This window comes from Nocardia sp. TBRC8007, from assembly GCF_056629435.1.
On sequence record NZ_JBWSOR010000004.1, the window covers coordinates 1 to 57,671 of the forward strand.

Consider the following 57,671-nt stretch of genomic DNA (forward strand, 5'->3'; position numbering starts at 1 on the left):
TCGGTGACGTAGGCGCGGGCTTCAGCCGTCCACACCACGCAGCAGATCCACGCGCAAGGTAGCGGCAGATCCACCGTCAACAATCACTCTACGACGAGAGCCTGGATGCGGACCCTACTCGGTTCAGCCTTACCCAGACACGCGGAGGCCGTAGTCGGTGCCGCGCTGGGAGACATCCGGGTGGTACTCGTCAACAGCGCCCGACAGAGCGGCAAGAGCACCCTGGTTCGTCTCCTCGCCAAGGGCCGAGACACCGAATGGCGTGATAGCGAATTGTCCGAGGAGGTTTCCCGGAGGCGGTTGCCCAAACCAATGATCGCCGACGACGTGGCTTCTTCACCTCCTACGTCGGCAATCTCATCGCGCGGGACGTGCAGCAGTTGTCGGAGATCGAGCGAACAACCGAGATGCGAGCACTCGTGCGGATGCCGGCCGCCCGCTCCGGACAACTGATTTCCCTCACCTCACTGAACAACGAACTCGGCGCCACGACTCGTGTCGGTGAAGCGGGCGAGTCGGGCCTCGAGTTCGGCCACCGTTACGTCATGTCGCGGAGTAATGGGCCGCAGCTCGCCGACGGGCCGCCCGTTACGGGTGATGACGAAGTCCTCTGTCGCCAAACCCGGTCCCCACCACCACTCGAGCTGTATCCGAAGCGCTCGTCACGATACTCGACCGCGCCGTGCGGCCACCTGACGGCGGGTGGCGCCGGCTCACGGCGCCACCCGCACCGATGCGCCTACCAGCAGAAGCGGAAATCGCCACTACCACGGCATTCCAACTCGTACTCCCATTGATCGGGAATATCGGAGTTGGGAATGGCGGCGCCCGCGGCCCCGCCGACCGCCGCGCCGCCCAGAACCCCTACGAGCAAGCCCACCGGAAAGGTGATCGGGATCAGCAGACCGTAGGTGGCGATACCGACCACGATGCCGAGGAAGACACCCATCATTCCACCGACCGCGGCGCCGAGAGACATACCGGCCTCGATACTGCGTTGGCGCGGTGAGGTTTTGCGCCAATAACCGATCTCCTCCGCGCTCATCTGCCGCGCGCCGACATCGGCGATCAGGCGAGTGCCGTTGGCGTCCAAGCGCGGTGCCAATTCCAGCAGATGCTCCTTCACCGGTATCTGCAGCGGCAGACGAGCCACCTGAGTGCCATCGGCGGCGGTCACAGAGATCGCGTCGGCGGTGAGCTCGAAGGTGCCGTCGGTGAGGGTCGCGGTGAGCGTCGTGTCGTCGCGGTCGATGGCGTATCCGACGTTGTGCTCGGTCCCCTCCGCGGTGGCAGGCCATACGCTGACGGCGGCATCGGGCGCTGCCGGTGGAGCGCCCGCGGCGACACCCGATGTGATGCCGACGGCGGCGATGGACAGCAAGGCGGTGGCAGTGAGTTTTCTGAGCTTCATCATTCCTTGTTTCGCGGTGTTTTCGGACAGCATGGACAAGTAGTGCCTGCGTGGACGACTGGACGTTCAGAACCCGTTCCACGGGCAGTACGCCCGGACCGAGGCCGCATGAACCAGACCGGTGCCCTCATCTCGCAGTTCGACAAAGACTTACAGTGGCGAGCAACGATATTGGGCAACCGGACAGTTGATCATGTATCAGTGAATCGTGTCCAATTCCTCTCCGATAAGCCTGCTTATCAGAGCAGTTGGTAACGCTGATGAAACACATGGCGATCAGCACCTTCCGCCGTTGCCTCAGACCGCTCCCCGAGTTCGCCCCGGTTGACTGGTGAGGTGCCAGCCCGCGCAGAACGGGCAGCGGTAGACCCGGCACTCCTTCCGTTGCGGGTCCGAGTGATCGATGCCCGCGAGTGCCAGGTCGGCGTCGCGGAACGAGAAGTAGGTGATCTTGCCGCAAGCACAGCGGGCGAGCCGCGGCAGTGGCGGCAGGCTCGCCAACTCGTCTCCGTGCCGGATGGTGAGCTCGACGTGACGGCTGGATCGGTACGAACGTCGACCGTGGGTGTGACAGCGGCCATGGGGATTTCGATGTCTGCTCATGGTGTACCTCCGCAGTGGGCACGATGTGTGGCTACACCATGGGTTCGCACAGCGGACATTGACCATGAGATCTACTGATAAACGGGGTTATCAGTGTTTTCGGGAAAGAAGAGCGCCGAGCGGCCTTACCGTAGGACGCGCCACAGTGCGCTGAGGGAGGAAGCAGGGGATGAACACACCGGACGATGAGGCGACCTTGACCTTGCGGGACATCGCCGAGCTGGCCAAGGTCCGACGCCCGGTGGTCTCGATGTGGCGTAACCGACCATCCGTACGCGGTCGGCTCGTCCCATTCCCCGATCCGATTCCGAATGCGGGGCAAGTAGATCGCTTCCTTCGAAGCGAGGTGCTCGACTGGCTGGAAAGCACCGGCCGCGGCAACAACACTGATCACCGGCTGGACGCGCCCGCCGTCAGTGTTCCGGACGGAGCTGATCTGGAGGAGCTGGTCACCCTACTGTGCCTGCGAACGAGGACCGACAACGAGCTGGCAGGCGCAACCCCGGCGGAACTGATCGAGCTGGCCCACGAAACGGACCCGGACGATCACCTGCTGCTGACTGAAATCTGTACGCTGAATCCGCGGGCCCGAGTGCTCAGCTACCTCGACGATCTGGTCGAGTCGGCCTACGGGCCCTCGGATGCGCTGGACCGCTTGGAGTCCGGCCGGGCGGGCCGGGCGCTGGAGAGCCGAGACCTGACGGCCGACGCGCGGGTGCTACTGCGCGCGATCGTGGACACCTGCCTGAACTTCCTGGACCCCGAAGGTGCCCAACTGGTCTCGGCAGGCGAAACGCCCGATCTGGTGCTCGATATCGCCTGCGGCGGAGCGGGATTGGTCGTGCTCGGCAACGGTGTGGCGGCCCGCGGGTTACGGCGACGGGCGGCCATCCGGGAGATCGACCTCGCCGATCTCACCAACGAGCCGCATGTGCGCGTACTGTCGGTGGTCGGGTCCGACACGGCGCAAGCGCTCGACCATGTCGACAACGCCCTACTCGAACTGGCGGCAGGCGAACTGGCGGTTGTGCTCGGCCCCGCCGCGGCGTTGTGCGACACCTTGCGCGGTGAAATGGAACACCACCGGTCCACGACCTTGCGGCTCGGTGGCTTGGCCATGGCCCTGCGACTGCCGCGTGGACTATGGCGGGAAGCGCACCGGCAAGCGCTGGGCGTGTGGATCGTCCGCGGCGGCGAGCAGATCGAGTACCCGCTGGCCGCCGACCTGGCCACGCCCGCCCTCGACGGACTCGGCAGCGGCATCGATACCGATGACCTGGCCGCCGATATCGTCGGCGCGCTCACCCAATCGGATCGCCGGGCCTATCGGTACGCCCGGGCCCGTCGACGCTCGGATCTGCTCGCCGACCGCACAGTAGTGCCGCGAGGCATGTGTGCGGACCGGGTGCGCACCACCGATTCCAACCGGGATATCGACCGGATTCACGCGGCGACGCTGGTGACCACCGACGCGCCGGGCACACTCGACGTATTGGTCGCCTCGGCCCCTGGCGCGGTGAAGATGCGCTACCGATCGCTGGGCGAGCTGACGGAGCTGGGATGGGTGAAAATGGTGCGCGGCTCCCGCGTCGATCCCGGTCTGGCGACGGCCGGGGCGACGGTGCCGGTGCGATCCGCCGACGGCAGCACCGAGGGCCTGGCCTTCGATCCGCTGGATGCGGAGAAACACTACAGTCGGGCGATGCGTACCCAGCCCGGCGACGTGGTCTTCGTCGAGAAGCCGCGACCGCGGGCGCAGGTCGACGAGACCGGCGGCGCACTGGTCGCCTCCCCGTCCCGGGTGCTGCGCCTGGATCCGGCGGCAGGCATCGGCCCGCGGGCACTCGCCGCGCTGATCAATCGGGTGGCCGCGCCAGGACCGGAATGGCAGTCCTGGCAGGTACCGGCCCTGGACCGGGACGAAGCCCTGGTACTGGAAGATGTCCTTGGCCGCATCGCCGCCTACGAGACTCGGCTGCACGAGCGGCTGACGGCGACCGAAGAGCTGCGCCGAGCCCTGATCGATGGCATCGCCGCAGGCACGGTCACCCTGCGCGGGCCGGAAGAAGTGTTGTCATGACCATGGAAAGGAGCCCACGGGTGCCCCCGAGGAAAAAACAGACGTCGACATCCGCGAACAACGCGGCCCCATCGACGATGAAGGAGTTGAAGGACACGCTGTGGAAAGCGGCCGACAAACTCCGCGGCTCGTTGTCGGCGAGCCAGTACAAGGACGTCATCCTCGGTTTGGTGTTCCTCAAGTACGTCTCCGACGCCTACGACGAGCGCCGCGAACTCATCCGCTCCGGGCTGCGCGCCGAAGGCTGGGACGACGAGCAGATCGAGCAGGTCATCGATGACGAGGAAGAGTATCGCGGCTACGGGGTATTCCTGGTGCCCGCCGCCGCCCGCTGGCAGTTCCTCGCCGAGAACGCGAAAGGCGTCGCCGCGAGCGATACCGCACCGGCCAAGACCATCGGCCAGCTGATCGACGAGGCGATGGACGCGGTGATGCGCGCCAACGAGTCACTGAAAGGCACCCTGCCCCGGCTGTACAACCGGGACAATATCGACCAGCGCAGGCTCGGCGAGCTGATCGACCTGTTCAACAGCGCCCGCTTCAGCAGGCAGGGGCAACACCGCGCCCGCGACCTCATGGGCGAGGTATACGAATACTTCCTCGGCAATTTCGCCCGCGCGGAAGGAAAACGGGGTGGCGAATTCTTCACCCCGCCCAGCGTGGTACGGACCATCGTCGAGATGCTCGAACCCGCGCGCGGCCGCATCTATGACCCGTGCTGCGGTTCCGGCGGCATGTTCGTACAGTCGGAGAAATTCGTGGAATACCACGACGGCGACGCCCAGGACATCGCCGTCTACGGCCAGGAAGCCATCGAGGAGACCTGGCGCATGGCCAAGATGAACCTGGCCATCCACGGCATCGAGAACAAGGGGCTCGGCGCCCGCTGGGGCGATACTTTCGCTCGCGACCAGCACCCGGACGTACGGATGGACTACGTAATGACGAATCCGCCGTTCAATATCAAACACTGGACCCGCAATACCGACGACCCGCGCTGGGTCTACGGCATCCCACCCGCCAATAACGCCAACTACGCCTGGATCCAGCACGTGTTGTACAAGCTGGCGCCCGGCGGCAACGCGGGCGTGGTGATGGCCAATGGGTCGATGTCCTCGAACTCCAATGGAGAAGGCGATATCCGCGCCCGCATCGTCGAGGCGGATCTGGTGTCCTGCATGGTCGCCATGCCCACCCAACTGTTCCGCTCCACCGGGATTCCGGTCTGCATCTGGTTCTTCACCAAGGACAAGAGCGTTGGGCGTGGTGGGACTGTCGATCGGCGGGGAGAGGTGCTGTTCCTCGACGCCCGCGAACTCGGGTACATGGTGGATCGGGCCGAACGGGCCTTGAGCGATAAGGACATCGCGCGGATCGCGGATACGTATCACGCTTGGCGGGGAACGGATTCAGCGACGCGGAAAGGGCTGACCTATGAAGATGTGCCGGGGTTCTGCAAGTCGGTGGCGGTCGGGGAGATCAAAGCGGCAGATTATGCACTGACACCGGGACGATATGTGGGGGCAGCGGATTCTACTGCTGACGACGAGCCCCTGGATATAAAGGTGGAACGACTGAAGTCGGAGCTCCTGGCTGCATTCAAAGAGTCCGATCTACTCGGAAATGAAGTTCGCTCAAGGCTGGAGATGCTCAGTGAATAACTGGCGATCAATAACATTGGGTGAAATCTGCAATGAAGCTGGTGGAGGGATTCAAACTGGGCCTTTTGGCTCACAACTGCATGCGAGCGACTATGTAATAATCGGCACACCAAGCGTTATGCCGCAGAACATCGGAGATAATCGGATCGAGGCCGATGGGATAGCCATGGTTTCATCTACCGACATGAAGAGGCTCGCCAAATATCGCCTCGAAGTAGGTGATATAGTCTACTCCCGTCGGGGCGATGTTGAACGCCGTGCGCTGGTTCGCGAAGAAAATCGAGGCTGGTTATGCGGGACTGGATGCCTGCGAGTCAGAATTCCCAACTCAGAAATTCACGATTCCCGCTTCGTCTCATACCTTCTAGGGCTTACGAAGTCGCGGTCGTGGATTCGCCGACACGCCGTCGGCGCGACGATGCTCAACCTGAACACTTCAATTCTCTCACAACTTCCACTAGAGGTGCCATCCATCTCAGAGCAGCGGGCAATTGCAGAGTTGTTGGGGGCGCTTGACGACAAGATTGCCGCCAATAACTCAACGGCATGCGCCATTATCGATCTGAGTGATGCCGTATACCTGAAGTCTACACAAGGCGCGGACAACCGTGCATCGATCCGTGAACTAGCCGGACGCGGCTTACTGAAATTCGGCGACGGATACCGTACAAAGCGTGCAGAGCATGGCACTCCAGGTCTTCGCATATTGCGTGCAGGAGATGTGCGCGACAATCGTGTCTTTGCCAATGGCGATGATTTCGTCTCGAGCGCCTACATCTCCAATATTGGAGTAAAGGTCGCACGTGCAGGTGATATCGTATTGACGACCAAGGGAACTGTAGGCCGCGTCGCCGTCGTACCAGAGAACTTAGGCAGCAGTGTGTACAGTCCACAGCTCTGCTACTTCCGCGTACCTCACGGTTCGTTGTTATCGCCGGCTTGGCTGGCGGCGTGGTTCAGAAGTGTTGATCTCCGTACTCAAACTGCCAACGTGATGCATAAAAGCGACATGGCGCCATATATCAATTTAAAGGACATCGGATCTCTTACTGTTCCCGTTATATCCGATTCAGCAAGTAGTTCCTATGATGCCGAGTTATCGGCGCTACTGGAACTCTTTCACGCGCTCGGTGCGGAGAACACGCAGCTTGCCCAGACCCGCGACGAACTCCTCCCCCTCCTCATGTCCGGCAGGCTCCGCATCAAAGACGCCGAGCGGAAAGTAGAAGAGGTTGCCTGATGGTCGATGACGCCGGTTTCGGCGAAGCCGAGTGGGAGCATCTGGCGCTGGATGAGTTGGCCGAGAACGAGTGGCGGCCGCTGCCGGGGACCGCGATCGCTCCCGGCGCCGAGCTGGGCCGGGAGTCCTGGGACGATATCGTGCTCCCCGCGCGGATGCTGGCGAAGCTGCGGGAGCTGAATCCGCAGGTGCCGGTGCAGTATGTGGAGCAGGCGCTGGCGGAGATCCGCGCGCCTGCTTCGCAGGACGCATTGGCGGAGAACTACCGATTGCACGATATCCTCAGCAATGGCTATCGCGGCATCAGCTATGTCGATCATCAAGGGGTGGAACAGAATCCGACCATCCGGCTGATCGGCGGCCGGGTGGAGGACAATGAGCTGCTTGCCGTCAGCCAGGTGACGGTGCGGTCGCGGGATGCGGCGCGGCGCTTCGATATCGTGCTGTATCTGAACGGGATGCCGGTCGGCATCATGGAATTGAAGAAGGCCGGGGCGGCGGCTGCCGATCTGGCCTCGGCGCACGCGCAGCTGGCGACGTATCTGCGGGAGTTCCCGCTGGCGTTCCGGTTCGCGGTGCTCACGGTGATCAGTGATGGCCGCACCGCGCGGTATGGTACTCCGTTCACCCCGCTCAACCATTACGCGCCGTGGAATGTCGACGACGACGGTAAGCCGGTGAAAATCGGCGAGGCCCGCGATGAGGAGCATGCCGGTGTCGAGCTGGAGTTCCTGATCGACGGATTGCTGCAGTCGGAGCGGTTCCTACAGATCCGACAGAATTTCGTCGCCTTCGACGCCACCGGCGACGGCTTGGTGAAGCGGATCGCCAAACCGCACCAGTATTTCGCGGTCACCAAGGCGGTAGGGCACACGGTCGGCGCGGTGGAGAGCCACGGTAAGGCCGGTGTTGTCTGGCATACCCAGGGCTCGGGCAAATCCATGGAGATGGAGCTGTACGCCCATCTGGTGAGCAAACAGCCGCGGTTGAAAAATCCGACGCTGGTGGTGGTGACCGACCGCACCGAGCTGGACGGCCAGCTGTTCCAGACCTTCGACAAATCGCTGCTATTGGCGGAGCAGCCGATCCAGGTCGGCACCAGGGCGGAGCTGCGCTCCGCGTTGAGCGACCGCACCACGGGCGGCATCTACTTCACCACATTGCAGAAGTTCGGGCTGTCCCAACAGGAGAAGGAGGCCGGGCTCGACCACCCGCTGCTCACCGACCGCCGCAATGTGATCGTGATCGTCGACGAGGCGCACCGCAGCCACTACGACGACCTGGACGGCTACGCCCGGTATCTGAAGGACGCGCTGCCGAATGCGACACTGATCGCGTTCACCGGTACACCGATCTCATTCGAGGACCGCGATACCCGCAAGGTGTTCGGCGATTACATCGATATCTACGACCTCACCCGCGCGGTCGACGACGGCGCCACGGTGCGGGTGATCTTCGAGCCACGGCTGCCGGAAGTCCGGGTGATCGAAGGCATTTCGGACGCCGATATCGACAATGCCGCCGACGAGGCGGCACTCGGGCTCGACGATGTGGAACGAGCCAAGGTGGAGCAGTCGGTCGCGGTGATCAACGCCATCTACGGCGCCCCGGCCCGGCTCGATCGGGTGGCCCGCGATATCGTCGAGCATTGGAAGAAACGCTCCGCGGCGATGACCGAATTCATCGGCGGGCCGGGTAAGGCGCTGATTGTCGGCGGCACCCGCGAGATCTGCGCCGCGCTGTACGACCGAATCATCGAACTGGAGCCGCAGTGGCATTCCGATGCCGTCGACCAGGGCGTGATCAAGGTCGTCTACTCCGGCAGCGCGAAAGATCAGGGTGCGGTGGCCGCGCATGTGCGGCGGGCGGGTGCCAATAAGAAGATCCAGGCCCGGCTGAAAGATCCGGACGATCCGCTGCAGCTGGTGATCGTGAAGGACATGCTGCTCACCGGGTTCGACGCCCCGCCGCTGCACACGCTGTATCTGGACCGCCCGCTCAAGGGCGCACTGCTCATGCAAACCCTGGCCAGGGTCAACCGCACCTTCGAGGGCAAGCAGGACGGTCTGGTGGTGGCGTACGCGCCGCTGGCCGAGAACCTGGAGAAGGCACTCGCGGAATACACCCCCAGCGACCAGGAACGGCGCCCGGTCGGCCAGGACACCGAGGAAATCGCGGCACTCACCAAGCAACTGGTGGATATGCTCGACCAGCTGTGCACCGGGTATCCCTGGCGGGCGAAACTCGAGGGCGGCGAACGCAGCTGGATCCAGGCGGTGGTCGGGCTGACCGAGTGGCTACGGTCCCCGCATACGCCCGGCAACCAGGAACAGGATGAATCCGCGCGATTGTCCGGCCGGTTCCGCACCCTGGCCAATCAGCTGGTCCGGGCATGGACGCTCAGCTCCACCGCCGAGCCGATCGCCGAACTGCGCGGCACGATCAGGTTCTACGAGGAGGTCCGCATCTGGATGGCCAAGTGCGACGCCGAGGAACGCAAAGCCGAGGGTCGACCGGTGCCCGCCGAAATCCAGCGACTGCTGGCCACGCTCGTCGCCGAAAGCACCGGTTCCGGTGACATCGTCGATATCTACGCCGCCGCCGGACTCCCGAAACCGTCGCTGAGCGACCTGACTCCCGAATTCGAGGCGCGGGCTCGGCAGGCGGAGCGTCCGCATCTGGCGATCGAGGCGCTGCGCGCGGCGCTGATCGAGGAGGTGCGCCACAGCACTCGCAACAACCTGGTACGCCAGCGCGCGTTCTCCGAACGCATTCGCGACCTGATGAACCGCTATACGAATCAGCAGCTCACCTCAGCCGAGGTGATCGCCGAACTGATCGCTTTGGCCCGCGAGGCCGCCTCGGAACGCGACCGCGGCAACCACTTTACCCCCGCGCTCTCGGAGGACGAGCTCGCCTTCTATGACGCTGTCTGCGAAAATGAATCGGCCGTCGAGCAGATGGGCGACGATGTGCTCGGCCAGATCGCCCGCGAACTGGTCGCCATCATGCGCCGGGACGTGAAGACCGACTGGACCGTCCGTGACGACGTCCGCGCCAAACTCCGCTCGTCGATCAAACGGCTGCTGATCAAGTACAAGTACCCGCCGGACAAGCAGCCCGAAGCCATCCGCCAGGTCATCGAACAGATGGAAGCGCTCGCCCCACGCTACGCAGAGGAACGCCGTTCGCGAAGGGAGTAGCTGCGCAGGCCCCGCAACCCGGGTCATCCCGACCACGTGGGGCCGATCGGCGTATTTCTATTAGAACTATACTTCTTAGATGTATAGTTCTATACATGACGGCTTGGGTGAAACCCGACCATATATTCGATCGCGACCGGGAGTGGGCGGGACTCGTTCGATTCGCGTCATCGCCGAGCCCTGATGTGCGGTTGGGCATTGTCAGTGGACGCAGGCGGCAAGGGAAAACGTTCCTGCTGGACGCACTGGCCGATGCGGCGGGCGGATTCTTCTTCACCGCCACCGATACCACGGAGGTCGAAGCGCTGGCCGGGTTCGGCGCCGCTGTGGCCGCGTACGCGGGCGGCGGACGATACGCTTTCGCGGATTGGGACGAGGCGCTCGAGCGACTGTTCACGGTCGTGGGAGACGGACTCGTCGTCATCGATGAGTTCCCCTATCTGAGTAAAGCGACTCCGGCGCTGCCCTCGCTGTTACAGCGCGCACTCGATCCGCGCGGGTATGCCCGGCGGGCCGGCTCGCGTGTCCTGCTGTGCGGATCCGCGATGTCGGTGATGGGACGGCTGCTGTCGGGAAACGTACCGCTGCGTGGGCGGGCGAGCCTGGAGTTGATCGTCACTCCGCTCGAATACCGAGAATCGGCTCGGTTCTGGGGAATCGATGACCCTCGACTGGCGGTGCTTGTGCATTCCATTGTCGGGGGCACACCCGCCTATCGGCGCGAATTCGTGGCCGGGGACGTGCCGGATTCATTGGCAGATTTCGATTCCTGGGTGCTGCGGACCGTGCTCGATCCACAAATCCCGCTGTTCCGCGAAGCCCGCTACCTGTTGGCAGAGGAGACCGAGATCCGCGACGTAGCGCTGTATCACGCCGTTCTCGGCGCCATCGCCGGTGGGCACACCACGCGCGGTGGTATCGCGAATACCATCGGCCGCAATTCCACCGATATCGGGCACCCCTTATCGGTACTGGAGGATACGCGATTGGTGGTCCGCGAACCGGACCCGTTCAGCCGGGGAAAGTCCACCTACCGGATCGCCGAACCGTTGATCACCTTCTACGAAGCGGTGATGCGCCGGGAGTGGACCCGGCTGGAACGCGGTAATTCCGCTGCGGCGTGGCATAATTCGCGAGCGACTTTCTTATCGCAGGTAGTCGGACCGCATTTCGAAGGAATCTGCCGGGACTGGGCGATGTCGGTGGGCCCGGAAGTGTTCGGCGACCTGCCCGGACAGGTGGCAGCGGCAACGGTGAACGATCCTCGGGACAAACGTCAGATCCAGGTCGATGTCGCTGTGCTCGCTTCAGAGGAGACCGGTCGTCCCCGCCGGATCTTGTCTATAGGTGAGGCGAAGTGGGACCGGGTGATGACGCTCGGTCACCTCGAGCGACTGCGGCGGGCACGGGAACTGTTGTCGGCCAAAGGGTACGACACCACCGAGACAATCCTCACCTGTTATAGCGGCGCTGGGTTCGATGAGCATCTCCGAGCTGCCGGGGCTGCGGCAGGGCAAGGCGCCACCGGCGGTGACATCATGCTGGTCGACCTCGACGCCCTCTATGCAGGCATGTAAATGAATTCCGTTCCGCGAAAAGAGGTTTCCTGAGTTCTTCCTCCCCTGAGCAGCGGCAGAGGGGTTCAGCGCACCCGCACCCGGACCAGCTCGTTGGCGGCAGTCCGGTAACGCTCGGCGATCAGCCGGACCACAGCCGGATGCACGCCGATGGGTTCGGCGACACCGTCCGCGCCCACCTCGTGCAGGCGCTGCTGGAACAGTCCGTGCGCCAGCAGGTACGAGGCGATAAAGACCCTGTCCGCGCCCGCGGCACGCAGATCGTCGACCACTTCGGGCACCCGAGGCGCACCGGTCGCGATATAGCCGACGCGGACCGGAGCGCCGAGCCGTTCGGCCAGCAATGCGGCGGCTCGCCGGACATCCCGGCGGGCCCTGGCATCCGAGGAACCCGCCGCGGCGAAGACCACCGCCTCTCCTCTGGTCCAGCCCGCGGCGCGCAAGCGCATGGCCATGATCCGCGCCAACGCCGGATCAGGGCCCATAGCCTGGGTGACCGCCACCATGGGATGGTCGCTGTCGGCCACCTCGCGCGGAACATCCTGGTAGACGTGATAGCCCGAGGCCAGGAATGCCGGAACCACCACCGCCGGAACGGCTTTCCCGGTCGGCGGTGCCAGATCGCGCAGCACCTCGGCGGGCGAAGGGCCGAGCACGTCGACAAATGCCGTCCGCACCCATGGTGATTCCCCGGACTCGGCGTCGGACGCCGAAGCCCCGGTACCGAGTTCCTTCGTCACTGCCTCCGCGAGCGCCGCGATCATCTGTACGCCCTTAGTGCTGCGGGTCCCGTGCGCCACCAGCACCAAGGCAGGAACGGTCACCGGATTCCCGCCGTCTGGATGTGCCGAAGTGCCCGAGCCGGGATTCCGGCGCCGGGCACATGCGCGCCACCGTTGACGATGGGCCGGGGGTTGTCAATGCACTCCGCCGGATCCAATGCGAGCCGGTACCCTCGTTTGACCACGGTCTGAATGGCTTTCGGCGTGCCGAGCCCGGCCCGGAGCCGAGCGATGGCGGTTTCCACCGCATGTGTATCTTCCCCGCCACCGGGCAGCGCGGCGAGCAAGTCCTCCCGGGAGACGACCCGGCCTGGCTGCCGGGCCAGCGAACGCATCAGGGCCATCGGCGCAGGCGCCAGCTGACGCACCTGACCGTCCACCACTACGCAGGCGCCGCGCATGCTGATGTGGTGGCCTGCGGCCTGGATCCGGTTGGCACGCCTGGGCAGTTCCTCTACGACATGCCGAACCAGCGCGCCGAGCCTGGCCCGGCCCGGCATCGAGGTGGGCACGCCGAGCTCCTCCAGCGGCACCGCTGTGATCGGCCCGACGCAGGCGGGCAGCACCCGGCCACGCAGTGCGTACAGCAGCCCGTCCAGCAGTCCGGTCTCCTTGGCGCGCATCAACGTCGAGGCCACAGCGGGCGCGCTGGTGAAGGTGATGCAGTCCAGTCCAGCGGTGACGACGGTCTCGATCAGATGATCCATCGGCCCCTGATCATCCGGCGGCACCCAACGATATACCGGCACGGGAACGACATCCGCTCCCGCACAGCGCAAGACCTCGCAGAAGTCGGGCACCGGCTCCCATTCGGTGGTGGCTCCGTGTAATTGCACCGCGATCCGAGTACCCTCCACCCCCTCGGCGAGCAGGTGGTCGAGCACTTCGGCGGACGACTCGGAGGCAGGCGACCACTCCTCGCGCAATTCCGCGGCACGAATGGCGCCCTTGGCCTTCGGGCCGCGGGCCAGCATCCGGGTAGCGCCCAGCGCGCGGCGCAGATCCTCGGCCAGGCCCCAGCCCTCGGCCGCCTCCATCCAGCCACGGAAGCCGATTCCTGTGGTAGCCACAGTGATCTGCGGCGGATCAGCGACCAGCTGCCGCGTGACCCGCTCCAGTTCGGTGTCGTCGGCCAGTGGGACGATCCGGATGGCCGGTGCGGACACAATGGAAGCGCCTCGTCGTCGCAGCAGTGTGGCGAACTCTTCGGCTCGCCGCGCCGCCGTAATGCCTACTGTGAAGCCGGCCAGACCAGCTCCCGCGTCATTTATTGCCATGCCGATCATCCATCCGAGGTTTCGAGCCCGAGTACTACCGGCTCATTGGAAACCGAAACGATGCCGTCGTCCACGCGCACCGCGTGCACCGGCAGCCCCGCCGATTCATCGTCCAGGCAATGCCCGTCGACCAGGGAAAAAGCCTGCTTCAGCAATGGCGAGGCCACGACGGGCACACCGTCGCGATCTCCGACGATGCCGCGCGATATGACCGCAGCCCTGCCGATCGGGTCGATATTGCCGACGGCGTACAGCGCGTCGTCCGACAGGCGGAAAAGTGCGGCCTGCCTGGCGCCTTTCAGCAGTACCGCAACGCCGCGGCCGGGAATCAGATAGTCGAGACGGCACGCCTGCGTCCACTCGGCGGTGGTTGTTCGGGCGATGCCGGGGGTGTCGATCACAGTCATCGGTGTCGTCCTCCAAACGCGTTACCTATTGGTACCGGCGTTCTGTTTCTGTGCGGTTAAGCGGTCATTTCCCAGACGTGGCGACCGGCATGTCCGGCAGCCCCAACAGCACGGGCACCTTGCGGTCCCCGGTTTCATCGAACGAAATCGTCGGATCGGTCGCTGTTGGAGCATTGACGAACGACACGAAGCGAGACAATTTCTCTTTATCTTCCAGCACCGCGGCCCATTCGTCACGGTAGCCTGCGACATGCGCGGCCATCGCCGCCTCCAGATCCGCGACGATGCCCAAGCTGTCTTCGCAAATCACCTGCTTCAGATAGTCCACGCCGCCGTCCAGCGCCTCTTGCCACGGCGCAGTACGCTGCAAACGATCAGCGGTGCGGATATAGAACATCAGGTAGCGATCGATGTATTTGATCAGCGTCTCGTCGTCGAGGTCACCGGCCAGCAGTACCGCGTGTTTCGGGGTGAGGCCACCATTGCCGCCGACGTAAAGGTTCCACCCGTGCTCGGTGGCGATCACGCCGACATCCTTGCCGCGCGCCTCTGCGCATTCGCGGGCGCAACCAGAGACTGCCAGTTTCAGCTTATGCGGCGAACGCAGGCCACGGTAGCGCTTCTCCAGCAGCACGGCCATGCCGACGGAGTCCTGCTGTCCGTAGCGGCACCAGGTGGAACCGACGCAGCTTTTCACGGTACGCAACGACTTGCCATACGCATGCCCTGACTCCATGCCCGCGTCGACCAACCGCTTCCAGATCGAGGGCAACTGCTCGACTCGCGCGCCGAACAGGTCGATACGCTGGCCACCCGTGACCTTCACATAGAGACCGAATTCCTTGGCCACCTCGCCGATGGTGATCAATTGCTCTGCGGTGACCTCGCCACCTGGCATCCGCGGCACTACCGAGTAGGTGCCGTTCTTCTGCATATTGGCCAGAAAATGGTCGTTGGTGTCCTGCAATGCGGCCTGCTCACCGTCGAGGATGTGCGCACTCGAGGTGGAGGCGAGGATGGAAGCGACGGTCGGCTTGCAGATATCGCACCCCGCGCCCTTGCCGTACTCGGCGATCAGACCTGAGAAAGTGCGGATGTCGGTGACCTGAACGATCTGGAACAACTCAGCACGTGACTGTTCGAAGTGCTCGCACAGCGCCTTGGACATCTGCACGCCGGACTGCTCGAGCAGCTTTTTGAGCATGGGGACACAACCACCACACGATGTTCCGGCGGTGGTGCGCTTCTTGATCGCCGGGATATCGCAGGCGCCGTCGGTGATCGCCCCGCAGATAGCGCCTTTCGACACGTTGTTGCACGAACATATCTGCGCGTCGTCCGGCAGAGCGTCGGCGCCGAGTTCCGCACCCGCGGGTGAGATCAGCGCGGCCGGTTCAGCGGGCAACGGGCGACCGACCAAGGGGCGCAAAGCCGAATAGGCGCTGGCGTCGCCGACCAAGATGCCGCCGAGCAGGGTCTTCGCGTCGTCGGAGACGACGAGTTTGGCGTAAGTGCCTTTGGCCGCGTCGTGCAACACCACCGACAGAGCGCCCTCGGTGACTCCGTGCGCGTCACCGAAACTGGCTACGTCCACACCGAGCAGCTTGAGCTTGGTCGACATGTCCGCACCAGGGAACTCGCCCATGCCGCCGAGCAACCGGTCCACCACGATCTCTGCAGTGCTGTACCCAGGAGCGACCAGCCCGTAGCACACCCCCGCTACGGCAGCGCATTCACCGATGGCCCAGATATTCGGATCAGTGGTCTGCAGACCGAGGTCGGTGACGATACCGCCACGGGGTCCGATCTCCAGTCCCGCGTCCTTGGCGATCTGATCGCGGGGGCGGACACCGGCGGAGAACACCACCAGCCCGGCCTCGATCACTGACCCGTCGGACAGCGTGACTGTCAAGCCCGCGTCCGACGCTTCGATCGAGGATGTACCGACCCCCGTGTGCACTCGCAGGCCGAGGTCGGTGACCAGACGTTCCAGGATCGCGCCGCCGCCTTCGTCGACCTGGGCGGGCATCAGCCAATCGTTGTACTCGACCACATGTGGAGTGAGCCCGAGCAGCCGCAGCGCGTTCGCGGCCTCCAGGCCGAGCAGTCCGCCGCCGACCACTACGCCTGCCGCGCCGGGACCGGCGGCTGCGGCGGCCTCGCGAATGCCGTCGAGATCGTCGATGGTCCGGTAGACGAAGCAGTGGGGCTGATCGTGGCCGGGAACGGGCGGCACGAACGGGTAAGAGCCGGTGGCCAATACGAGCGCGTCATAGGCGAGAGTGTCACCGGCCGAGGTGGTCACCTTACGCGCCTGGCGATCTATCGACTCGGCGCGCCGGCCGAGCCGCAGTTCGACCAAGTCGTCACCGGCATACTCGTTACCGGGCAATGCCAGCGCGCTCGGATCCCAGCTGCCGACATAGGAAGAGAGGCCGACCCGGTCATAAGCGGGTAACTGTTCCTCGCTGAGAACGACTACCTGCCAGCGGCCTTCAGTATCGCGCGAGCGCAGCGCTTCGACGAACCGGTGCCCGACCATGCCGTGGCCGACGACCACCGCGGTCTTACGATCGACTGTGGGGTTCATCTTTTGGTCCTCCTGGCTGGTTCGGTGTCAGACACGGCCGACGGACCGACGGAGTCCCGAGCTATGACGCGTCAGCGTGCGCAACAGGGCCTCCCGAAGTCGGTTGACCCCAAGGTAAGAAACGGGTATTGCCGACATGCTGCGCGAAATGACCGTCAAATCAACGGTTGCTCACGAATCCCGATCACCGAGCGTGAGCTTCCAGCACATGTTTCCGGCGTGTGACACAACGGTTTCCGTATGTCACAACCGGACCGATCTCGAATTCGCCGAGCGATGAGGTGCATCGCGCACGGCATACTCCCGCGCGACATCGGGCAAGACGGCGGCATCGGGCAGGACGAGGGCTTCCGGCACACCGCGCGCCAGAAAATCACCACGTATCTTCGAGCATACGCGGCTTACACGCTTGCCAAGCACCGAGGAGCATGAAAAGCACCACGCCACCGAGCATCGCGAACGGAACGAACCATCCGTCGGTCACCGTATGCAGTACGCCGAACAGCAATGGACCCGCGGAGGCCACCGTGTAACCGACCCCCTGGGTAAAACCCGACAGCGCGGCCGATCCGCCCGGAGTACGGGTACGCAGGTTGATCAGCGTCAACGACATCGGGAAGGTACTCGGGCCCAACCCGAGCAGCACGACCCACAGCAACGGCGCAGACAGCGGCGCGATGATCAGCCCGGCGAACGCTGTGTAGAACAGCACAGCACAGACCAGCGCAACGGAGAACGGATTGCGGAACCGAGCGACCACCGTCGGTACCGCGAGCGCGGCGATCATTCCGAGCAGGGAGAACAACCCGAGCATGGCGCCGCCGTATCCTGCGCTCGCTCCCGCGTCGCTCATGACCTTCGGCAACCAGGCGAACATTGAGTAGGCGATCGACGAGGTCATGCCGAACATGCCTGCCATGCCCCAAGCGATCGGCGAACGCCACACCCGGCCCTCCCGCAGGGCCGGATCAGGCGCAGCTGTCCGATCGGCGCGGTCGTATCCGTGCCGATCCCGCACGATGGCCAGCCATGGCACCATAGCGGCGAAGCCGAACAGACTCCACATTCCCAGCGAAACCCGCCAGCCGTACGCATCGGCCGCCGGGACCACGAAGACGGCGGGCAGAGCGGTGCCTAGCTGCACCATCACGATATACAGCGAACTGACCGTAGCGAGATGATCCGGGAAATAGCGCTTCACCAGCGGCGGGATCACCACATTTCCTATGCCCATACCCACGAGCGCGAGCGCGGAGAAAGCCAGCAGTTCCGCAGTGCCGGACACCAGCGCCCGGATCAGCATGCCCGTGCCCGCCATCAGCATGGCCGCGAGCGCGGTACGCTCCAGTCCGAGCCGGACCGCCAAGAATGGTGTGAACAGCCCGGCCAACGCGAATGCGGCGGGCGGGGCCATACCGAAGACCCCGACCACAGCAGCCCCGTAACCGATATCTGCGCCGATCGACTCGGCCAGCGGGCTGAACGCGGTAACGGCGATGCGCAGCGTGAGCGCAGACATGACAATAGCGGTGAGGACCAGCAGCCTGCCTTCGAGCAATGCGCGCCGCCGCCGCTGGACCAGCACGGATTCCCGGAGAGTCACAGATTCGGAGCGGGTCGTAGTCACCGCGAAATCATAGGATGACCGGATGAAGAAGGGCAACCGCTGTGTTGGGCGGTACGCTATCGAGGTGCAAACCGTCCGCCGCACCAGCCTCATAGCCCAGGTCACCGAGCAGCTGCGGATCGAAATCCGATCCGGCCGATGGCCGATCGGCTCTCGAATTCCCACCGAACCTGAGCTCACCGAACTCACCGGCACCGGCCGCAATACTGTGCGCGAAGCTGTCCAGGCCCTGGTGCACGCGGGCATGCTGGAGCGTCGCCAGGGCTCGGGCACCTATGTGATCGCCGCCTCGGATCTGGGCGGGACCTTGGCGAAGTATTTCGCCGACGCCGAGGAACGCGATGTGCTGGAACTGCGCCTCGCGCTGGACACCACCGCCGCCGCGCTGGCGGCGCGCCGCCGCGACGACACCGATATCGCCACTCTGCTACACCTGCTCGACGAACGTGCCGAAGGATGGGGTCAGGACCCGGATACCGCGATCGAAGCGGATGTCCAGTTGCACCGCGCGATCGTCGTCGCGAGTCATAACGCTGTCTATCTCGAGTTCTACGATTCGCTGCTGCCTATCATCAAAGAGGTCATCCTCGCCCGGGCAACGAAGTCCGACGACTCCTATCCGGCGCAGCACGCGGCCCTGGTGCAGGCGGTGATCGACGGCGATTCCGAACGCGCCGCCTCGACCACCCGATGCTTCCTCAACTCCCTGATCGCGGAATACCCGGACATGCGATGAAGTGCGCACCTCGGCGCGTAACCAGGCGGTCGACGCGTAACCGAGTGGTCCGTAACCAAGTGGTCACTAACTCGACTCGCGCGTAGTGAGACCGATTTGCCCGGAATGTCACCGGAGGCCACAGGGACGCAATAACCGGCTCATACCTTGATCTCGACCGTCATTCAGGAACTCGACAGCCGCCGTCGGCAACGACGCCGCGATGAAGGTCGGTCGAGTCCGATCGAGAGGATGTGCCGATGACCGCCGTCGCAGCCACCGGCCCAGAGCTACAGACACCGACGTTTCACCACCAGAAACGCGGGCGCTGGCTCAACCACTGGGAGCCGGACAACGAACAGTTCTGGGAGTCCGGCGGCAAGCTGACCGCTCGCAAGAACCTGTTCTTCTCCGTCTTCGCGGAGAATCTCGGCTTCAGTATCTGGGTGATCTGGGGCAGCGTGGTCACCGCGATGGGTCCGGCTGGATTCGACTTTCTCGCAGGCCTCGGGAAGGGAAACCCGACCGCGGTGAGCAACGCCCTGCTGCTCACCTCGACCCCGACCCTGGTCGGCGCCATGCTACGGGTTCCGTACACCTTCGCGATCCCGAAGTTCGGCGGACGAGCGTTCACCGCGTTCAGCGCGGGCATGCTGCTATTCCCCACACTCGGCTTGGCCTACTTCGTGAACCAGCCGGAAACACCCATGTGGGTATTCATGATCCTCGCCGCACTGGCCGGTGTCGGCGGCGGCAACTTCTCCTCCTCGATGGCCAACATCAACTTCTTCTTCCCTGAGGGCAAGAAGGGTGCGGCGCTCGGCATCAACGCCGCGGGCGGGAACATGGGCGTCGCGCAGACCCAGCTGCTTTTGCCGCTGGTGATCACGCTCGGCACGCACCTCATGGCCAAGGACGCGGGCGGCTACCGGTTCGGCATCACGCTCGCGGTGCTGGTCTGGGTACCGTTCATCCTGGCCGCGGTATTCGGCGCGCTGCGGTACATGGACAGCATCAGCCACGCCCAGTCCGACGGACAATCCTACAAACTGGCCCTGACCAACCGGCACACCTGGATCATGGCATTCCTCTACATCGGCACCTTCGGCTCGTTCATCGGCTTCTCGTTCGCGTTCCCGACGCTGCTCAAGGCCAACTTCCCCGACCTGGTCGAGATCGGCTGGATGAGCACACTCGGTAACCTGGCCTTCCTCGGCGCGTTCGTCGGTTCGTTCAGCCGCCCGTTCGGCGGGTGGATCGGCGACCGCGTCGGCGGCGCGAAGATCACCATGTCTGTCTTCGGTGGTATGGCGCTGGGCATCGCGCTCATCATGGCATCACTTTCAGTGAAGAGCTTCCCGCTGTACCTGATCTCGTTCCTGCTGCTGTTCGTACTGACCGGGATCGGCAACGGTTCGGCCTATCGAATGATCCCGATGATCTTCAGCGCGGAGACCAAACGACGTGCCATGGAAAGCGGTCAGGACCCGGCGGAGACAACCGCCTCAGCCAAGCGCCAGGCGGGTGCCGCGATCGGCGTCATCGGCGCGGTAGGCGCGGGCGGCGGCTGGCTATTGCAGCAGGCGCTCCGGTTGTCCAACATCCACTTCGGCAGCATGGCGCCCGCCTTCTGGGGGTATGCGGCGGCCTTCCTGGTCATGGGTGGCGTTACCTGGTGGTTCTACCTGCGGTCTTCCTTCGTGGTCGAACGCGTGCCCTCGCTGGCGTACGCGAACGTCTGACCGCTCCCGGTGTCCCGTGGTCGCGAGGCCACGGGACACCGCATACCGCCCACCGCACTCTCCGCAGGTGGCGCACCTATCAGACCGAACTCGCGCCAGGTGAATGCGCTCGCGACTGGGCGTACTGTAAGCCGATGCCCGCCGACAAGGTACTCTCCCCGGTGGACAGCACGACACCGCCTGTCGCGGGTCCGCGCAGGTTTCTGGGTCCGTTCGCCCGCTGGCCACGCACTGCGGATGCCGCGCTCGCCGTGGCGGCGTTCTTGGTAGCGCTGTTCGTAGTCGACGCACCCGGCGACGCCGTGGCCGTCCGTCCGCTCGCCGAGATCGTGAATCCCGCCGTGCTGGTCCTCGCGATGGGCAATGCCGTGCTGTACTGGCGGCGACGCGCACCGTTGAACGTGCTCTGCACGGTACTGCTCGGGTGGGCAGTGCTGCTCATGACCGGATATTCGCATCTCGGCCCGGCCGTTCTCATAGCCCTGTACAGCATGGGCCGTTACGGGACTGTGAATCGCTGGTACCCTGCGGGCGTCGCCGCGGTCGTCGCACTGCTCATCGTCGACGGCCTCGATGAACCTGCCCCGTGGTGGCAGGAGACCCTCTTCGGCGGCATCTTCCTTTTCGGCGCGTGGGACATCGGGTACATGCTCCGATTGCGCACCGAGCGCACCGCCCGGCTGCTGAGCGACCGCGCTGCCGAAGCCGATCGGATAGTCGCCGAGGAGCGGACCCGTATCGCGCGCGAGCTGCACGATGTGGTCGCCCATCGGGTGAGTGTGATGACTGTGCAGGCCGGTGCGGCGAAGACCATCGCTACCCGTGACCTCGACGCCGCCGTGCGGGCCATGGGAGCAGTAGAAGAAGCGGGTCGCCAGGCACTGGCCGAGATGCGGCATCTGCTCGGCGTGCTGCGGCCCGAAGCCGAGCTCGGTCCACAGCCCGGCCTCGCCGATCTGCCACGGCTCGTCGAACAGATTCGCGGCGCGGGTGTGCGTGTGTCGCTGGCGACAGACAGGTTGCCCACCGCGCCGCCCGCGCAGGTGAATCTGTTCGCCTACCGCATTGTCCAAGAGGCACTCACCAACGTGCTCAAGCATGCTGGTCCGGGCACGCACGCGCAGGCACGGCTCAGCATCGAACGCAACGCCATCGCCATCGAGGTGCTCGACGACGGACGCGGCACCACCGCGTCCGTATCGACGCTCACGCTACCGGAGTCAGGTGGTCACGGAATTATCGGAATGCGTGAGCGCGCGTTGCTGTTGGGTGGGAGCCTCGAGGCGGGGCCGCGTGCGCAAGGAGGGTTCCGAGTGGTCGCTCAGCTGCCGATCGGAGACGAGTCGGTATGAGTGTTTGCGGGCTCATTGCCGACGACCAAGCTTCAGCCCGTAATGGTTTCGCCTTGACCCTGGGCATTCCCGACGATATCGAGGTGGTCACCGTTGCCTACGGCGTCGGCAATGCGGAGATCGCCGACCAGCTCTGCTACCAGAGCGGACTCGTCCGACCAAGCGACCACGACATCGGGCACTGCCCGACAGCGGTCAATGCGGTAGATGTACGCCGTCACGAACTTCCGTGACGGTCCGTGTGATCATCTGCTGCAAGGTGGCGGTGACCCGTTCGCTGGTAGTGGGTTTGCGGGTCAACGTGTGCGTTCCGAAAGTAACGTAGCGCCCGTCATCGGCGGCATCATTGAGTTGGAAGTCATTGCGGCCGTGAATATGCCGGTTGTCCACGCTGCCCATCGGGTAGACACCGACATGGCAGAGCATCGTCATCGTACGAGTGAAGAAATTCTCGAACTCCTCCCGTGGTGTCGGACGCCAGGCGTCACGGACCGGTGGCCGGGGCTGCTCCAATTCCTCAGCCGATACCTGGATTCGCCTCCCCTGCCCCGCAGCGCGACTCGGGAGCACATCCACCACCGCCTGCGCTACCGCACCGGCGGGCAGCAAGGCCAACAGCACATCACCGCCCTGCTCGTGGTTCGGTCCCGGTTCCTGCACCGCGATCGCGCCGTGCTCGTAGTGCACTCCGGCATGCGCACGCACCTTGCGATCCCGGCGAACACCGACGAACCCGGCCAGTTCCACCCGTGCCTCCGGGGCCAGCAGCACCTCGACCGCGCGCAGCAGATCATCGTCGATACGCGGGTGCAGCGAGCGGGCCGCCGCTCGACGCAACCGGAGACTCTCCGAACGGAACTCGGTGGTGTGCTGGTGGCGCAACGGATAGGGCAGCACGTCCCTGCCAGTGGACTCCCACAGGGTCCGGAATTCGAGCGCGGTGAACCGCCAGCTCGGCATCGCTGTCATCGGAAGTATCCTTGTCCTGTCCGGTTACTCGCCGATGACCGGCGGCGTAGTTTTCGGCAGATTGCCCAGCCCGGTGAGTTCATCGCCGTGTTCCTGAGTGATCAAATAGTCCGGAACACCCTTGCTGGATTCGTCATCGGATCTACCGCCGCGCGTACCGGGCGCTATACCACCCGGCATGCCGCCCATTCCGGGGCGACCCGTCGCGGTCCCCGCCCGCGCGGCCGTCGCGGCCGGTCCGGAAGGAAGTGTCGCGCCAGGAAGCGAACGTCCCTGAGGCGGCGCCGAGGCACCTGATCCGCCGTAACCGCCGAATCCGCCGTAACTTCCTTGGCCTCCGGTTCCGCCGTAACTTCCCTGGCCTCCGAGACTGCCATGAGTTCCTTGGCCTCCGGAACTGCCGAGACCACCCAGCGTACGAAGTTCCGGGCTACCGGAAGTACTCGGCGTGGGGGCCGAGGCGGAAGTGGTAGAAGCCTGAGTTGTGGACGAGGGATCAGCGAGAGCCCGCTGTGGCGTGTCGGCTGGTTCGTCCGCAGCCTGCTGAACGTCTGATGAAGTAATCGAATTATCTTGGGCGGCACTAATTTCCGTGTCGATAGTTCGAGGTCCCGATAGGCTCGCGCCGCCGGTACCGGCGCCGAGGCCACCGACACTGCTACCGCCGGTACCGGAGCCACCCGCTCCTATACCACCGATACCGCCGGTGCCGCCGTCGGGATTCATGCTCAACGCCGGGCGGGGTATCAAGGGGACATCGGTATCGGATTCCATGACGACCGGGGCGTATACAGTGCGCAGCACCCGCAATGCCTCGGTTTTCGCGTTGTACTCGGCGACATCGTCATTGCGCCATCCGCGGCCGGCGATGAAACCGCGGAAGTTGTCCAGACCGCTGCGATGCTCCGGGGCATGTGGGACCAATTGTTTGGTCGGCGTCAAGCCGGTCTGTAATTCGTCCAGCTTATTGCTGGTCAACCGAGCCGCTTTCGAGACTTGCGCGCCCTCGGCAGCATAGTCGCGGACTGCGCTCGCCGCCGCGTCTCTTGCTGCACCCCGCCACACGCTCGTATCGGTGGCCTTGTCCATGGCCCGGAGAAAGCCGTCCAGCGACTCCTGGTGCCCGGTGCCGATATTCTTCCACGCGGCCGCCAAGTCACTGACCACGGCCAGATCGATCCGATCGACCTTACCGCGCAGCGTGGCGATGTCGTACCTTTCGAACTCGTCGGCGTCGAGCACTTCCCTCGGCCGGAACTCGCCCTGAAAACCGATATCGGCCAACTGGCTTCGCACACCATCACGCTGCCGGTTGTATATGTCCTGCACCGCGAACGGATCGATCTCGGGTTGCAGCTGTTCACCGGAAATCCAGTTGGTGATACTGCGGAGCATCGCCGAACCCATCTCGCCTGGGTCGAAGATCTCCATACGGCTATACGGGTTACCCATCAGTCCACCTGCTCGGTGGCATACGCCAACCGGTCGGCGTTCTCGATATCCTGGCCGGTGATGCGCTTGAACGAGATCGCCATGACCTCACGCATATTCTTCACGACCTCGATATGCTCGAGGAGGATATTCTCAATCGAATTCTCCTCACCAGCGGCCTGCTTCAGAAACTTCCTCGCCAGATCATCCGCCATCTTGAAATCTCCGAAGCCGGAAACATTCTTGGTCCTCTGCGCAGCCTCGAGGATGCGGAATAGTTGGGCAATCCGCTCTTCACACGCTTCGGCGCAGAGATACGCAGTCCTCTCGTCATCGAGATAGAGTTCCCCCGCACGCGCTTGTCCCGCCAGCTGCCGCCGAACCAGGGCATTGCCCTCGCTCATGACACCCCCCTCCCGCTACTCCGGAAATACCGGCACAATAAAATTTCCTATACGATCCAGAACTATACAAGGATCTTCCCGCTCGCCGGTGATCGGCTTATTCGATACCCGCAGTTGAATCGCCCCCTGACGCGCCGGGAACACGATATCGCAGAGCAGATCCTTCGACGCACCCTCGACCTTGAACCGCCGACCCTGCCGGCCCGCCATCGTGACGTCCTCGAATTCCACATTCCCGGGCTTGCTCTCGAACTCCGCCACAGTGCGGCCGGTCGAGAACACCGTGATGAAATATCGTGGACCTTCCCAGCCACAGATCTCCCAGCCGGACTCCAGCCTCCTGCCAAGGATTCCGGGCACTTCGGTCGCCGGATCGACCCCCGCCGCCCGCAACGCCTCATCCGGAATCCCCGTGCACGGGTCGAACAGCTTCGCGGTCGCGGCAGTACTCGTAGCAGGCGAGCCACCACTTGTGGTCTCACTACAGCCCGCAACGCCAGGAACAAGTAGAAAAGCCATTATCGGCAACAAAATTCGGCGAACCATCCCCACCCTTTCGGCCCGTAACGACGCAGGCTGCGCCAACGGTAACAGACAACTATCGAGAACTCACCTCCTCCAGACACCGGCAGCACACCGCGCACCGGCAGCGCACACGACGAAATACCAGCGGCAGCCGGACGTCGTACCGGCACCTACAGTTCGACACCCGACACGAACGCGGTCACCGCCGACCAGGCCGCGAGCTCATGTGCCCGCGTCCGCGTAGGCGGGCGTGAGCGCGGTTGACGCACTTCTGCGAGGGCGGCTTGCGGCGTCCCTTGTACGGGGTCAGCACCCCGTCCGATCCCTGGTACCCCTTGTCTGCCAACGTGTTCAGTCGGCGTCGCGTAGTTCGCGCAGGACACGATCGAATCCGGCGGCGATATCACGGTAGGTCTCACCGTTCAGAGCACCAGGCGCACCATATCGGCGGTGCGCGCGAGCCCAGGGAAGGCGTGCGGTGTCGAACGGGGGTGCAGGGTATGCACAATGAGCCGGAATATGATCGCCCGCAACAACATCTGCGGCCATTCCGGCAAATCAGCCCATCGTTCCAGCAGCCCGTCGTCCGCGCCTCCCCAAGCCAGCGCATCCACCACGATGACCGCCGCCGCCCACGGCGCGGGGCGCCAGTACGGTGTGATGTCGGCGAGACCGGGGATCTGGGCACCGACGAACAGGACCGTGCCGAACAGATCGCCGTGCACCAGTTGTGGCTGGGTCCGCACCGGCTTACGGAGCGTAGCCAGCTGACCGATCAGTTCGAGGCCGCGGCGAGCGTCCGGTGAGGACGACAGCTGCGCACCGCCCGCGCGTAGGCTTCGCAGCGGCACCGTCTCCCAGGCCGCACGGTCCGCGGCGACGAATACATCCGTATCCGCCCAGGGCGCGACCGGCGGTTGCGCGAGAAAACGTGGCCGCTCCAGCGCCGCTGTAGCCTGATGCAGTCGCACCGATATCGAGACTACTTCATCGTGCCGCGGCTCCGGAGCGCCCTCCAGATAGGTGTCCGCACGCCAACCGGACACCACGTAGCGGCCGTCGGTCGCCCGCACCGGCCGGGCCAGCCGCAGCCCGTCCACCCGCAATGACTCGCGAACGTTGGCCGACCACGCCGCACGCGCGTGATCGGAAACCGGGCTGAGTACCACATCGCCGAAGCGCCAGCCGCCTTCCCAGTTGCCGAGCGCCACCGGGGTCACTTCACGTAGACCGAACGTAGCGCGCACATGCTCGGGAGGTTCCACAGAAGTCACGACCGTACCGTATGCCGGGTCCGATTCGACGAGCCGACGGCACGCCGTACGGCGCCCTGTTTTGTGACTCACTTCCCACTGCCCGATGCCGAATTACCTCGGCGGCATCAATACACCGGCAAGGAGCGGTCGATCTGGTTGGCCCAGGCGATCACGCCGCCCTGCAGATGGGCGGCGTCGGAGAAACCGGCGCGCTTGAGCGCGGCCAGCGCCTCAGCGGAGCGCACACCGGTCTTGCAGTGCAGCACGATCGAGCGGTTCTGCGGCAGCTCGGCCAACGCATCGCCGGACAGGATGCGGTCTTTCGGGATCAGCCTGGCACCCTCGATATGCACGATGTCCCATTCGACCGGCTCACGCACGTCGATCAGCTCGATCTCCTTGCCCGCGTCGAGCAACTCCTTGAGCTCATGCGCGGTGATGGTAGACCCGACCGCGGCCGCCTGGCCCTCCTCGGACACCACACCACAGAATGCCTCGTAGTCGATCAGCTCGGTGATCGGCTGACGCTCCGGATCACGGCGCAGCGCGATGGTCCGGTAGTTCATATCCAATGCGTCGTACACCATCAGTCTGCCCAGCAGCGGCTCACCGATACCGGTGATCAACTTGATCGCCTCGGTGACCATCACCGAACCGATCGATGCGCACAACACACCGAGCACACCGCCCTCAGCGCAGGAGGGCACCATACCGGGTGGCGGGGCCTCCGGGTACAAGTCGCGGTAGTTGATGCCGCGACCGTCCGGCGCATCCTCCCAGAAGATCGAGACCTGTCCTTCGAAGCGGTAGATCGAACCCCACACATAGGGCTTGCCCGCCAGTACCGCGGCATCGTTGACCAGGTAGCGAGTGGCGAAGTTGTCGGTACCGTCGACGATCAGGTCGTATCGAGCGAACAACTCGACCGCGTTCTCGGGTTCCAATCGGATCTTGTGCAACCGTACGTCGATGCCGGAGTTGATCTCCAGGATGGAGTCGCGCGCGCTATCGGCCTTCGAACGGCCGATATCGGATTCGCCGTGGATGATCTGACGCTGCAGGTTGGACGCATCCACCTCGTCGAACTCGACGATGCCGAGAGTGCCGACACCCGCGGCGGCCAGGTACAGCAGCGCAGGTGATCCGAGCCCGCCCGCACCGATGACCAGCACCTTGGCATTCTTCAAACGCTTCTGCCCATCCACCCCGAGATCCGGGATGATCAGGTGGCGGCTGTAGCGGGCAACCTCATCCCTGGTCAGTTCCTCGGCCGGCTCGACAAGTGGCGGCAGGGACTTGGGTGATGACACGTCCAGGACTCCTCGAATCGCTTGGCCGATCGCTACCGGCGGTGTGGCGCCCTCCGCGGGCCGCTCTAGTACAACACCGGCGATCGGACCGTTCTTCCCGCACCATCGTCACGTATCGGCGACCGCCCTACCCGCGCGGGTAGGGCCAGGGATTGAAATGGCAACGCTTGCCATTCATCGGCACAACGCCGTTCGGATCCAACTCCGCGATGTCGTCGTTCTTCGTGCCGAAGGTCTGCTGCATCATCACCGGCGCGAGCCCGCCATCGGTCTCACACGGCTGATGCTGGTGGTAGCCGATGGCATGGCCGACCTCATGGTTGACCAGGTACTGCCGATACGACCCGATATCTCCCTCGAAAGCCAGCGCGCCCCGCACCCAGCGGGCCTCGGAGAGCACCACCCGGTGGTTGTCGGCGTTGTAACAGGAGGTATCGATCGGGATATCGAAGCCGCATTCTGTGCGACTCGAGTCCTGCGAGGTGAGCGAGATGCGGAAGTCCACTTTCCCTTGGTCCACCCGGCGGAACGCGAACTTGTGGTCGTGCACCCAGCTCTTCGGGTTGGCGAGGGTGGAATCGATCATGGCGGTCACGGCTTGGTCGCCACCGATACCCGAGGTGTCCATACCGTCCTCGATCTCCACCGTATAGCGGAATACGCTGTCGGTTCCTATGCCGACCTTCGCGGTGGTTCCCGGTACCACACGCCAGGTACCCGGACCGTTCTCGGTGAAGGGGCCGCCAGCGGGCAGTGCCCCGATGGCCAGATCCGCTGGAAAGTGCCCGTCTCCCGGCGGGCCGTCGATGATACCCGCGACCGCGGCGCGTGGATCGAGTTGTTCCTGGCCGGACACCGGGCCGACCGCATCTCCGGTGCCGATGGCGCGGAACGCTTCCACGACTACCAGGGCGGTGATCACGACCAGTATCGGAAGCGCATAGGCTCGCCAGCCGTAGGTCGAGACGAACCTGCCGAGCGCACTTTGCTTCTTGGCGTCCCGCTCCGGGCGTCCTCTGGTTCTGCCCTCATTCGGAGCAATGGGATCCCAGCGGGCGCGCAATGGCTGGTGGGATCGGTCGGCTTTACCAGAATAACGGCCCAGCTCATCGCCGATCGCACCTACGTCTCGATCACGTTGGCGCGAGGGGGTATCGGGGCGGCGCGCGGGGCGCTCGCCGACTGCGGTGCGCTTCTGCTTCCGTGCGGGAGGGCCGAACGATTCGGGACTGGCCACCGGCCACTCGACCGCACCGGCGCGAACCGTCCTCTTGGATCGCGTCTCGGGCCCGGTTCTCGCCATGCGATCCGACTTTACGGAACCGAACAGACCCGAGCCAGTCGGACTGCTCGCACCGCTTCCGACCCCGTGCGGGCCTTCCGGTCGGTCACGCGCCAGCAGCTCATGGCGGCCGCTCGCCCCTTATGAGCACACGGCCGGCAAGCGCATACCACGCGGTGATTCGTCCCAGGGAAGCGCAGTTACCCGACCCCACTCCGCAAACCGATGACAACCGAGTATCGTGCATGGGACAGCCCGGTGCACACCCCTTCTTGCCGGGGAATCGACTGGAAGAGCCGACAATGACTCACCTGGTGGACCGGATGTTGTCCCGCAGATCGTCGTCCGAGGCCGCGGCACCTGCCAAACGCGGTACCAGGCTTCCGCGCGACGAACGACGTCAACAGCTGCTCACGGCGGCAAGCGAAGTCTTCGTACAGCGCGGCTACCACGCTGCGGGCATGGACGAGATCTCGCACTGCGCCGGAGTGAGTAAGCCGGTGCTGTACCAACACTTCAGCAGCAAACTGGAGCTCTACGTCGCGGTGCTGCAGAATTATGTGGACATGCTGGTCTCCAGCGTGCGCCAGGCGCTGCGATCGACCACCGACAACAGGCAGCGCGTGCGCGCGGCGGTGCAGGCGTACTTCGATTTCGTGGACAATGAGATGCAAGGTTTCCGCCTGGTATTCGAGTCCGACCTGACCAGTGAGCCGCAGGTGCAGCGCCGGGTCGAGCAGGCTACCGAGGCGTGTGTGGACGCGGTCTTCGACGTGGTGGCGCGCGACTCAGGCCTGGATCCCTATCGCGCACGCATCTTGGCGGTCGGATTGGTGGGCGCGAGCCAGTTCACTGCACGCTACTGGCTGGAGGCCGACCGGCCGATCCCCAAAGAGGACGCGGTCGACACCACCGTCTCGCTCGCATGGGGCGGTCTGAAGCACGTGCCGCTGCATCCGATCGCCTGAACGGGCACGACGCCAAGGGACGTAACGCCGGAAGACACAACACAGACGAGCCCCTGCCCCCGGATGATCCGAGAGCAGGGGCTCGTCGTATGCGAGCGGTGATCGGGATCAGACCGCAGCGAAACCGACGCGACCGCCTGCGGACGAGCCGATCTCGACGTAGGCGATCTTCGAAGCCTGGATCAAGAACTTGCGGTCCTTCTCATCGGAGAGCGACAAGACCCCACCGTCACTACCGAGCGCGCCGGACACCAACGCCTCGACCTCGTCCTGGGTCTGCGAGCTGGTAATCACCAGCTCGCGCGGGCTATCCGAAATACCGATCTTGACCTCCACGGCCAACCTCCGAAATCTGAGAGTCCTGTGCTGTCGGATCCAGGCTAATGCCAGGACACCCCGGCGCGTATTCAGGCCGTGCAGCGAGTGCCCCAGCAGCGTCGACCGGCCTCTCCTGGCAGGTTCGGCGATTCCAGCTCGCACGAGTCACTCATCCCCACGGAACTACGTGATCAGCCGTCACATCCGGCCAACGGCGACCATATCCGCAGGGCAGCCGGTGGCGCTCGGGTCCGTCAGATACCGAGTACCATCATGCGTTCAGCATGGCTGTCCTGCATCCGCTCGAACAGCGCGGCGACACCGTTGAGATCGCCGGTGGCGGTCAGAACCAGTTCGGTGAGCTCATCTCGCTGAGCCATGACGTACTGGGCCTGGGTGATCGCCTCACCGAGCAGCCGCCTGCCCCACAGTCTGAGGCGGTCGCGTTCGGAACGGCTCACGGCGACCGCCCGGCGCACCTCCTCGACAACGAATTCCGAATGCCTGGTCTCGGCGAGCACATTACGGACCACCGCGGCGACGTCGGGAGACAATGCCCCCGCGATCTCGGTGTAGAAGTCCGCGGCGATACCGTCGCCGACATAGAACTTCACCATCGATTCCAGCCATGTCGAGGGATCGGTCGACGCGTGGAAATCGTCCAGCGCTCGCACGAACGGCGCCATGGCATCGAAAATATCGGCGCCCCGAGCGGCCAGCGCGGACCGGAGCGTGGTGAAGTGCCCCATCTCGGCCGCGGCCATCTTCGCCACCGCCGCTTTACCCCGGAGAGTCGGTGACAGCTTGGCCTCTTCGGCCAACCGGTAGAACGCGGAGATCTCGCCATAGGCGAGCACCGCGAACAGATCGGTCACACCGGGATGCTCCGCGGGGATGAAGAAGGCTGCTGGGTCGGTCGGCGAAACACCTAGCGCGGCAGGTGACTGTACTCCCATACGAACCAGACTAATACTCGGCGTGGCTTGTCCGGTTCAACCGAGCACTTCCCCGAGTAACCGCATGTCGTGTCGCGCACCGCGCAGAAGACACCGCGCGAACAGAGAACCTGTGATGGGAAATGCCTACTCCAGCGCCGCACCCACCACCACCTGAACGGCCAGAGCCTGGCGCCCGGTGAGGCTATGGTCGACCGGTGCGGCGACATGGCCGTCACCACGGTGTTCACGGAATAAGGTGCTCAACTACCACTGCACCATATCGGGATGGAATCCCGCGAAAGTCGCCTCGACCGCCATAGGGGCACTGCGATGAATTGCCATGTGCCACAGCGCGCGTCGCAGCCTTGGATAAGGAAGCGCGCTTCGATTTCCCAATATCCGTGCTATCTTGCCGCAGCGGCAATTCGAGGGAAGAACAATATCACGCTACAATCACTGCGAACAGCGGAAGTTTCGCTCGACGGAGTTGCCTGAATGCCACGCTCACGCACCACAGGGCGCCGCTACGGCCGCTGACCGATTTCGGGTCCGAAGTTTCGCTGAACAGGAAAATGTGCGCGCACCAGATCCGCGTCACCACTGCGCCGCGCCGATGTCTTACGAGGTAGTCGCCGTTTCATCCGGCAGGCACCCGGCATCCGGAGCGTGGCCGGGTGAATATCGCTTGCGGAGCCGTGGTCGTCGCGGACCACCCGGTCCGCCCCACCTTGTGCGCGCTGGACGTGATGACGAGGAAGGCACGAACCTGAGTAAGATCACAGTCGACCAGGAACCGGGACTGGCGGATACTCTGTTGACCGCCGAACTGGACGCAACACATACCGCCCCGACTTTCGCTGAATTGGGCGTGCGGACCGAAATCGTGCGCGCACTCGACGAGATCGGTATCGAACACACTTTCGCTATTCAGGAACTCACCCTTCCGCTAGCGCTCACCGGGGAGGATCTCATCGGTCAGGCCCGTACCGGAATGGGTAAAACCTTCGGTTTCGGAGTGCCGCTGTTACATCGGATCTCGACCGCCGACTCCGGCACACCGCCGCTGGACGGCACGCCGCGTGCGCTGATCATCGTGCCGACGCGGGAACTGTGCGTCCAGGTCACCGAGGACCTACAGAACGCGGGCAAGTACCTGTCCGGGTATCGAGGGCCGCTGCGCGTCGCTTCTATTTACGGCGGGCGCCCCTACGAGGCACAGATCGAAGCGCTGCGGGAGGGGGTAGACCTGGTGGTCGGCACCCCGGGACGACTACTCGACCTCGCCGACCAACAGCACCTGATCCTCGGCAAGATCGGGGTGCTCGTGCTCGACGAGGCCGATGAGATGCTCGACCTGGGTTTCCTACCGGACATCGAACGAATTCTCGGGATGGTGCCGGACAAGCGTCAGACCATGCTGTTCTCCGCGACCATGCCAGGGCCGATCATCACACTGGCCCGCACCTTCTTGACTCGTCCGACGCATATCCGAGCCGAAGAACCGCACGATTCCGCAGTGCACGACCGCACCACCCAGTTCGTCTATCGCGCTCACGCCTTGGACAAAAGCGAGCTGATCGCGCGGATACTGCAAGCCGAGGGCCGCGGAGCCACCATGATCTTCACGCGTACCAAACGCACCGCGCAGAAAGTCTCCGACGAGTTGGCCGAGCGAGGGTTCGCGGTAGGCGCGGTGCACGGCGACCTCGGGCAGATCGCCCGCGAGAAGGCGCTCGCCAAGTTCCGTAAGGGCACCATCGACGTGCTGGTCGCGACCGATGTCGCGGCGCGCGGCATCGACATCGATGACGTCACCCATGTGATCAACTATCAGTGTCCGGAAGACGAGAAGACCTACGTGCACCGGATCGGCCGTACCGGCAGGGCCGGACGCACCGGCGTAGCGGTGACTCTGATCGACTGGGACGAACTCAACCGATGGTCGGCGATAGACAGCGCACTCGCGCTCGGCATCCCCGAGCCCGTCGAGACCTATTCGCGCTCGGCGCACCTGTACTCGGACCTGACCATTCCGGAGAGTGTGACCGGTGTGGTGCGCAAGCCCGAGCCGCGACGCGACGCGGACGCGGTCGTCGTCGAACGTCCCGAACGCACCCCACGCCAGCGCACTCGCAGGCGCACCCGCGGCGGTAAACCGGTCGACGACACCCAAGCCGTTACCGACGCCCCCTACGACACCGACCCCGCCGGCGATACCGCCTCCACCGCTGAGGCGGCCCAGCAGTCCACAGCGCAGACACCCCCTGACTCCGACCGACCCGCACGGCGCAGGCGCAGGCGGCGCAAGACCACGGCCGGTGAAACCTCCGCCGTGGACACCGCGAGCGCGTCCTCGACTACGGCTGCCGCATCGGCCTGATCATCCGGATCCGATAGTCTCGCACCCGTGCTCGCACCCGAGCGGCGAACGCGCGCCGATATCATCTCCGCAGTGGCGATCGCGGTTCTCGTGCTGGTCGCGGGGATCGTGACGTGGCTGCATTCAGACGCACGCGGCACCGAATCAATCGTCGCGGCGACCCCTGTGCCGACCCCGATCACCGCCGACCGATTGCCGACCGCGCTGCGCGAACTGTGGCACGCCCCGGATGCGATGAGCGCGCGAGCACTCGTCGCGGGCGGCGTCGTGGTGACCGGTGACAATGGCACCGTTACCGGCCGTGATCCACATACCGGCGCCCAGTTGTGGAAATACCAGCGCAACATGCCCCTGTGCGGAGTCGAGAGTCAATACGGCACAGTAGTCGCGGTGTACCGTGACCAGCGCGGTTGCAGCCAGGCCACCTTGTTGTCCGCCGACAGTGGCGCCCGGCGCACCGCGCGCAGCAGCTATATGGATCCGAGTGTGCGGTTGTCCGCCGACGGCACCTACTTCCTGGCGCAGGGGCGGCACAGGCTGGAGATGTGGCGCTCGGATCTGGTCCGCACCCTGGAGTACGGCTTCGTCGATGCTCCGGTGAACGTAAGAACCCAACCACGCTCGGGCTGCACACTGCTGTCGTCGAGCTCCAGCCCGTCCCAGCTTGCTGTACTCGAACGCTGTCCCGACGACCCAGCCGACCGGCTCACCGTGCTCGATCCGGTTCCGAAGGACAACACCGTGCCGGAGGAATACGGCTCGCACGTATTGACCGGCCCTGGAATGGATTCCGCCGACGCCAAGGTGGTCGCGGTGTCCGATAGCCGAATCGTGTTGTATTTCCCCGGTACGACCGTGAACGCGCAGCCGCTGCCGCCGCGACTCGCCGTTTACGACGGAAACGGCAACCCCGTCGCGCTGCATAATCTTTCCGCACCGCTGAGCCAGGACACCATAACCACCCAGATCGGCTCGGCTTACCTGGTCTTCACCGGTAACAGCGTGATCGCCTTGAACGGCAGCACATTCGACCCGCTGTGGACCTCGGGCGCAGCACTCGGCGCACCTGCGCTCATGGCGGGCAAACTGTTGCTGCCCACCACCGGTGCTATGGCCTTCCTCGATCCGGCCACAGGAGTCGAGCTCGGGCGCATACCAGTGGATAGGCCCGGTTACGCTGGTGGCGCTATCTCTGTCGCTGTTGTCGGCAATACCGTGCTGGAACTGCGCGACGGGGCGATGCATGCTCTCGGCTGATCCGTCCGAATTCGTCGGTGTCACAGGGATTTTTTCGGTGCCATAGGGATAATGAGAATATGAGCGAAACTGGTTCCACCACATCGACATCCAATTTCAGCACCACGTCTTCCAGCGCGGCTTCTGCCGAAGCGACGTCCTATGACGACCCGGACGCACCGTGGAACCAGGAGTACACCCCCGAAGAGGCTGCCAACTGGAACAAAGGTGTAATACAAGAGTTCCGTGCCAACGGCGGTAAGGTCGGCGGCGCCTACGAAGGTGGCGAACTGATATTGCTCACCACCACCGGGGCCAAGAGCGGCAGTCAGCACGTGGTTCCGCTCACCCTGCTACGGCGCGGCGAAACGCTGTATGTGAGTTCGTTCGTCGAGGACAAATACCCGGCCTGGTACTACAACGTGAAGGCTGATTCCCGCGTTACGGTCGAGTTGGGTTCGACCACCTACCGAGGCACAGCACGGATACTCGAAGGCAGCGCGTACGAGGAGTTCGCGAGCTGGGCGCTGGAGAACAATCCGCTGCTTGCCGAGTGCCAGGCCAAGGTCACACGCCCATTGCCGCTGGTAGTACTCGAACTCGGAGAGCCGATTCAGTCGTAACCCGACCCGATGCGCGCCGTGCCGCACACTCGCGGCCATGATGGGAACCATGTCCGCATCCGATAGTGCCCGGCTGATTCTGCTCCGGCACGGCGAAACCGCCTGGTCCCGCGAACGACGTCATACCAGTCACACCGATCTGCCACTCACTGCGCACGGCGAGCGACAGGCCGAGGCCGCCGGCCGCCTGCTCGTCACGCTGAAATTACGAAATCCACTGGTGCGAGTCAGTCCTCGGCAACGCGCAGCCCGTACCGCAGAGCTGGCCGGGCTCACCGGCGTCGTAGTCGACGACAACCTCGCCGAATGGGACTACGGTGCCTATGAGGGGCTGACCACCCCGCAGATTCGCGAATCCCTCCCAGGCTGGACCGTCTGGACCGACGAGATCCCAGGCGGTGAAACCGCCGCGCACGTGTGCGAGCGAGCGGATCGAGTACTCGCCGCTGTCACGCCCGTGCTTCCGGAACGGGATATCGTACTGGTGGGACATGGACATTTCTCCCGCGTGCTGATCGCCCGCTGGACCGAGTTCGACGTCCGGGAAGGCCGTCGTTTCGCTATGACGACCGGCGCACTGACCATACTCGGCTACGAACACGACACTCGCACTATCCACGCGCACAATTTGGTACCCGATGGAGCGTCACTGTGACTCGAACCACTCGCACCGGCACCGAGACCACTGCTGCCGATCCCAGCGGCCCTGATCCGGCCGTCATCGATCTCGGCACCGCGGTTCTGCGCCGCGTCGTCCCTTCCGATGTGCCCGCATTGGTCGACCTCGTCTACGAGCTAGCCGACTATGAGAAGGCGCGGCACGAGTGCACAGTCACCACTGAACAACTGCACACCGCACTGTTCGGGCCGCTGCCGAAGGTTTTCGCGCACGTGGTGGCAGACGAGATGGGCCTGCTCGGCTGCGCCATCTGGTTTCTCAACTTCTCCACCTGGGACGGTGTGCACGGTATCTATCTCGAAGACCTATACGTCACACCGAAGACCAGGGGTAGAGGCTACGGCAAAGCGCTGCTGGCCGCGCTGGCGAAAGAAGCAGTGGACAATGGCTACAGTCGGATCGCCTGGTCGGTGCTGACCTGGAACAGGCCATCCATCGACTTCTACGAGTCGATCGGCGCCGTAGCGCAAAACGACTGGACAGGCTACCGGCTGACGGGCGCCGCTCTAGGAGAATTGGCCACCAAGGCGCGATAATGCCAGTTCATCACGCATATAGACACACCGACTTCCACCTCGTTCCGCGCACTACAGCCGGGCACTACTCCGGTTCGACCCCGTAGTCCTGGGCCAGCCAGCGAGTAGAGGCCGGGGCGAACAACAGCACGAGCGCGGTGACCGCGACCAGCCCGAGCAGGGTGCCATAAACCGGCTGATGCGAGTCGGTGAGCAACGACCAAGTCACCGGCAACAGCAACAGCTGGGCGAGCACGGCGATGGCGCGCCCCCAGCGTTGCCCGAACAGCAACCCGACACCAGCGGCAAGCACCGCGCCGCCGAGGATGCCGAACCACGCAGCAGTGCCATAGCCGCTGGTCGCGGTCTGGTCATGACCGAGCAGCCCACGCACGATCAATACGACCGCGATTACGACGGCAACCGTCCCTTCGAGCGTCACCAGACCTCCGGCCACCCGCACTGTCATCGGCACACCTGCCGAACCCACAGCCTTGTCGCTCATTGGGGCACCATCCCTTCTGCAGCCCGATTGCTCGAGCAGCCCGATTGCTCGAGCAGAAAGCCTACGACCCGGACAGCCGCGACATGGTCCCGACATACTCCGAAGGGCGCCCCAGGACTCGCGCCTTTCCAGCTGGGCTCGGCGGCCAACTAGGCTGCGAACGTGCGGACCCTCTTGATCGTGAACCCGAACGCCACTGCGACCACGTCGGCGACCCGAGACCTGCTGGCGCACGCGCTGGAGAGCCGCACTCAACTGACCGTCGCGCATACCCAGCATCGCGGTCACGCCGCGGAACTGGCCCAGTGGGCAGCCACCAGCGAGATGGACCTGATCGTCGTGCACGGTGGCGACGGAACGGTCAACGAGACAATCAACGGCTTCCTACCGCTGCCCGAACTAGACGACAACCAAGCCTGGTTACCGCGCCTCGGCGTGATCCCTGGTGGATCGGCGAATGTCTTCGCCCGCGCGCTCGGCATCTCGCCTGATCCGGTCACCGCCACCAACCAGCTCATCGATCTGCTCACGCTGGACGCGGATAGACGTATCGGCCTCGGTGTCGCCGACGACCGCTGGTTCTGCTTCAGCGCAGGTGTCGGACTGGACGCCGACGTATGCGCGGCGATCGATGCCGCCCGCGCCCGCGGCCATAGCGTCACCCCGGCACGTTATGTGCGGACAACTGTGCGGCAATTCTTCCGGGCCAAGCGGAACGATCCGAACGTCCGGGTGGAGATTCCAGGACACGAACCTGTTGATGGAGTTCATTACTCATTCGTTACGAACACCACACCATGGACTTATCTGAACACCACACCGGTACACACCAATCCCGGCACACGGTTCGAAACTGGGCTCGGAGTGTTCGCCATGCGTTCCATGGCCGTGATCCCAACCCTCCTACTCGCCCGTCAGCTCCTCATATCCAACGGAAATCCCAAGTACCGCAAATTATTTCGTGAAGACGATGTCCCCACTGTACGAATCGAATCCAAAGAACCCATCGGCCTGCAAATGGATGGCGACTTCATCGGAAAGCGATACATAGTGGATTTCACGGCGATCCCCGATGTCCTCGCCGTCGTAGCGCCGCAGCCACACTGAACGTGGAATACCGTAAAAAACCTCGTGGTAGTGCTGCAAAATCCAAGTGGAGCGAGTACAAAGGACCGAGCAGGCCTAAGGGCCTTCAGAGCGTGAGCTTCCCCACGGTGCACCGTGTACCTATTGACATCTACGGTGTTCGTGAAAGCATTCACAAGCAACCGTGCGGAAACATTCAAGTCGCACAAGTGAACGAAACATAAACCATAGGCGCCCCTGTGCGGCGCCCAGCAAAGGAGCAGAGGAATGGACTGGCGCCACAAGGCCATCTGTCGCGATGAGGATCCCGAACTGTTTTTCCCGGTGGGTAACAGCGGTCCCGCGCTCGCGCAGATTGCCGATGCCAAGCTGGTCTGCGCTCGCTGTCCGGTAACCGCCGACTGCCTGTCCTGGGCCCTGAAGTCCGGACAAGACGCCGGAGTATGGGGCGGCATGAGCGAGGACGAGCGTCGGGCGCTCAAGCGCCGGAATGCGCGCACCCGCACCCGCACCGCTGTCTGATCAGACGATCGACCTCATCGAGCCGCTCAGCCCGGCTCGATGAACGAATTTCAGCCCGGCACCGCGCGGTGCCGGGCTGTGTTGTCCGGTGACATTGTCGTTGTCCAGTGACATTGTCGTTGTCCGGTGACATTGTCGTTGTCCGGTGACATTGTCCGACAGCGCCTTCAACGGGCCGAGCGGCGTCCAAGCGGGACGCGCAGCACCGCGTCAGTACCGATATCAGCGCCAGGATGCAGACCGATCGACCCACCGAGTTCAGCGGTTACCAGGGTGCGAACGATCTGCAGGCCGAGCCGGTCAGAGGATTCCAGGCTGAATCCGGAAGGCAAGCCACGACCGTTATCGCTGATGATGACGTCCAACCAACGCGCCGAACGTTCGGAACGGATTGTCACCGTGCCCTTTTCGCCGGGATCGAAGGCATGCTCGATAGCGTTTTGCACCAATTCGGTAAGCACCATTACCAACGGGGTCGCCCGTTCAGCGGAGAACACACCGAGCGAACCGGCGCGGCGCACCTTGATGCGCGCGGTATGCACGGTAGCGACGTCGGCCATGATCGGCAGCAGACGGTCGACGACCTCGTCGAGATCGACTTCTTCGTCCACCGACATCGACAGCATCTCGTGCACCGACGCGATCGAGGTAACCCTGCGTACAGACTCGGTGAGCGCGACCTGCGCCTCCTCGTTCTCGGTGCGGCGGGCTTGCAAACGTAGCAGCGCGGCGACGGTTTGCAAATTGTTCTTCACCCGATGATGGATCTCCCGGATGGTGGCATCCTTGCTCAGCAATGCGCGATCGCGGCGCTTGACCTCGGTGACATCACGAACGAGTACAGCGGCGCCGACCAACTCCCCCTGCGGACGCAGGACGAGTGTACGCAACAGTACGGTAGCGCCACGCGCCTCGACCTCCATGCGCCGCCCGGTCCGGCCGGCTAGAGCTGCCTGGATATCGCCGACCACCTCCTGCGCGTCGAATGGGTCGGTGATCAGCGCTCGGGTGGTGGCGGCAAGGTCCTGTCCCGCCAGATCTGCCTGCAAACCCATCCTGTGGTAAGCCGAGAGCGCGTTCGGGCTGGCATACACGACGGTGCCCTCGGTGTCGAGCCGGATGAAGCCGTCTCCCGCACGCGGGCTGGAATGAGTGGCCGCGCGATCTTCGGTAGTAGGGAAGGTGCCTTCAGCGATCATCCGGCACAGGTCGTCGGCACATGCCACATAAGCGATCTCCAGCGTGCTGTGCACTCGAGTACGTCGCAGGTCGGTATCGCGGCTCAGTACCGCGATCACATCGTCGCCACAGCGCACCGGGATGGCCTCGCGGACCACGTGCACCGAGTACGGGTGGTGGACCGCGGAAGCCCCTCCCCCACTGTCGGCTCGTACGACGTCCCCGGTCACCAGGGCGTCGAACACCTGCGGATAGTCGCTGGGCCGAGCTACGGTGCCGACCGAATCCTCCTGGTGCACAGTGGGTGCGGTGGTGGGGCGGCACTGTGCGACGCACACGATATCCGCACCCGCGGTCACTGGACCCACACCGACCCACAACAACAGGTCCGCGAAGGACAGATCGGCCAGCAACTGCCAATCGCCCACCACACGCTGCAAGTGATCCACGGCGACGCCGGGGAGGTCGGTGTGCTCGGCCAACAGCTCACTCAAAGTCGCCATGAGAGGTTATCACCGTAACCGTTCAGGAGATGACTGCGATCAGATGGCCCGCTTTGATAGCGTCGCCCTCTCTGACGCCGAGCGAGGTCACCGTACCGCTGGATTCCGCAACCACCGGGATCTCCATCTTCATCGACTCGAGGATCACCAGGGTGTCACCCTCTTGGACCTCGTCGCCTTCTTGTACAACCACCTGATAGACGACCGAAACCAGCTCGGCGAGCACTTCCTCGGCCATGGCACCCCATTCGTCGGTTGGTCAGTATCCGCTGCGGATACAGCCAACCACACGTGAAACAATGGCCTTCAACCAGAAGGGAGAATACTCATGGGTAAGCGCGGACGTAAAAAGCGGAGCCGTAAGGGCAACGCGGCCAACCACGGCAAGCGACCCAACGCCTGAGCATCGGCTCGACTCGAGCCACGAAGCGGCACGCTGTCCCGGCAGGAAAGCGTGCCGCTCGGCGTTTCACGGACCGGCCGACCGGTCCGTGGTCTCGATCGAACACTCCGTGGCGATGATCGTACGGCGAATTTCGATGGTCAGACGCTCACGTAACGAATCGGGCGCACGATCGCCGCCGCACTTGCGGCTGAGCAGACTCTTGATCTTCTCCTCGATACCGTATGCCTCGATACAGGGGCCGCAATGATCCATATGGTGCCGCAGCCGGCCCCTCGTCGCCTCATCGCACTCGCCGTCCAGCATCAGCCACACATCGGCGAGCACCGCTGCGCAATCCAGCTCCATGTCGGGATCCCGCTCGGTACTCACTGCTTGACCTCCTGGTGCTCCCCCGCCCTATCGAATCCACGCTCGCGCGCCACATCGGCGAGCAAACCCTTCAGTTGTCTACGACCGCGGTGCAGCCGAGACATCACCGTCCCGATGGGGGTGCCCATGATGTCGGCGATCTCTTTGTACTGGAACCCCTCGACGTCCGCGTAATACACCGCCATCCGGAATTCCTCTGGCAATTCTTGGAGCGCGGCCTTGATGTCGTCGTCCGGCAATGCGTCCAACGCCTCGACTTCCGCGGAGCGCAGCCCCTGCGAAGTGTGTTCCGCGGTCGCGGCCAACTGCCAATCAGTGATCTCTTCGGTCGGGTACTGCGCGGGCTGCCGCTGCTTCTTGCGATAAGAATTGATGTACGTGTTGGTCAGAATCCGGTACAGCCAGGCCCGGAGGTTGGTGCCCTCCCGGAACGACTTGAACCCCTGGAATGCCTTGACATATGTTTCCTGGACCAGATCCTCGGCATCCGCCGGGTTCCTGGTCATCCGCAGCGCAGCGCCGTAGAGTTGATCGAGCAGCGGGAGCGCGTCCCGCTCGAACCGCCGCACCAGTTCGACATCGTCGACGGCGGCGACATCGTCGGCCACCACGTCATCGTCGCTCGTCACACTTGTCCCTTCGGTCGCCGTCCCTGCCCAATCTACCGGCAGCGGCATATCGAGCGAGCGGCTACCTGCTGTCGGTGATAAGGGTGTCCATACCGAACAATCGTCGAGCAGTACGGGCACCGGCATCTCCTTTTGGGTCTTCGCTGGGCGTGCGCACGCAGTGGAAGCGTTCGAACGCTGTGTATCGCCTACAACATGCACGGCCCTCGCGGTGTTCCCGTGCCGGGCCAGTTATCCAGCTAGGGTTTCGGCTATGGCGACAGGCTCGACTCCGGCGATCCGGGCAGCGGTCCAGGCTGAGGTGTCCTACCGCGTACACGCCTACCCGCACAATCCGCGCACCGACTCCTACGGCGTCGAAGCGGCCGAGGCGCTCGGCACCGAACTCGGCATCTTAGCCGAGCAGATCTTCAAGACTCTGGTCATCGAACTGTCCACCGGCACGCTCGCTGTGGCCGTGCTCCCGGTGCCGAACAGATTGTCACTCAAAGCTGCCGCCAAGGCGCTGGGTGCGGCGAAGGCAGGCATGGCGGACAAGGCTCGGGCGGAGCGGACAACCGGGTATGTGCTCGGCGGAATCTCCCCGCTGGGCCAGCGCACCCAATTGCCCACCGTGATCGACAACTCGGCACTGTCATGGGACCGAGTGTTGTGTAGCGCCGGGCGACGGGGCCTGGAGATCGAGCTTGCACCAGCCGAACTGATCCGGATGACCGCCGCGGTGACCGCGCCGGTGACATCCGCGTAGCTCAGCTGAATCGACCACGATCTGTGCATTACTGGAAGAACCAGATTCGCCCGACACGAGGAAGTGATGCGAATGTTCGCATACCAGCGTTTACGCACCATGACCGTCGTATTGCTCGGAGCTGTCGTAACTCTCGGTTCGATGACGTTGTTCGCCCCAGCGGTCACCGCCGCACCGGGCACCCCACGGACCGACGGCTTCTCCTTCGAGAAGCAGCACAGTCACGACACTCCGGCCGACCCGAGCGACCAGGAGTGGCAACGGAGGGCCGAGAAGACCGAGAGACTGGGCGGTCGGGTGGCGACCGAGACCATCGACCTCGTCACCGGAGTGATCAAGTGCGGGTTGAATATCGTTACCCCGAGCGTGCGCTGCACGCTGTAGCGCACCAAAGCCGAAGAGTCACAACAGTGGTAGCTGTCCGGCTTCTTCCCGATCCACTACCTGGGCAAGCAGTGCAGGGCCATTGTTACGCACGCTATTGACCAGACTGGACACCGGTCGTGACACGATCCCCTCAATCGTCTCCGCCCCAGGAGCCGACAGCAGACTCGCCGACGCCGGGTGATCCGGATCCAGCCAGGCATCCCAATGCTCACGCGGCAACGGCAACGGCATCCGATCGTGGATCCGGGCCAACTCGCCCAGTGCGTCGGTGGTCACGATGGCGCACGACAGCAGCGGCTCGCTCTCCGGCTCGGCACGATCACGCCATACCGACCACAGTCCCGCCATATAGAGCCGAGAACCATCGGCGTTGGCCATATAGTACGGTTTTTTGGCGACCCGGTCCTTCACACCGGATGCGGGATCTGGTTCGACGACCCATTCGTACCACCCGTCCATCGGCACCAGGCAGCGCCGGTATTTCACCGCGTCCCGAAAAACGGGCGTGGTGGCCGCCCGGTCTGCACGGGCGTTGAACAGCGGTTTGCCCTTGACCGGGACACCAGGCTCGGCGGTTTTGGCCCAGACCGGGATCAACCCCCAACGCATAGCCCGGATACGACGTTTGCGATCACCGTCCGCGTGTCCAGGGTCGTGTCGATCGACCACGGTGAGCACCTGTGTGGTCGGAGCGACATTGTAGTTGGCGAAGGAGTCCTGGCTCGCGGGCCCGGTCTCATCAATCGCGTCCAGTTCCACTGCGAGCCTGCCCGGGCCGGCCGTGACCGCGTATCGTCCGCACATACCTCGATCGTTCCATCCGCTACCGACAAGTGCCACAGGCGATCACGTCGCCGCTGTCGATCACAGCTACTGCCATGCACGCCAGAACCGATGATCCGTCGTAACCCGAGACAACCGATTACGCTGACGATCTATTGAGAGTTTCGACATAGCACTTTCTCATCGGCAGGCCGGACTCGGCGCCATCCATACCAGCGTGCGCAGCACCGGACCGCAGACAGCAGGAGGAGACCAGCTGTGACACCCCCCGACACCGAACCAACCGACCACAGTATCGCTCTCCCTTCGATCAATCCGGCGACAGGAGAAGTGATCGACACACACGTCATCGCCGATAACGCCGCAGTGGTAGCCGCGGTGGCCAAAGCCCGTGCGGCGGCGACCACGTGGGGCGCACTGAGTTTCGACGAGCGGCGCACACACCTACTGCGCTGGGCGAGCACACTGGTGCGGCATTCGGACACACTCTGCGAATTGATCCATGCCGAAAACGGCAAACCGATCGATGACGCTTATCTGGAGCTGTCACTCGCCCTGGAACACATCGCCTGGGCGGCGAAGAATGCCAAGAAGGTCCTCGGTCCACGGAAGATCAGCCCCGGTTTGCTGATGTCGAACTTCAGCGCCCGGCTCGAACAACGACCACTCGGCGTTATCGGTGTGATCGGCCCGTGGAACTATCCGGTCTACACGCCCAATGGCTCCATCGCCTACGCGCTGGCCGCGGGTAACACCGTGGTATTCAAGCCGAGCGAATACGGAACCAGTGTCGGCAATTACCTTGCCGACACATTCGCCGAGGCCAATCCTGGGCTGCCCAAGGGCGTGTTCGACACCGTCAACGGCTACGGCACCACTGGTGCGGCACTAGTGCGCTCTGATGTCGACAAGATCGCCTTCACCGGCTCGACCGCCACCGGCAAGCGGATCATGGCCGCGGCTGCGGAGAAGCTCACCCCCTTGCTTCTGGAGTGTGGCGGGAAAGACGCGGTGATCGTCGCCGCCGACGCCGACATCGCCGCTGCCGCCGACGCGGTCGCCTGGGGAGCTACTGCCAATAGCGGTCAGACCTGCGCGGGGGTCGAACGCGTTTATGTGGAACGCACGGTCCGCGATGCGTTCGTAGCGGAGGTCAAGCGGGTCCTCCGCGATATCAAGCCTGGTTCTGGTAACAAGGCTGCTTATGGCCCGATGACCATGCCGGGCCAAATCGACATCGTACGTCACCACATCGAAAACGCGCTGAAGAACGGCGGCACCGCGGTGTTCGGCGGGCCTGAGTCGGTCAAAGCGCCATTCGTCGAACCGGTGGTCCTGGTCGACGTGGACGAGAACTCCGACGCGGTGCGCGAGGAGACCTTCGGCCCGACCATCACCATCCGCACGGTGGACAGCGTCGACGAAGCGGTCAGACTGGCCAACAACTCGACCTATGGCTTGTCCTCCGCGGTGTATTCGAAAAAGAACGGCCTGGACATCGCACGCGCGCTGCGTGTCGGCGCCACCTCGGTGAACTCGGTACTTGCCTTCGCCGCGATTCCCGGTCTGCCCTTCGGCGGCGTCGGCGACTCCGGCATCGGCCGCATCCACGGCGCGCCCGGATTGCTCGAGTTCGCTCGCCCGCACTCGATCGCCGTGCAGCGCTTCGCCATTCCCGGCATGGCCTTGTTGAGCTATACCCGCACCGAAGCCACCATGAAACTAATGCGCACAATCGTTCCGTTCCTACATGGACGGCACAAATAAGGAAAAGGGAAGCCGTGCAACGGTTCCGGACATCCAGCAGTGCCGAGCGCCCGGCCTCTGGGACCGGGCGCTCGGCACCGAGGTCACCAGTAACGGTAGCCCGGCCACCGCCCCGCGACGCCCTGGAACATCGTGGCGACGACTCGAACACCTACCATCGGCGTACAGCGAGCACCCAGTTACACAGGCGCTGCACAGACGATCACCGCTATGGGTGATGATAGATGGGTGAACTTCTGGCCAGCGCCCCATGTCGATGTCCCTGTACACGCGACCGTGACCCTGCCCGGATCGAAATCGATCACGAACCGGGCGCTCATCCTGGCCGCTCTGGCCGATGAGCCCTCGACGATCACCGGTGCGCTCCGCAGCCGGGACACGAACTTGATGATCACCGCGCTGCGCACGCTGGGCGTGGGCATCCACGCGGAGGGCGCTACGGTGACCGTCACCCCCGCACCGCTCGGCGCGGGCGCGATCGACTGTGGACTGGCCGGCACCGTAATGCGCTTCCTGCCGCCGGTCGCGGCGCTGGCTTCGGGTGATATCGCGTTCGACGGCGACGAACAGGCCAGAATACGTCCGCTGCGTACCATCCTGGACGCGCTGCGTACGCTCGGCGCCGATATCGACGGCGACGCATTGCCGTTCACTGTACACGGTACGGGTGCACTGCGCGGCGGCGCAGTGACCATCGACGCGTCCGGTTCGTCGCAATTCGTCTCCGGGCTGCTGCTGTCGGCCGCGCGTTTCGATCAAGGAGTGGTGGTGCACCATGACGGCGAAGCGCTGCCCTCGATGCCACATATAGAGATGACCGTGGAGATGCTGCGCCGCACCGACGTGCGGGTGCAGGCGCCCACGGACAGTTTCAAAGCGCAGACATGGACTGTCGAGCCCGGACCGATCCGAGCAGTGGATTGGGAAGTCGAACCGGATCTGTCCAACGCGACCCCATTCCTCGCCGCGGCCGCGGTCACCGGCGGTACCGTCAGCATCCCGCACTGGCCACGGCTGACCACGCAGCCGGGCGATGTGATCCGGGAGATCCTGGTTCGGATGGGCGCAGAGGCGAGGTTCTTCGACGGGACGCTCACCGTCCACGGTCCCGATCAGCTCGCGGGTATCGACATCAATCTACATGATGTGGGTGAGCTGACCCCGACGGTCACGGCACTGGCCGCACTGGCCGACTCCCCCTCCGTGCTGCGCGGTATCGACCATCTGCGCGGCCACGAGACCGATCGACTGGCCGCACTGTCCACCGAGATCAACCGGCTCGGCGGCAAGGTGACCGAAACCGAGGACGGTCTCGAGATCGTTCCCGCGTCCCTGCACAGCGGTCAATGGCATTCCTATGCCGATCACCGGATGGCGACCGCAGGCGCCATTCTTGGTCTCCGGGTACCCGGTATCGAGATCGAAGACATCGGGACCACGGCCAAAACACTGCCGAACTTCGTCGATCTGTGGGAACGGATGCTCGATCCAGCGCTATCTGAGGAAGGAGCGGCGCGCTGAGCCGGGCGGGACGTCCTGCGAGCAGCTACGACGAATCCGATGTCCGGATTCGTCCCGGACGTAGCTCCCGTCCGCGCACCAAGACCAGGCCCCGGCACAGCAACGCCGAATCCGCCATGGTGGTCTCCGTAGACCGCGGCCGCTGGGGATGCGTACTCGGCGGTGATCATGATCGCCGGATCGTGGCCATGCGGGCCAGAGAGCTGGGCCGCACTCCGATCGTGGTCGGCGACCGAGTCGATGTGGTCGGCGACTTGTCCGGACGACCGGACACTCTAGCCCGCATCGTCCGAGTCACCGAGCGCCGAACCGTGTTGCGCCGCACCGCCGACGATACCGACCCGTACGAGCGGATCGTGGTCGGCAACGCCGACCAGCTGTTCATCGTCGTGGCATTGACTGATCCGCCGCCGCGCACCGGTTTCGTCGAACGCGCCATGGTCGCCGCCTACGCAGGCGGCCTGCGACCGATTCTGTGCTTGACCAAACACGATCTGGTCGCTGATTCCGAATTCGCCACCGCCTTCGAAGGTCTCGATCTCACGATCGTCTGCGGCGGCATGAAGGATCCACTCACCCCAGTACTGGACCTGCTCGCTGATCGCCTCACCGCACTGGTCGGGCACTCCGGTGTCGGCAAATCCACATTGGTGAATCGGCTGGTGCCGAACGCGGATCGAGCCGTCGGCGAAGTCTCCGGCGTCGGCAAGGGAAAACACACCTCTACTCAGTCGGTCGCGCTCCCCCTATCCAGCGGCGGCTGGGTCATCGATACCCCCGGCGTCCGGTCGTTCGGCTTGGCCCATATCACCCCCGACGATGTTCTCGCCGCCTTCACCGACCTCGCAGAAGCCATCGAGAGCTGCTCGCGCGGCTGTACCCACTTCGGCCCTCCCGCCGACCCGGAATGCGCACTGGACCGGCTCACCGGCAAGGGGCATCGGGTAACCGCCATCCGCCGCTTGCTCACCGCGCTCACCGCCAACGATCCTTGGTGAACCGGCGAGGCCGGTGACAGGACAGCGATCCGGATATACGGCCCCAGACATCGAAATACCGAATCCACCTGTGCAGCGTTCGAAGTTTCCCAAACGCCGCACAGGTCGGCGCCTCAGTGGCGGCGGCGGGACTTCGGTCCGCGTTTGGCCTTCGCCTCTGCGCGGGCTGCCTCACGCCGCTCGCGGCGGGTGGGCTGGGGCCCCCGGTCAGTGCCGTATTCCTGGGCGTCACTGCGCACCGCGGCGCGGCCTCCTTCATCCGGACCCGAATAGCTGAGTCCGCGTGTGCCGACATCGTCGATGCCCTTAGCACGTAAGGCCGCCGGGACATGACCGTTGGCACCGGGAGCTTCTTCGGTGGGCTCTGAGGGCGCGGCCACCACCGCGCCGACCGGAGAGCGCAGGCCCGGATCCACCGAAACGCCTTCCGGCTGCGGCTGCTGCACCTCGACCTGAAGATTGAACAGGAATCCGACCGACTCCTCTTTCAGGCCATCGAGCATCGCAGTGAACATATCGAAGCCTTCACGCTGGTATTCCACCAGCGGATCGCGCTGAGCCATCGCGCGCAAGCCGATGCCTTCTTTGAGATAGTCCATCTCGTAGAGATGCTCACGCCACTTGCGGTCGAGCACGGAAAGCAGCACCTGGCGCTCCAGATTGCGCATGCTGCCCTCGCCTGCGAGTTCGTCGATCTCGTCCCCACGGCGATCGTAGGCATTGTGCCCATCTTCCAAGATCGCCTCCAGCAGCTCCTCACGGCTGAGTTCACCCACCTCGCCGAGCTCGTTCTCCCCGGCCAATTCCTTGTAGTCCAGACTCACCGGGTACAGCGTCTTCAGCGCCGCCCACAGTTTGTCCAGATCCCAATCCTCTACGTAGCCCTCGGCGGTAGCGCCGTCCACGTAGGCGGTGATCACATCGGAGATCATGACTTGGACCTGCCCCTCCATGTCCTCGCCACGCAGGATCCGGTTGCGCTCGCCGTAGATGACGGTGCGCTGTTGGTTCATCACCTCGTCGTACTTCAGCACGTTCTTGCGGATCTCGAAGTTCTGCTGCTCGACCTGCGTCTGCGCGCTCTTGATGGCCTTGGACACCATCTTCGCCTCAATCGGCACATCGTCGGGCAGATTCAGACGTGTCATGATCGATTCCAGGGCGGCACCGTTGAACCGACGCATCAGCTCGTCGCCCAATGACAGGTAGAAGCGGGACTCACCAGGATCGCCTTGCCTGCCGGAACGGCCGCGCAGCTGATTGTCGATTCGACGGGATTCGTGCCGCTCGGTACCGAGCACATAGAGACCACCCGCCTCGCGCACAGCCTCGGCGTCCTCTGCGGTCTGGGCCTTGACCTGGTCCAGGGTGGACAGCCAGGCGTGTTCGTACTCCTCCGGAGTTTCGACCGGATCGAGCCCCTGCTTGCGCAACAGGATGTCGGCGATGATGTCCGGATTGCCACCGAGTACGACGTCGGTGCCACGACCGGCCATGTTGGTCGCGACTGTTACCGCACCCGGCCGTCCTGCCTCCGCGATGATCTGGGCTTCCTGCTCATGAAACTTCGCGTTCAGCACATTGTGCGGGATGCTGCGCTTGGTGAACTGTTTGGACAGATACTCCGAGCGCTCGACGCTGGTGGTGCCGATCAGCACCGGTTGGCCCTTTTCATGCCGTTCGGTGACGTCATCGACCACAGCGGCGAACTTGGCCTCTTCGGACTTGTAGATGAGGTCGGACTGGTCGGTGCGGATCATCGGCTTGTTGGTCGGAATGGGGACCACGCCGAGGCTATAGATCTGATGCAGCTCAGCGGCCTCGGTCTCGGCGGTGCCGGTCATTCCGGAGAGCTTGTCGTAGAGGCGGAAGTAATTCTGCAGCGTGATCGTGGCCAGGGTCTGGTTCTCCGGCTGGATCTCCACCCTCTCCTTGGCCTCGATAGCCTGGTGCATCCCCTCGTTGTAGCGGCGTCCGACCAGGATGCGACCGGTGAACTCGTCAACGATGATCACCTCGCCGTCTCGGACGATGTAGTCCTTGTCGCGGGTATACAGCTCTTTGGCCTTGACGGCGTTATTCAGATAACTTACCAGCGGCGAGTTGGCGGACTCGTACAAGTTGTCGATACCGAGCTGGTCCTCGACGAACTCGACGCCCGCCTCGTGCACTCCGATGGTGCGCTTCTTGATGTCGACCTCGTAGTGCACGTCCTTCTTCAGCAGTGGCGCGATGCGCGCGAACTCGGCGTACCACTTCGAGGAGGCATCGGCCGGACCGGAGATGATCAACGGAGTACGCGCCTCATCGATCAGAATCGAGTCGACCTCGTCGACGACGGCGAAGTTGTGTCCACGCTGCACCAGGTCGTCCAGCGAGTGAGTCATATTGTCGCGCAGGTAATCGAAACCGAACTCGTTGTTCGTGCCATAGGTGATGTCGGCGTGGTAGGCCGCCCGCCGCTGCGTGGGGCTCATGCCCGACAGGATGACGCCGACCTCTAGACCGAGGAAACGATGCACTCGGCCCATCCACTCGGCATCGCGTTTGGCCAAATAATCGTTCACCGTCACGACGTGCACACCCTCGCCGCTGATCGCGTTCAGATAAGCGGGCAGCACACAGGTGAGGGTCTTGCCCTCCCCTGTCTTCATCTCGGCAATGTTGCCAGTGTGCAACGCGGCGCCGCCCATCACCTGCACCTTATAGTGCTTCTGGCTGAGCACCCGCCACGACGCCTCGCGTGCGACCGCGAACGCCTCTGCCATCAACTGGCCGAGCGGGTCGCTCTCGCCTGCTTCGACCATCTCGGCGTAACGCTCGCGGAACTCATCGGTCTTGGCCCGCAGCTCGGTGTCGGCGAGGTCCGCGTATTCCGGCTCCAGGGCGAGGACCTGATCGGCGAAATGCGAGAGCCGCTTGACCATGCGACCCTCACCAATCCGAAGCAACCTCGTCAGTGTCAGCGCAGGCACGGGTTTCGTCAGTCCTCTGGTCGGTGTGGCAAATCGTGTCGTCGGCCCCCTGGCCGGTGGAGTCCACACGATCGCGCGGACTCCAATGCACGCTTCATAGTAATGCGGCACCCATGGTATGCGCCGATGCGCGGCAACCCACTCCGGTATGTCGGCGCGGCCTCCTGGCCTGCGGCCGGGCGCAGAGCCCATGCGATAACCGCGTGGGCTCTGCTCGACACGACCAGCGATCGCACGTACCGACCGTGCACACCAGTTCGCACTGTGATCGAATTGATGTACCGCGCTCATCATGGAGAGTGGTGTGCCGTACACATTCTCGGCACAGGCCCACAAGAGGGCAAATGCACCGAATCGCCAGACATACCACAGCTGCCTCGGTAACAGTTGTTGCGGCATCACAATAACGGGGGACAGCATCGGGAAAAGGAGTACCGGGCAGCGTGATCACGAGATTGACGCCACAGGACACGGCGTTCTACCGACTCGAGCCGAGCAGTAATCCGATCCACATAGGCTCCTTGGCGATCGTCCGGAATACCGACCCCGGCGACAGCACCGGTGTGTCGATACTGGATTACGACCGGTTGGTCGATCTGGTGGAGAGCCGGCTTGCGCTGGTGCCGCGATATCGCCGCAAAGTGCGTGAGATCCCGCTGTCGCTGGGGCGTCCGGTCTGGGTCGAGGACAGCCGATTCGATATCACCTACCACATCCGGCGTTCGGCGCTGCCCGGACCCGGCACCGAGGAGCAACTACACGAGCTTATCGCCCGACTCGCCTCCCACCCGTTGGATCCGACCCGGCCGCTGTGGGAGATGTATCTGATCGAAAGGCTCTCCGATGGCCGCTGCGCGATTTTCACCAAGTCGCATTCGGCCCTGGTGGACGGGGATGCCGCATTGGAGATCGGTCATGTGATCCTCGACTCGGGGCCCGCACCGCGCGAGCTGGCCACCGACTCCTGGATCGCGCCGCGTGAACCCGGCGACATCGAGCTGTTGGTCGGCGCGCTGGCCCACATCGCGACACAACCACGCAGGGCGCTGGAGGTGGCCCGCGACGCGAGCGCGGACGCGTTCGCGGTGCTGGAGACGGCGAGCAAGGCCGTGGAATCGGCGGTCTCGGCGGCGCTCGCCATGGTGACCGGAGCGCCGCACTCCCCACTGAACACCCAGACCTCCCGGAACCGACGCTTCACCGTGGTGCGCACCGAACTGGAGGACTATCGCACGATCCGCAAGCGCTTCGGCTATTCGATCAACGACGCGATTCTCGCTGTGGTCACCGGTGCGCTGCGCAGCTGGTTGTTGTCGCGCGGTGAGGCACTCACCGAATCGGCGACGCTCCGGGCGGTGGTGCCGATGTCGGTGTACGTCGAAGGAGCCAACGGCAACCATGCCCGGTCGGGGAGCGAGGTGTCGTCGTTTCTGATCGATCTTCCGGTCGGCGAGCCGAATCCGGTGATCCGTCTGTCGCACATCGCGCATGCCACCGAGTTCCATGGCCGCCAGTGGCGTGGCGTTCGCGCCCGCACTCTCGTGCACTTGGCCGGATTCGCTCCGGCGAGCCTGCATGCGATGAGCGTGCGCGCAGCGAGTACCTTCGCAGAGCACACATTCAACTTGGTGATCACCAACGCACCGGGTCCGCAAACGCCGATGTACATCGGCGGTGCGCGGATGCTGGAGATGTACCCGGTGTCGCCACTGCTACGCAATCAGGCGTCGAGCATCGGGATCACGTCCTATGACGGGCGTGTCTTCTACGGGCTCAACGCCGATCGCGACGCGATGGCCGATATCGGTGTGCTCGCCGCGGCGGTACGCGATTCCATGGAGGAGATGCTCGGTGCCTGCGTCTGATCAGAAGAAGCTGCGGGTCTACATTCCGGCGACAGTGGCGATGCTGCGTGAGCTGATCGCCCGCCGGGAACTGGCCGCTATCGGCGGAACCGCGTTCGCGGTGACGCCCGCGCTACGCGAAGCCTATGCCGTCGGGGACGACGAGGAACTCGGCGAGGTAGCCATGAGCGAGGCCGCCCGCGCGTCGCTACGACTGCTCGCCGCCGAGCGGGAGACGATGAGCGGACCCGAAGCAGACCTCGAACCGGGGAATCCCGACGAGGCCGCACTCGGCACCAGCGGCGGCCCGATCTATCGCCGTGCGGTAATCGCCGCCGATGTGACCGGCGCGAAACTGCGACCCGACCTCGATGACGCAGTGGTCCGGCTGGCGGGCTCTATCAGCTACCAGCAGATCGCCTCGGTGCACGTCGACCTGGCCGATGCCGAACCGCAGGTCGCCAAGGCCGTCGATGTGGTCGACGCCGCCGACCTAGGCGACCTCGACGCCGAGTTCGTGCTCGGCGACGCCGAAGACCACCAACTGGCCTGGTACGCGGCCCAAGAGCTGCCGTTTCTGCTCGAACTGCTCTGAGTCGTGAAGCACTGTTCGACGAGAAGCACTGTTCGACGACTCGACGAACGCAGCAGCCCCGGCGTTGCGCACAAAAGCCGGACGGAACACATCGTTTCGCCGGCTCCGCCGAGGGGCGAACTCGGCCATTTCGACACCGAGATAGTAATAGTGTTAAAAACATATCTCCGCCGATAAGTTAAAAACATATCTCCGCCGATAAAAGGGTTAACAAATATATCTCTATCACGAGATCCCACCTGCGGTTTTGCAACCCAACATAGAGTGGTTTATGTGGCTATCTCGGATATCAAGAAATACGCGCATCTCACCGAGGCCGATGTGGCGGCACTCGGCGCGGAATTCGACGCGATACGACGCGAAATCGAGGCCTCGCGCGGCGAGCGCGACGCGAGGTACATCCGCAATGTCATACGGCTACAGCGGACCCTCGAGGTCAGCGGTCGAGCAGTGCTCTTCGCGAGCCCCGTGCGCGCTGCCTGGCTGACAGGCGTGGCACTGCTCGGCACTGCCAAGATCATCGAGAACATGGAGATCGGGCACAACGTCATACACGGGCAGTGGGACTGGATGAACGATCCGGAAATCCACTCCAGCTCATGGGAATGGGACACCTCCAGCCCGGCCGAACACTGGAAGCGTGCGCACAACTACCTGCACCACACGTACACCAATGTGCTCGGCATAGACAACGACATCGGCTTCGGCATGCTTCGGGTGACGCGCGATCAGCCCTGGAAGCCGTCCCACCTGGGCAACCCGGTCTACAACCTGCTGCTGCAAGTGCTCTTCGAATGCGGCATAGCGGTCCTGCACCTGGAACTGGACAAAGTGATGGAGGGCGAATACCCGCGGGGCACGCCCGAACACGCCGAGTTCAAGCGCAGAGGTAGCGAGGTGCTCGCCAAGGCGCGTAAACAGATTCTCAAGGACTACGTGTTCTTCCCCGCGCTTACCGGTCCAGCGTTCTTCTCCACACTGACCGCCAACTTCGCCGCCAACATGGTGCGCAGTTTGTGGGCGAACGCAGTGATCTTCTGTGGCCACTTCCCCGACGGCGCGGAGAAGTTCACCGAGGCCGATCTCGACGGCGAGACGCGGGGCCAGTGGTACCTGCGCCAGATGCTGGGCAGCGCCAATATCTCCGGCGGACCGCTCATACACTTCATGACCGGCAACCTGAGCCATCATATCGAGCACCACCTGTTCCCGGATCTGCCGAGCAACCGGTATGCCGAGATCGCTGTACGAGTGCGCGAGCTGGCCGATAAATACGATCTTCCCTACACCACCGGCTCACTCCCGGTGCAGTACTTCAAAGCATGGCGGACCATCTTCAAGCTGTCGCTGCCGAACAAATACTTGAGCGCCACCACCGACGACGCGCCGGAGACCGCCTCGGAACGCAAATTCGGCGGCAGCACCAGCCCCACCATTGATCCGGCGACCGGCAAACGCCGTGGTCTACGTACCGCGCTTACCAAGAGGCGGCGGTTCGCGCGGCGCACCGCGGCCGCGATGTAATGGCCGATATCGGCGTGTTCGCCACAGCGGGGCACGAGGCATATGCCGTCGACGACGACCACTCCACCAAACTAGCCGGTTATGCGGCCCAAGAGCTGCCGTTTCTGCTCGAACTGCTCTGAATCGCTATGCTGTGCGGAGGCTCGGCGAACGCCGAAACCTACGATACCGTAACCTAGCTGCTCAGGCAGCGTCCGCTCGGTGAGACAGCTGCCCACGCATCCGACGAACAGGGAGACCGACGGCAGCGATGAGTTCGAAAATGCGGGGCTTCTCCAGGCAGAGCGTCCGTGCGCGGCTGGCCGCGCACGGCGCGAATATCGCCGAGACGAATGCCACCGAACGCGGAAGTACGCTGAAGCTGCTGCGCGACGCGGTGGCATGGGTGACCACACCATTGTTGCCCGATGACTACCTACACCTGGCCAACCCACTGTGGTCGGCGCGCGAACTGCGCGGGCGCATTGTGGAGGTGCGCAAAGAGACCGCCGACTCCGCGACGCTCGTGATCCAACCGGGCTGGGGCTTCGACTTCGGATACCAGCCCGGACAGTACATCGGCATCGGCATCCTGGTCGACGGCCGCTGGCACTGGCGCTCGTATTCGCTGACCTGTCCGCCGAACTGGTCCACGCCGGAACACGGTGGCAAGCGGCTGATCTCCATCGCGGTAAAAGCCATGCCGGAAGGTTTCCTGTCCAGCCATCTGGTCAGCGGGATCCCGGTCGGCACTATCATCCGCCTCGCCGCACCGCAGGGCGGATTCGTGCTGCCGAACCCGCTGCCGGAGAAAGTGCTGTTCCTTACCGCGGGCAGCGGCATTACCCCGGTGATGTCCATGCTGCGCGCGATGGATCGCCGTGGCCTGTTCACCGATGTGGTACACCTGCACTCGGCACGGACGGCCGATGACGTGATGTTCAGCACAGAGCTGCACGCACTGCGCGATCGCCATCCGAATTTCCACACGCGGCTGCACCTCACCGCAGAGCGCGGCAAGTTCGCCCTCACCGATCTCGACACCGAAATACCCGACTGGCGCATGCGGCACACCTGGGCCTGCGGTCCCGCCACGCTGCTCGATGAGGTCGAGAGCCACTGGCGTACGGCAGACCTGACGAACCAACTGCATGTCGAGCGTTTCGAGATCGAGCGTTCCGCGGTCGGCGAAGGCGGTACGGTTACCTTCGGCAGGACGGGACGTACCACCACAGTGGATGGTGCGACCAGCCTACTGGAGGCAGGCGAGTCCGTCGGCGTGCAGATGCCGTTCGGCTGCCGGATGGGCATCTGCCAAACCTGTGTGGTCGCTGTGAATTCCGGTAGGGTGCGAGATCTGCGCAATGGCGGCGAACATCGCGAGGGGGACAAAGTGCAGACCTGTATCTCAGCGGCAGCGGGTGACTGCACGCTGGACGTCTAGTCCGCCAGGTACCCTCGATCCGGATCGAGATCGAGCAGGAAAGGATCCCGGTGGCCATCACCGATATCAAGACGTTTGCCCACCTGACGGCGACCGACATCGAAACACTGGGACAAGAGCTCGATTCCATCCGGCGATCGGTGGAATTGTCCCGTGGTGAACGTGACGCGAAGTACATTCGACGTACCATCGCTGCACAACGCGGTCTCGAAGTAGTGGCCCGCACGGTGCTGCTCGGCAGTCGAAAACGGTGGGCCTGGCTGACCGGTACCGCATTGCTATCGGTCGCCAAGATCATCGAGAATATGGAGCTCGGACACAACATCAGCCACGGGCAGTGGGACTGGATGAACGATCCGGAGATCCACTCCAGCTCCTGGGAATGGGATATGACGGGTTCCTCGTCACAATGGCGCCGCGCGCATAACTACTCCCATCACACCTACACCAATGTGCTGGGCAAAGACGAAGACCTCGGCTTCGGTATCCTGCGAATGACCCGGGACGAGCAGTGGCGACCGATCCATCTACTACAGCCGTTGGCGAACCTGCTGCTGGCCGCTACTTTCGAGTGGGGTATCGCACTGCATGACTGGGGCATCGACAAACAGTTGTCCGAGACACCACCCTGGCAGCTCGACTCGAGGCCGAACAAGGAGTTCGTGCGCAAGATCTACCGCCAGGTGGTGAAGGACTACCTGATCCATCCCGCACTCACCGGACCAGCGTTCCAGCAAACACTGAAGGCAAACGCGGCGGCCAATCTGGTGCGCAACGTGTGGGCGTACGCGGTGATCTTCTGTGGT

55 protein-coding genes (1 of these 55 running past the window's edge) are annotated in these 57,671 nt (G+C 63.9%); 29 read left to right on the forward strand and 26 right to left on the reverse strand.

All coding sequences use genetic code 11. From position 1 onward, the window contains the following. Positions 1-464: 464 nt before the first annotated feature. The 3 genes from ACX4ZE_RS05760 to ACX4ZE_RS05770 all read right to left on the reverse strand — a co-directional run bounded on the left by ACX4ZE_RS05760 (position 465) and on the right by ACX4ZE_RS05770 (position 2,014). Positions 465-620, reverse strand: a complete 156-nt coding sequence (locus ACX4ZE_RS05760; RefSeq protein ID WP_480272263.1) for a hypothetical protein — start codon at positions 618-620, stop codon at positions 465-467. Positions 621-739: 119 nt separating this feature from the next. After that, positions 740-1,444 carry a DUF8020 domain-containing protein gene (locus ACX4ZE_RS05765; protein WP_480272264.1) on the reverse strand — a complete coding sequence of 235 codons (705 nt, stop codon included), beginning with the start codon at positions 1,442-1,444 and terminating at the stop codon, positions 740-742. A 264-nt stretch (positions 1,445-1,708) separates the two neighbouring features. After that, the gene (locus tag ACX4ZE_RS05770; protein WP_480272265.1) at positions 1,709-2,014 is read right to left on the reverse strand and encodes a hypothetical protein; all 306 of its coding nucleotides are present in this window, start codon (positions 2,012-2,014) and stop codon (positions 1,709-1,711) included. Positions 2,015-2,183: 169 nt separating this feature from the next. Here ACX4ZE_RS05770 and ACX4ZE_RS05775 point away from each other — a divergent pair, with 169 nt between their 5' ends. The 5 genes from ACX4ZE_RS05775 (at position 2,184) to ACX4ZE_RS05795 (ending at position 11,775) form a co-directional block, all read left to right on the forward strand. After that, positions 2,184-4,094, forward strand: a complete 1,911-nt coding sequence (locus ACX4ZE_RS05775; RefSeq protein WP_480272266.1) for a hypothetical protein — start codon at positions 2,184-2,186, stop codon at positions 4,092-4,094. 20 nt (positions 4,095-4,114) lie between these two features. Further along, positions 4,115-5,755 (forward strand): class I SAM-dependent DNA methyltransferase, encoded by a 1,641-nt coding sequence (locus ACX4ZE_RS05780; protein ID WP_480272267.1) that lies wholly within the window; start codon positions 4,115-4,117, stop codon positions 5,753-5,755. Continuing rightward, entirely contained in the window at positions 5,748-6,995 is a 1,248-nt protein-coding gene (locus ACX4ZE_RS05785; protein WP_480272268.1) for a restriction endonuclease subunit S, read from the forward strand. Before ACX4ZE_RS05780 ends, ACX4ZE_RS05785 begins: the two co-directional genes overlap by 8 nt. Continuing rightward, the gene (locus ACX4ZE_RS05790; protein WP_480272269.1) at positions 6,995-10,198 is read left to right on the forward strand and encodes a type I restriction endonuclease subunit R; all 3,204 of its coding nucleotides are present in this window, start codon (positions 6,995-6,997) and stop codon (positions 10,196-10,198) included. Before ACX4ZE_RS05785 ends, ACX4ZE_RS05790 begins: the two co-directional genes overlap by 1 nt. Positions 10,199-10,293: 95 nt before the next feature. Beyond that, positions 10,294-11,775 (forward strand): AAA family ATPase, encoded by a 1,482-nt coding sequence (locus tag ACX4ZE_RS05795; RefSeq protein ID WP_480272270.1) that lies wholly within the window; start codon positions 10,294-10,296, stop codon positions 11,773-11,775. A gap of 65 nt (positions 11,776-11,840) precedes the next feature. Here ACX4ZE_RS05795 and ACX4ZE_RS05800 read toward each other — a convergent pair whose 3' ends face one another. From ACX4ZE_RS05800 to ACX4ZE_RS05820, 5 genes are all read right to left on the reverse strand, one after another. Next, positions 11,841-12,599: a sirohydrochlorin chelatase gene (locus ACX4ZE_RS05800; protein WP_480272271.1), complete on the reverse strand. Its 759-nt coding sequence runs from the start codon at positions 12,597-12,599 to the stop codon at positions 11,841-11,843. Next, positions 12,596-13,834: a uroporphyrinogen-III synthase gene (locus ACX4ZE_RS05805; RefSeq protein ID WP_480272272.1), complete on the reverse strand. Its 1,239-nt coding sequence runs from the start codon at positions 13,832-13,834 to the stop codon at positions 12,596-12,598. The genes ACX4ZE_RS05800 and ACX4ZE_RS05805 overlap by 4 nt, the downstream gene beginning before the upstream one ends. A 5-nt stretch (positions 13,835-13,839) precedes the next feature. Continuing rightward, positions 13,840-14,241 carry a nitrite reductase small subunit NirD gene (gene nirD / locus ACX4ZE_RS05810; RefSeq protein ID WP_480272273.1) on the reverse strand — a complete coding sequence of 134 codons (402 nt, stop codon included), beginning with the start codon at positions 14,239-14,241 and terminating at the stop codon, positions 13,840-13,842. Positions 14,242-14,305: 64 nt separating this feature from the next. After that, positions 14,306-16,831 carry a nitrite reductase large subunit NirB gene (gene nirB / locus ACX4ZE_RS05815; RefSeq protein ID WP_480272274.1) on the reverse strand — a complete coding sequence of 842 codons (2,526 nt, stop codon included), beginning with the start codon at positions 16,829-16,831 and terminating at the stop codon, positions 14,306-14,308. A gap of 373 nt (positions 16,832-17,204) precedes the next feature. After that, positions 17,205-18,458 carry an MFS transporter gene (locus tag ACX4ZE_RS05820; RefSeq protein ID WP_480272275.1) on the reverse strand — a complete coding sequence of 418 codons (1,254 nt, stop codon included), beginning with the start codon at positions 18,456-18,458 and terminating at the stop codon, positions 17,205-17,207. 64 nt (positions 18,459-18,522) lie between these two features. Between ACX4ZE_RS05820 and ACX4ZE_RS05825 the strand changes: the two genes are divergently transcribed. The 4 genes from ACX4ZE_RS05825 (at position 18,523) to ACX4ZE_RS05840 (ending at position 22,500) form a co-directional block, all read left to right on the forward strand. After that, positions 18,523-19,194: a FadR/GntR family transcriptional regulator gene (locus tag ACX4ZE_RS05825; protein WP_480272523.1), complete on the forward strand. Its 672-nt coding sequence runs from the start codon at positions 18,523-18,525 to the stop codon at positions 19,192-19,194. Between the two features lie 239 nt (positions 19,195-19,433). Continuing rightward, positions 19,434-20,915: an MFS transporter gene (locus ACX4ZE_RS05830; RefSeq protein WP_480272276.1), complete on the forward strand. Its 1,482-nt coding sequence runs from the start codon at positions 19,434-19,436 to the stop codon at positions 20,913-20,915. Between the two features lie 134 nt (positions 20,916-21,049). Further along, complete coding sequence (locus ACX4ZE_RS05835; protein ID WP_480272277.1) at positions 21,050-22,267, forward strand: sensor histidine kinase; 1,218 nt, start codon at positions 21,050-21,052, stop codon at positions 22,265-22,267. Further along, positions 22,264-22,500, forward strand: a complete 237-nt coding sequence (locus ACX4ZE_RS05840) for a hypothetical protein (protein WP_480272278.1) — start codon at positions 22,264-22,266, stop codon at positions 22,498-22,500. Before ACX4ZE_RS05835 ends, ACX4ZE_RS05840 begins: the two co-directional genes overlap by 4 nt. Here ACX4ZE_RS05840 and ACX4ZE_RS05845 read toward each other — a convergent pair. The 8 genes from ACX4ZE_RS05845 to ACX4ZE_RS05880 form a co-directional block, all read right to left on the reverse strand. Continuing rightward, complete coding sequence (locus ACX4ZE_RS05845; protein ID WP_480272279.1) at positions 22,463-23,236, reverse strand: ESX secretion-associated protein EspG; 774 nt, start codon at positions 23,234-23,236, stop codon at positions 22,463-22,465. The two genes, ACX4ZE_RS05840 and ACX4ZE_RS05845, sit on opposite strands and share 38 nt — an antisense overlap. 24 nt (positions 23,237-23,260) lie before the next feature. Then, complete coding sequence (locus tag ACX4ZE_RS05850; protein WP_480272280.1) at positions 23,261-24,688, reverse strand: hypothetical protein; 1,428 nt, start codon at positions 24,686-24,688, stop codon at positions 23,261-23,263. Then, positions 24,688-25,071, reverse strand: a complete 384-nt coding sequence (locus ACX4ZE_RS05855) for a hypothetical protein (RefSeq protein WP_480272281.1) — start codon at positions 25,069-25,071, stop codon at positions 24,688-24,690. Before ACX4ZE_RS05855 ends, ACX4ZE_RS05850 begins: the two co-directional genes overlap by 1 nt. Before the next feature lie 15 nt (positions 25,072-25,086). Next, entirely contained in the window at positions 25,087-25,590 is a 504-nt protein-coding gene (locus ACX4ZE_RS05860; RefSeq protein WP_480272282.1) for a DUF3558 domain-containing protein, read from the reverse strand. 205 nt (positions 25,591-25,795) lie between these two features. Further along, complete coding sequence (locus ACX4ZE_RS05865; protein ID WP_480272283.1) at positions 25,796-25,942, reverse strand: hypothetical protein; 147 nt, start codon at positions 25,940-25,942, stop codon at positions 25,796-25,798. Between the two features lie 76 nt (positions 25,943-26,018). Next, positions 26,019-26,870, reverse strand: coding sequence for a TIGR02569 family protein (locus ACX4ZE_RS05870; RefSeq protein ID WP_480272284.1), 852 nt, complete (start codon positions 26,868-26,870; stop codon positions 26,019-26,021). Between the two features lie 107 nt (positions 26,871-26,977). Then, complete coding sequence (gene moeZ, locus ACX4ZE_RS05875; RefSeq protein ID WP_480272285.1) at positions 26,978-28,162, reverse strand: adenylyltransferase/sulfurtransferase MoeZ; 1,185 nt, start codon at positions 28,160-28,162, stop codon at positions 26,978-26,980. A 127-nt stretch (positions 28,163-28,289) separates the two neighbouring features. Then, on the reverse strand, positions 28,290-29,465 hold the full coding sequence (locus tag ACX4ZE_RS05880) for a DUF3152 domain-containing protein (protein WP_480272286.1): 1,176 nt from the start codon (positions 29,463-29,465) through the stop codon (positions 28,290-28,292). 281 nt (positions 29,466-29,746) lie between these two features. Here ACX4ZE_RS05880 and fasR point away from each other — a divergent pair, with 281 nt between their 5' ends. Continuing rightward, positions 29,747-30,412 carry an HTH-type transcriptional activator FasR gene (gene fasR, locus ACX4ZE_RS05885; protein ID WP_480272287.1) on the forward strand — a complete coding sequence of 222 codons (666 nt, stop codon included), beginning with the start codon at positions 29,747-29,749 and terminating at the stop codon, positions 30,410-30,412. Positions 30,413-30,520: 108 nt separating this feature from the next. On the opposite strand, the gene ACX4ZE_RS05890 is transcribed toward fasR, so the two are convergent. From ACX4ZE_RS05890 to ACX4ZE_RS05900, 3 genes are all read right to left on the reverse strand, one after another. Further along, positions 30,521-30,748 carry a DUF3107 domain-containing protein gene (locus ACX4ZE_RS05890; RefSeq protein WP_480272288.1) on the reverse strand — a complete coding sequence of 76 codons (228 nt, stop codon included), beginning with the start codon at positions 30,746-30,748 and terminating at the stop codon, positions 30,521-30,523. 236 nt (positions 30,749-30,984) lie between these two features. Further along, complete coding sequence (locus ACX4ZE_RS05895) at positions 30,985-31,686, reverse strand: ferritin-like fold-containing protein (protein WP_480272289.1); 702 nt, start codon at positions 31,684-31,686, stop codon at positions 30,985-30,987. Between the two features lie 126 nt (positions 31,687-31,812). Next, on the reverse strand, positions 31,813-31,932 hold the full coding sequence (locus tag ACX4ZE_RS05900; RefSeq protein ID WP_480272290.1) for a helix-turn-helix domain-containing protein: 120 nt from the start codon (positions 31,930-31,932) through the stop codon (positions 31,813-31,815). Between the two features lie 466 nt (positions 31,933-32,398). Between ACX4ZE_RS05900 and ACX4ZE_RS05905 the strand changes: the two genes are divergently transcribed. From ACX4ZE_RS05905 to ACX4ZE_RS05925, 5 genes are all read left to right on the forward strand, one after another. After that, positions 32,399-34,048: a DEAD/DEAH box helicase gene (locus tag ACX4ZE_RS05905; RefSeq protein WP_480272291.1), complete on the forward strand. Its 1,650-nt coding sequence runs from the start codon at positions 32,399-32,401 to the stop codon at positions 34,046-34,048. Between the two features lie 27 nt (positions 34,049-34,075). After that, positions 34,076-35,305, forward strand: a complete 1,230-nt coding sequence (locus ACX4ZE_RS05910; RefSeq protein WP_480272292.1) for an Rv3212 family protein — start codon at positions 34,076-34,078, stop codon at positions 35,303-35,305. Between the two features lie 59 nt (positions 35,306-35,364). Continuing rightward, positions 35,365-35,907, forward strand: coding sequence for a nitroreductase/quinone reductase family protein (locus ACX4ZE_RS05915; RefSeq protein WP_480272293.1), 543 nt, complete (start codon positions 35,365-35,367; stop codon positions 35,905-35,907). A gap of 49 nt (positions 35,908-35,956) precedes the next feature. Further along, complete coding sequence (locus ACX4ZE_RS05920; protein ID WP_480272294.1) at positions 35,957-36,562, forward strand: acid phosphatase; 606 nt, start codon at positions 35,957-35,959, stop codon at positions 36,560-36,562. 65 nt (positions 36,563-36,627) lie between these two features. Continuing rightward, positions 36,628-37,122 (forward strand): N-acetyltransferase family protein, encoded by a 495-nt coding sequence (locus tag ACX4ZE_RS05925; protein WP_480272524.1) that lies wholly within the window; start codon positions 36,628-36,630, stop codon positions 37,120-37,122. A 64-nt stretch (positions 37,123-37,186) separates the two neighbouring features. Here ACX4ZE_RS05925 and ACX4ZE_RS05930 read toward each other — a convergent pair whose 3' ends face one another. Beyond that, positions 37,187-37,606, reverse strand: a complete 420-nt coding sequence (locus ACX4ZE_RS05930; protein ID WP_480272295.1) for a hypothetical protein — start codon at positions 37,604-37,606, stop codon at positions 37,187-37,189. Positions 37,607-37,768: 162 nt separating this feature from the next. On the opposite strand from ACX4ZE_RS05930, the gene ACX4ZE_RS05935 reads away from it, so the two are divergent. Together ACX4ZE_RS05935 and ACX4ZE_RS05940 are read left to right on the forward strand one after the other, a co-directional pair. After that, positions 37,769-38,713, forward strand: coding sequence for a diacylglycerol/lipid kinase family protein (locus tag ACX4ZE_RS05935; protein ID WP_480272296.1), 945 nt, complete (start codon positions 37,769-37,771; stop codon positions 38,711-38,713). A 246-nt stretch (positions 38,714-38,959) separates the two neighbouring features. Further along, the gene (locus ACX4ZE_RS05940) at positions 38,960-39,214 is read left to right on the forward strand and encodes a WhiB family transcriptional regulator (protein ID WP_480272297.1); all 255 of its coding nucleotides are present in this window, start codon (positions 38,960-38,962) and stop codon (positions 39,212-39,214) included. A gap of 167 nt (positions 39,215-39,381) precedes the next feature. On the opposite strand, the gene ACX4ZE_RS05945 is transcribed toward ACX4ZE_RS05940, so the two are convergent. Then, on the reverse strand, positions 39,382-40,896 hold the full coding sequence (locus ACX4ZE_RS05945) for a sensor histidine kinase (protein WP_480272298.1): 1,515 nt from the start codon (positions 40,894-40,896) through the stop codon (positions 39,382-39,384). Between the two features lie 22 nt (positions 40,897-40,918). Further along, positions 40,919-41,134 carry a biotin/lipoyl-binding carrier protein gene (locus ACX4ZE_RS05950; RefSeq protein WP_480272299.1) on the reverse strand — a complete coding sequence of 72 codons (216 nt, stop codon included), beginning with the start codon at positions 41,132-41,134 and terminating at the stop codon, positions 40,919-40,921. Between the two features lie 90 nt (positions 41,135-41,224). On the opposite strand from ACX4ZE_RS05950, the gene ACX4ZE_RS05955 reads away from it, so the two are divergent. Next, positions 41,225-41,299, forward strand: a complete 75-nt coding sequence (locus ACX4ZE_RS05955) for a 50S ribosomal protein bL37 (RefSeq protein WP_022597109.1) — start codon at positions 41,225-41,227, stop codon at positions 41,297-41,299. Between the two features lie 66 nt (positions 41,300-41,365). Here the strand turns inward: ACX4ZE_RS05955 and rsrA are convergent, their stop codons facing one another. Together rsrA and ACX4ZE_RS05965 are read right to left on the reverse strand one after the other, a co-directional pair. Then, on the reverse strand, positions 41,366-41,647 hold the full coding sequence (gene rsrA / locus ACX4ZE_RS05960; protein WP_480272525.1) for a mycothiol system anti-sigma-R factor: 282 nt from the start codon (positions 41,645-41,647) through the stop codon (positions 41,366-41,368). A 20-nt stretch (positions 41,648-41,667) separates the two neighbouring features. Beyond that, positions 41,668-42,348, reverse strand: a complete 681-nt coding sequence (locus tag ACX4ZE_RS05965; RefSeq protein WP_480272526.1) for a sigma-70 family RNA polymerase sigma factor — start codon at positions 42,346-42,348, stop codon at positions 41,668-41,670. A gap of 205 nt (positions 42,349-42,553) precedes the next feature. Here ACX4ZE_RS05965 and ybaK point away from each other — a divergent pair, with 205 nt between their 5' ends. Then, positions 42,554-43,048, forward strand: a complete 495-nt coding sequence (gene ybaK / locus ACX4ZE_RS05970; RefSeq protein ID WP_480272300.1) for a Cys-tRNA(Pro) deacylase — start codon at positions 42,554-42,556, stop codon at positions 43,046-43,048. Between the two features lie 66 nt (positions 43,049-43,114). Further along, positions 43,115-43,432: a hypothetical protein gene (locus ACX4ZE_RS05975; protein WP_480272301.1), complete on the forward strand. Its 318-nt coding sequence runs from the start codon at positions 43,115-43,117 to the stop codon at positions 43,430-43,432. Positions 43,433-43,450: 18 nt separating this feature from the next. Here the strand turns inward: ACX4ZE_RS05975 and ACX4ZE_RS05980 are convergent, their stop codons facing one another. After that, the gene (locus ACX4ZE_RS05980) at positions 43,451-44,239 is read right to left on the reverse strand and encodes an SOS response-associated peptidase (protein ID WP_480272527.1); all 789 of its coding nucleotides are present in this window, start codon (positions 44,237-44,239) and stop codon (positions 43,451-43,453) included. Between the two features lie 237 nt (positions 44,240-44,476). On the opposite strand from ACX4ZE_RS05980, the gene ACX4ZE_RS05985 reads away from it, so the two are divergent. From ACX4ZE_RS05985 to rsgA, 3 genes are all read left to right on the forward strand, one after another. Beyond that, the gene (locus ACX4ZE_RS05985) at positions 44,477-45,985 is read left to right on the forward strand and encodes an aldehyde dehydrogenase family protein (RefSeq protein ID WP_480272302.1); all 1,509 of its coding nucleotides are present in this window, start codon (positions 44,477-44,479) and stop codon (positions 45,983-45,985) included. A gap of 210 nt (positions 45,986-46,195) precedes the next feature. Beyond that, positions 46,196-47,506: a 3-phosphoshikimate 1-carboxyvinyltransferase gene (aroA, locus tag ACX4ZE_RS05990; RefSeq protein ID WP_480272303.1), complete on the forward strand. Its 1,311-nt coding sequence runs from the start codon at positions 46,196-46,198 to the stop codon at positions 47,504-47,506. Next, complete coding sequence (gene rsgA / locus ACX4ZE_RS05995; protein WP_480272528.1) at positions 47,503-48,504, forward strand: ribosome small subunit-dependent GTPase A; 1,002 nt, start codon at positions 47,503-47,505, stop codon at positions 48,502-48,504. The genes aroA and rsgA overlap by 4 nt, the downstream gene beginning before the upstream one ends. Positions 48,505-48,617: 113 nt before the next feature. On the opposite strand, the gene secA is transcribed toward rsgA, so the two are convergent. Next, entirely contained in the window at positions 48,618-51,479 is a 2,862-nt protein-coding gene (gene secA / locus ACX4ZE_RS06000; protein ID WP_480272304.1) for a preprotein translocase subunit SecA, read from the reverse strand. 443 nt (positions 51,480-51,922) lie between these two features. On the opposite strand from secA, the gene ACX4ZE_RS06005 reads away from it, so the two are divergent. The 6 genes from ACX4ZE_RS06005 to ACX4ZE_RS06030 all read left to right on the forward strand — a co-directional run. Further along, positions 51,923-53,344: a WS/DGAT/MGAT family O-acyltransferase gene (locus tag ACX4ZE_RS06005; RefSeq protein WP_480272305.1), complete on the forward strand. Its 1,422-nt coding sequence runs from the start codon at positions 51,923-51,925 to the stop codon at positions 53,342-53,344. A gap of 40 nt (positions 53,345-53,384) precedes the next feature. Then, a complete protein-coding gene (locus ACX4ZE_RS06010) occupies positions 53,385-53,918 on the forward strand; it encodes a DUF6912 family protein (protein ID WP_480272529.1) in 534 nt (177 codons plus the stop codon). Between the two features lie 273 nt (positions 53,919-54,191). Next, entirely contained in the window at positions 54,192-55,442 is a 1,251-nt protein-coding gene (locus ACX4ZE_RS06015; RefSeq protein ID WP_480272306.1) for a fatty acid desaturase family protein, read from the forward strand. Beyond that, positions 55,442-55,564 (forward strand): hypothetical protein, encoded by a 123-nt coding sequence (locus tag ACX4ZE_RS06020; protein WP_480272307.1) that lies wholly within the window; start codon positions 55,442-55,444, stop codon positions 55,562-55,564. The genes ACX4ZE_RS06015 and ACX4ZE_RS06020 overlap by 1 nt, the downstream gene beginning before the upstream one ends. A gap of 128 nt (positions 55,565-55,692) precedes the next feature. Beyond that, positions 55,693-56,865 (forward strand): ferredoxin reductase, encoded by a 1,173-nt coding sequence (locus ACX4ZE_RS06025; RefSeq protein ID WP_480272308.1) that lies wholly within the window; start codon positions 55,693-55,695, stop codon positions 56,863-56,865. 50 nt (positions 56,866-56,915) lie between these two features. Beyond that, positions 56,916-57,671 carry the start of a fatty acid desaturase family protein gene (locus ACX4ZE_RS06030; protein WP_480272309.1) on the forward strand. It continues 762 nt past the right edge of the window, so the window shows 756 of its 1,518 coding nt (coding positions 1-756); it begins with the start codon at positions 56,916-56,918; its stop codon lies beyond the right edge, outside the window.

Excerpts from the sequence above, each read along its gene's own strand:
- ACX4ZE_RS05765 (WP_480272264.1), bottom strand. The coding sequence starts at position 1,444 with ATGCTGTCCGAAAACACCGCGAAACAAGGAATGATGAAGCTCAGAAAA.
- ACX4ZE_RS05770 (WP_480272265.1), bottom strand. The coding sequence starts at position 2,014 with ATGAGCAGACATCGAAATCCCCATGGCCGCTGTCACACCCACGGTCGA.
- ACX4ZE_RS05775 (WP_480272266.1), top strand. The coding sequence starts at position 2,184 with ATGAACACACCGGACGATGAGGCGACCTTGACCTTGCGGGACATCGCC.
- ACX4ZE_RS05790 (WP_480272269.1), top strand. The coding sequence starts at position 6,995 with ATGGTCGATGACGCCGGTTTCGGCGAAGCCGAGTGGGAGCATCTGGCG.
- ACX4ZE_RS05795 (WP_480272270.1), top strand. The coding sequence starts at position 10,294 with ATGACGGCTTGGGTGAAACCCGACCATATATTCGATCGCGACCGGGAG.
- ACX4ZE_RS05805 (WP_480272272.1), bottom strand. The coding sequence starts at position 13,834 with ATGGCAATAAATGACGCGGGAGCTGGTCTGGCCGGCTTCACAGTAGGC.
- nirD (WP_480272273.1), bottom strand. The coding sequence starts at position 14,241 with ATGACTGTGATCGACACCCCCGGCATCGCCCGAACAACCACCGCCGAG.
- nirB (WP_480272274.1), bottom strand. The coding sequence starts at position 16,831 with ATGAACCCCACAGTCGATCGTAAGACCGCGGTGGTCGTCGGCCACGGC.
- ACX4ZE_RS05830 (WP_480272276.1), top strand. The coding sequence starts at position 19,434 with ATGACCGCCGTCGCAGCCACCGGCCCAGAGCTACAGACACCGACGTTT.
- ACX4ZE_RS05835 (WP_480272277.1), top strand. The coding sequence starts at position 21,050 with ATGCCCGCCGACAAGGTACTCTCCCCGGTGGACAGCACGACACCGCCT.
- ACX4ZE_RS05840 (WP_480272278.1), top strand. The coding sequence starts at position 22,264 with ATGAGTGTTTGCGGGCTCATTGCCGACGACCAAGCTTCAGCCCGTAAT.
- ACX4ZE_RS05845 (WP_480272279.1), bottom strand. The coding sequence starts at position 23,236 with ATGACAGCGATGCCGAGCTGGCGGTTCACCGCGCTCGAATTCCGGACC.
- ACX4ZE_RS05850 (WP_480272280.1), bottom strand. The coding sequence starts at position 24,688 with ATGGGTAACCCGTATAGCCGTATGGAGATCTTCGACCCAGGCGAGATG.
- ACX4ZE_RS05855 (WP_480272281.1), bottom strand. The coding sequence starts at position 25,071 with ATGAGCGAGGGCAATGCCCTGGTTCGGCGGCAGCTGGCGGGACAAGCG.
- ACX4ZE_RS05860 (WP_480272282.1), bottom strand. The coding sequence starts at position 25,590 with ATGGCTTTTCTACTTGTTCCTGGCGTTGCGGGCTGTAGTGAGACCACA.
- ACX4ZE_RS05880 (WP_480272286.1), bottom strand. The coding sequence starts at position 29,465 with ATGGCGAGAACCGGGCCCGAGACGCGATCCAAGAGGACGGTTCGCGCC.
- fasR (WP_480272287.1), top strand. The coding sequence starts at position 29,747 with ATGACTCACCTGGTGGACCGGATGTTGTCCCGCAGATCGTCGTCCGAG.
- ACX4ZE_RS05895 (WP_480272289.1), bottom strand. The coding sequence starts at position 31,686 with ATGGGAGTACAGTCACCTGCCGCGCTAGGTGTTTCGCCGACCGACCCA.
- ACX4ZE_RS05915 (WP_480272293.1), top strand. The coding sequence starts at position 35,365 with ATGAGCGAAACTGGTTCCACCACATCGACATCCAATTTCAGCACCACG.
- ACX4ZE_RS05920 (WP_480272294.1), top strand. The coding sequence starts at position 35,957 with ATGTCCGCATCCGATAGTGCCCGGCTGATTCTGCTCCGGCACGGCGAA.
- ACX4ZE_RS05930 (WP_480272295.1), bottom strand. The coding sequence starts at position 37,606 with ATGAGCGACAAGGCTGTGGGTTCGGCAGGTGTGCCGATGACAGTGCGG.
- ACX4ZE_RS05940 (WP_480272297.1), top strand. The coding sequence starts at position 38,960 with ATGGACTGGCGCCACAAGGCCATCTGTCGCGATGAGGATCCCGAACTG.
- ACX4ZE_RS05945 (WP_480272298.1), bottom strand. The coding sequence starts at position 40,896 with ATGGCGACTTTGAGTGAGCTGTTGGCCGAGCACACCGACCTCCCCGGC.
- ACX4ZE_RS05950 (WP_480272299.1), bottom strand. The coding sequence starts at position 41,134 with ATGGCCGAGGAAGTGCTCGCCGAGCTGGTTTCGGTCGTCTATCAGGTG.
- rsrA (WP_480272525.1), bottom strand. The coding sequence starts at position 41,647 with ATGGAGCTGGATTGCGCAGCGGTGCTCGCCGATGTGTGGCTGATGCTG.
- ACX4ZE_RS05965 (WP_480272526.1), bottom strand. The coding sequence starts at position 42,348 with ATGCCGCTGCCGGTAGATTGGGCAGGGACGGCGACCGAAGGGACAAGT.
- ybaK (WP_480272300.1), top strand. The coding sequence starts at position 42,554 with ATGGCGACAGGCTCGACTCCGGCGATCCGGGCAGCGGTCCAGGCTGAG.
- ACX4ZE_RS05975 (WP_480272301.1), top strand. The coding sequence starts at position 43,115 with ATGCGAATGTTCGCATACCAGCGTTTACGCACCATGACCGTCGTATTG.
- ACX4ZE_RS05980 (WP_480272527.1), bottom strand. The coding sequence starts at position 44,239 with ATGTGCGGACGATACGCGGTCACGGCCGGCCCGGGCAGGCTCGCAGTG.
- aroA (WP_480272303.1), top strand. The coding sequence starts at position 46,196 with ATGGGTGATGATAGATGGGTGAACTTCTGGCCAGCGCCCCATGTCGAT.
- ACX4ZE_RS06010 (WP_480272529.1), top strand. The coding sequence starts at position 53,385 with ATGCTGCGTGAGCTGATCGCCCGCCGGGAACTGGCCGCTATCGGCGGA.
- ACX4ZE_RS06020 (WP_480272307.1), top strand. The coding sequence starts at position 55,442 with ATGGCCGATATCGGCGTGTTCGCCACAGCGGGGCACGAGGCATATGCC.
- ACX4ZE_RS06025 (WP_480272308.1), top strand. The coding sequence starts at position 55,693 with ATGAGTTCGAAAATGCGGGGCTTCTCCAGGCAGAGCGTCCGTGCGCGG.